Source organism: Paenibacillus phytorum (assembly GCF_013141715.1).
GTDB classification, from domain to species: Bacteria; Bacillota; Bacilli; order Paenibacillales; family NBRC-103111; genus Paenibacillus_E; species Paenibacillus_E phytorum.
Genome location: NZ_WHOA01000048.1, coordinates 1 through 57671, shown reverse-complemented (window position 1 = coordinate 57671; position 57671 = coordinate 1). Strand labels below are relative to the sequence as shown.

Annotated in this window: 36 protein-coding genes and 4 pseudogenes (1 of these 40 running past the window's edge); 2 read left to right on the top strand and 38 right to left on the bottom strand. The window is 45.2% G+C overall.

What is annotated here, in order from left to right; all coding sequences use genetic code 11:
• The 12 genes from GC098_RS41145 to GC098_RS07490 all read right to left on the bottom strand — a co-directional run.
• On the bottom strand, window positions 1–1191 hold the 5' portion of the coding sequence (locus GC098_RS41145; protein ID WP_171642467.1) for a sensor histidine kinase. The gene continues 528 nt to the left of window position 1, outside the view; only the first 1191 of its 1719 coding nucleotides appear in the window; the start codon lies at window positions 1189–1191; the stop codon falls past the left edge of the window.
• 65 nt (window positions 1192–1256) lie between these two features.
• A complete protein-coding gene (locus GC098_RS07540) occupies window positions 1257–2543 on the bottom strand; it encodes an ABC transporter substrate-binding protein (protein WP_171642465.1) in 1287 nt (428 codons plus the stop codon).
• 190 nt (window positions 2544–2733) lie between these two features.
• On the bottom strand, window positions 2734–3786 hold the full coding sequence (locus GC098_RS07535) for an aldose 1-epimerase (protein WP_171642463.1): 1053 nt from the start codon (window positions 3784–3786) through the stop codon (window positions 2734–2736).
• A gap of 159 nt (window positions 3787–3945) precedes the next feature.
• Window positions 3946–4839, bottom strand: a complete 894-nt coding sequence (locus GC098_RS07530; protein WP_171642461.1) for a sugar phosphate isomerase/epimerase family protein — start codon at window positions 4837–4839, stop codon at window positions 3946–3948.
• Window positions 4840–4861: 22 nt separating this feature from the next.
• Window positions 4862–6100, bottom strand: a complete 1239-nt coding sequence (locus GC098_RS07525) for an NAD(P)/FAD-dependent oxidoreductase (protein ID WP_171642459.1) — start codon at window positions 6098–6100, stop codon at window positions 4862–4864.
• Window positions 6101–6114: 14 nt separating this feature from the next.
• A complete protein-coding gene (locus tag GC098_RS07520) occupies window positions 6115–6438 on the bottom strand; it encodes a MocE family 2Fe-2S type ferredoxin (RefSeq protein ID WP_171642457.1) in 324 nt (107 codons plus the stop codon).
• Between the two features lie 28 nt (window positions 6439–6466).
• The gene (gene fdhA, locus GC098_RS07515; protein ID WP_171642449.1) at window positions 6467–7681 is read right to left on the bottom strand and encodes a formaldehyde dehydrogenase, glutathione-independent; all 1215 of its coding nucleotides are present in this window, start codon (window positions 7679–7681) and stop codon (window positions 6467–6469) included.
• 22 nt (window positions 7682–7703) lie between these two features.
• Entirely contained in the window at window positions 7704–8825 is a 1122-nt protein-coding gene (locus GC098_RS07510) for a fatty acid desaturase family protein (RefSeq protein WP_312880013.1), read from the bottom strand.
• A gap of 113 nt (window positions 8826–8938) precedes the next feature.
• On the bottom strand, window positions 8939–9835 hold the full coding sequence (locus GC098_RS07505) for a helix-turn-helix domain-containing protein (protein WP_171642447.1): 897 nt from the start codon (window positions 9833–9835) through the stop codon (window positions 8939–8941).
• Between the two features lie 62 nt (window positions 9836–9897).
• Window positions 9898–10689: an alpha/beta hydrolase gene (locus GC098_RS07500; RefSeq protein WP_171642446.1), complete on the bottom strand. Its 792-nt coding sequence runs from the start codon at window positions 10687–10689 to the stop codon at window positions 9898–9900.
• Window positions 10686–11423, bottom strand: a complete 738-nt coding sequence (locus GC098_RS07495; protein WP_171642444.1) for an SDR family oxidoreductase — start codon at window positions 11421–11423, stop codon at window positions 10686–10688. The genes GC098_RS07500 and GC098_RS07495 overlap by 4 nt, the downstream gene beginning before the upstream one ends.
• Complete coding sequence (locus tag GC098_RS07490) at window positions 11420–12793, bottom strand: hypothetical protein (protein ID WP_171642442.1); 1374 nt, start codon at window positions 12791–12793, stop codon at window positions 11420–11422. The genes GC098_RS07495 and GC098_RS07490 overlap by 4 nt, the downstream gene beginning before the upstream one ends.
• A 133-nt stretch (window positions 12794–12926) precedes the next feature.
• Between GC098_RS07490 and GC098_RS07485 the strand changes: the two genes are divergently transcribed.
• Window positions 12927–13817, top strand: coding sequence for a helix-turn-helix domain-containing protein (locus GC098_RS07485; RefSeq protein ID WP_246358483.1), 891 nt, complete (start codon window positions 12927–12929; stop codon window positions 13815–13817).
• Between the two features lie 101 nt (window positions 13818–13918).
• Here the strand turns inward: GC098_RS07485 and GC098_RS07480 are convergent, their stop codons facing one another.
• From GC098_RS07480 to GC098_RS07375, 21 genes and pseudogenes are all read right to left on the bottom strand, one after another.
• The gene (locus GC098_RS07480; protein WP_171642440.1) at window positions 13919–17953 is read right to left on the bottom strand and encodes a discoidin domain-containing protein; all 4035 of its coding nucleotides are present in this window, start codon (window positions 17951–17953) and stop codon (window positions 13919–13921) included.
• A 253-nt stretch (window positions 17954–18206) separates the two neighbouring features.
• Window positions 18207–20858, bottom strand: coding sequence for a glycoside hydrolase family 38 N-terminal domain-containing protein (locus GC098_RS07475; RefSeq protein ID WP_171642438.1), 2652 nt, complete (start codon window positions 20856–20858; stop codon window positions 18207–18209).
• Between the two features lie 16 nt (window positions 20859–20874).
• Window positions 20875–21705 (bottom strand): carbohydrate ABC transporter permease, encoded by an 831-nt coding sequence (locus tag GC098_RS07470; protein ID WP_171642436.1) that lies wholly within the window; start codon window positions 21703–21705, stop codon window positions 20875–20877.
• On the bottom strand, window positions 21706–22425 hold the full coding sequence (locus tag GC098_RS07465) for a carbohydrate ABC transporter permease (RefSeq protein ID WP_246358482.1): 720 nt from the start codon (window positions 22423–22425) through the stop codon (window positions 21706–21708). It lies immediately after the preceding gene.
• Window positions 22426–22662: 237 nt separating this feature from the next.
• Window positions 22663–23994, bottom strand: coding sequence for an ABC transporter substrate-binding protein (locus GC098_RS07460; RefSeq protein WP_171642434.1), 1332 nt, complete (start codon window positions 23992–23994; stop codon window positions 22663–22665).
• 182 nt (window positions 23995–24176) lie between these two features.
• Window positions 24177–25769 carry a response regulator gene (locus GC098_RS07455; RefSeq protein ID WP_171642432.1) on the bottom strand — a complete coding sequence of 531 codons (1593 nt, stop codon included), beginning with the start codon at window positions 25767–25769 and terminating at the stop codon, window positions 24177–24179.
• The gene (locus GC098_RS07450) at window positions 25766–27520 is read right to left on the bottom strand and encodes a sensor histidine kinase (RefSeq protein ID WP_171642430.1); all 1755 of its coding nucleotides are present in this window, start codon (window positions 27518–27520) and stop codon (window positions 25766–25768) included. Before GC098_RS07450 ends, GC098_RS07455 begins: the two co-directional genes overlap by 4 nt.
• A 448-nt stretch (window positions 27521–27968) precedes the next feature.
• Window positions 27969–28188: pseudogene (locus GC098_RS07445) on the bottom strand (ATP-binding cassette domain-containing protein); the annotation flags it as partial.
• A gap of 55 nt (window positions 28189–28243) precedes the next feature.
• Window positions 28244–30691, bottom strand: a complete 2448-nt coding sequence (locus GC098_RS07440; RefSeq protein WP_171642428.1) for a glycoside hydrolase family 38 N-terminal domain-containing protein — start codon at window positions 30689–30691, stop codon at window positions 28244–28246.
• Between the two features lie 74 nt (window positions 30692–30765).
• Window positions 30766–33069 (bottom strand): glycoside hydrolase family 3 N-terminal domain-containing protein, encoded by a 2304-nt coding sequence (locus GC098_RS07435; protein WP_171642426.1) that lies wholly within the window; start codon window positions 33067–33069, stop codon window positions 30766–30768.
• A 58-nt stretch (window positions 33070–33127) separates the two neighbouring features.
• Window positions 33128–35203, bottom strand: a complete 2076-nt coding sequence (locus GC098_RS07430; RefSeq protein WP_171642424.1) for a DUF5054 domain-containing protein — start codon at window positions 35201–35203, stop codon at window positions 33128–33130.
• Between the two features lie 20 nt (window positions 35204–35223).
• Window positions 35224–36108: a carbohydrate ABC transporter permease gene (locus GC098_RS07425; protein ID WP_171642422.1), complete on the bottom strand. Its 885-nt coding sequence runs from the start codon at window positions 36106–36108 to the stop codon at window positions 35224–35226.
• A gap of 14 nt (window positions 36109–36122) precedes the next feature.
• Window positions 36123–37019: an ABC transporter permease gene (locus tag GC098_RS07420; protein ID WP_171642420.1), complete on the bottom strand. Its 897-nt coding sequence runs from the start codon at window positions 37017–37019 to the stop codon at window positions 36123–36125.
• A gap of 91 nt (window positions 37020–37110) precedes the next feature.
• Complete coding sequence (locus GC098_RS07415) at window positions 37111–38790, bottom strand: extracellular solute-binding protein (protein WP_171642418.1); 1680 nt, start codon at window positions 38788–38790, stop codon at window positions 37111–37113.
• 84 nt (window positions 38791–38874) lie between these two features.
• Window positions 38875–40563, bottom strand: coding sequence for a response regulator transcription factor (locus GC098_RS07410; RefSeq protein WP_216625190.1), 1689 nt, complete (start codon window positions 40561–40563; stop codon window positions 38875–38877).
• Window positions 40553–42313 carry a sensor histidine kinase gene (locus GC098_RS07405; protein WP_171642414.1) on the bottom strand — a complete coding sequence of 587 codons (1761 nt, stop codon included), beginning with the start codon at window positions 42311–42313 and terminating at the stop codon, window positions 40553–40555. Before GC098_RS07405 ends, GC098_RS07410 begins: the two co-directional genes overlap by 11 nt.
• Window positions 42314–42542: 229 nt before the next feature.
• On the bottom strand, window positions 42543–45410 hold the full coding sequence (locus GC098_RS07400) for an endo-beta-N-acetylglucosaminidase (protein WP_171642412.1): 2868 nt from the start codon (window positions 45408–45410) through the stop codon (window positions 42543–42545).
• Window positions 45411–46278: 868 nt separating this feature from the next.
• Window positions 46279–47703, bottom strand: a complete 1425-nt coding sequence (locus GC098_RS07395; protein ID WP_171642411.1) for a PQQ-dependent sugar dehydrogenase — start codon at window positions 47701–47703, stop codon at window positions 46279–46281.
• 454 nt (window positions 47704–48157) lie between these two features.
• Window positions 48158–48600 (bottom strand): annotated as a pseudogene (locus GC098_RS07385) (sigma-70 family RNA polymerase sigma factor); the annotation flags it as partial.
• Window positions 48601–48775: 175 nt separating this feature from the next.
• Window positions 48776–49000, bottom strand: a complete 225-nt coding sequence (locus tag GC098_RS07380; protein ID WP_171642410.1) for a hypothetical protein — start codon at window positions 48998–49000, stop codon at window positions 48776–48778.
• A gap of 47 nt (window positions 49001–49047) precedes the next feature.
• Window positions 49048–49878 (bottom strand): helix-turn-helix domain-containing protein, encoded by an 831-nt coding sequence (locus tag GC098_RS07375; protein ID WP_171642409.1) that lies wholly within the window; start codon window positions 49876–49878, stop codon window positions 49048–49050.
• 559 nt (window positions 49879–50437) lie between these two features.
• On the opposite strand from GC098_RS07375, the pseudogene GC098_RS41465 reads away from it, so the two are divergent.
• Window positions 50438–50608: pseudogene (locus GC098_RS41465) on the top strand (DapH/DapD/GlmU-related protein); the annotation flags it as partial.
• 1345 nt (window positions 50609–51953) lie between these two features.
• Here the strand turns inward: GC098_RS41465 and GC098_RS07365 are convergent.
• From GC098_RS07365 to hppD, 5 genes and pseudogenes are all read right to left on the bottom strand, one after another.
• Window positions 51954–52184, bottom strand: a pseudogene (locus tag GC098_RS07365) (macrolide ABC transporter ATP-binding protein); the annotation flags it as partial.
• Window positions 52185–52357: 173 nt separating this feature from the next.
• A complete protein-coding gene (locus GC098_RS07360) occupies window positions 52358–53515 on the bottom strand; it encodes a homogentisate 1,2-dioxygenase (RefSeq protein ID WP_171642407.1) in 1158 nt (385 codons plus the stop codon).
• 68 nt (window positions 53516–53583) lie between these two features.
• A complete protein-coding gene (gene fahA, locus GC098_RS07355; protein ID WP_171642406.1) occupies window positions 53584–54855 on the bottom strand; it encodes a fumarylacetoacetase in 1272 nt (423 codons plus the stop codon).
• Between the two features lie 4 nt (window positions 54856–54859).
• Window positions 54860–55831 carry a hypothetical protein gene (locus GC098_RS07350; RefSeq protein ID WP_246358481.1) on the bottom strand — a complete coding sequence of 324 codons (972 nt, stop codon included), beginning with the start codon at window positions 55829–55831 and terminating at the stop codon, window positions 54860–54862.
• Between the two features lie 112 nt (window positions 55832–55943).
• Window positions 55944–57059, bottom strand: a complete 1116-nt coding sequence (hppD, locus tag GC098_RS07345; RefSeq protein ID WP_171642404.1) for a 4-hydroxyphenylpyruvate dioxygenase — start codon at window positions 57057–57059, stop codon at window positions 55944–55946.
• Window positions 57060–57671 lie beyond the last annotated feature (612 nt).

Genomic DNA, 57671 nt, shown 5'->3' with positions numbered 1-57671 from the left:
GAGTTGGGACGCCATACCAGAGATGTTATAGTTACCATCAATCTCCGCCTGCATCGCAATGGCACTCAATGTATTGTTTAAAAAGTGTGGGTTGATTTGCGCTTGCAACGCTAAAATTTCGGATCGCTTACGCCGCTGCTCGGTGTCCGTTATCTCGGCAATGAGCTCCTGCATGCGGCTGAGCATTTGGCGAAAACTAGATGTAATCATACCAATCTCATCCTTCCGGTTCGTTTCCGCAACCTGAATATGAAATTGCACCTTGGGCGCTGTATGCATCATCCGACTCAACTTCTTAATCGGAAGTGAAATCCGATAACTAAGCCCGGTAATGACTAACAAGGCAATTACGAAAAAGAAGACGTTGACCAGTAGAATCGTTTGTTGTATCCGGTTGATTTTGTAAAATAATTGTGACACTGGCATTGCTCCAACCAACGTCCAGCCTGTCACTTCTGATTTATAACTGCTCTTAAAATGATTGGGTCCAATACAATCAGTCAGCAACTTATTATCGCAGAACTGCCGATTATCGAACAAAACGTGTCCACTATCGTCCACGAGCAACAAAAAGCCTTCTTTTTCTATCATCTCATTACTTGATGGTTTCAGGAAATCGAGCAGGAAGTACATGCGGATCATACCGACCTCTTTAAACGTTTGGGGATTGTACAGCAATCTAGACATTGAAAACAAAGTACGCCCGTCCTTAAGTTTCGACGGAGGTGTTACAATGCTTTCCCCGTGTAACTGCTTAGTGAGCTCAACCCAATTTGTGTCACTGTCCTTGATTTTCTCTCCAATCCGAAAGCGATTTCCATTGCTATCGAACAAATCTACGGTGACTAGACTCTTGCGATCGGCTGCCCATATCATAGAAAGCATCCCGTTAATTTGCGCTGTGTCGTCAAAAGAGTAACCGAACAAGCCGTTCTTATTATTTTGGTGCGTTTCCAAAATGCCCATCAGCGTGTAGTCGTAAGCGGGATTTTTCGTAATGCCTTCCAGCAGCTTCGTATAACTATCCATCGTTTCCCCAGTGTTCACCGTCATCCTCTGAAGCCAGGATGCCGCCTCTGTTTGCATCTCCTCTTTGATGAAGGAGAAAGTCACAAAATTGATGAGTACAGTAGGTATCAGAATCGTAACAACGATAATCAGTATAAGTCGATTCGGAAACGAAACATACACGAATAACTCCCCCTTAACGAAATAACCAGGGAACCGCTTGTAACAGCAGTCCCCTGGGATAACTATTATTTATGATCAGCCCAATATTTATCGGCTTTTTTCTGAATATTATTTAGTACCGTCATATATTGGTCCGGGTTAAGCATGAATCGTATAAATTCACTAGATGCATATTCCGAAAGTTCAGACGGCGTCGCTTCCCAAAAGCGCGTAATCGTTTTATACCCTCCAGCATTGATAGACCCAACCAAATCTTTAATGATCGGATCTTTGGACTCGATATCCTTGCGGATCGGAACGCCTCCGAACAGTGAAATCACTTTCTCGTTCGCTTCTTTTTTGGTCAGGTTTACAAGCGCTTTGATGGCATTATCTTTGTTCTTTGAGTTCTGCGAAACGAGGAATGGGGTCACTTCGGAAATGACGGTATTGCCCGCCTCCGACTTGATGGCAGGGAGTACGAATGTTCCGAAGTCTTCACCCGTTTTCATTCCTGCATTTTTAAAATAGTCTGCATACCATGTACCCATCATATACATCGCGAACTGTCCTTTGGCCATTGCAGATGGAATTTCTTTATTCCAATCCATAGGCTTCGCAAAATAACCCTTGTCGTAGAGTGACTTCCATGTCTTCATCACTTCAACGACGCCCGGATCGGTATATTTCGCTTGACCGACAACCAACTTGTTGTAAAGGTCAGGATTGGAGTGGATCATCATTTCCTCAAACCAGATGAAACCGTTCCACACGTCCGTCGTCGTTGTGCCAATTGGCGTAATACCTTTCGCTTTCAACGCATCGGAAATTGCCAGAAATTCGTCCCAAGTTTTTGGCGGCTTGAGTCCATTCTCGTTAAATACTTTTTTGTTATAGTACATAACCCAATAGTGCACACCAGCTGGAATCCCGTACGTTTTACCGTCAAAGGTCAACGTATTGGCCATAGATGGATCCACGCCGTCCTTTACCATGTCTTTCCACTGCTGCGTCATGTCCGCCAGATACCCGGCATCAACGAGTTCTTTCATTTGAAAGCCGTTCCACCATTTAAACACATCTGCCCCATCGTTCGTTGTAAAACCGATTCGAACTGCCGTTTGGAAGGAAGTGGGTTCGTTGTACGGAACACCCGTTAACTCTGTTTGATCGTTTTTCAACGTAATTGGGTTAAGCTCCTTCAGGTAGTCTGTCCATGCCGCATTGTCATAAAAAAATTTTGCCTTGACAGATTCTTTTGCTTTCGACGTTTCTGTCGGTTTTGTTCCCGAAGTTGCTTTATTGCCACCTCCACAAGCAGTCAACCCCAACACCAACGAAGTTGCCAACACCAAAGATCCAATCTTTTTCATAGGAGACCTCTCCTTTCATTGTAGCGTTAAACGTGTTGATTGAAAACGTTTACCGTATATTTATTATAATTATAATGAGGTTAAGCATCCTATAGAAGATCTATGGATATCTTGTAGTATTTATAGATTCTTTATAACCGCACTTGATCAAGTTGCTTGATTATGCTGCCAAATGACGGTAGAACAAAAACTATTTCTTTAATTCTAATAAAGTTGCAGACATCGAAAATGTCCGCGTCTCTCTCCCTTGAATGTAGCCCGCAGTTCCATTTCGCAATGCCTCCGATAAACCATGAGTCGGATAGCTTGAGAAAGGCTCTAAACCGATATTATAATGCCTGCCAAACCAAGGGTATTCGGTCGAACTACCGAATTCCTGCCAGTACCACAAGTACGGCATCGTATTGGCATCCCACTCTACACGAATTGCTGCGCTAAGTCGGGTATTTTCTACTTGGTACCATCCCTCATCTTCAAATCCTTTCAAATATACGATTTCCGAGGGAGCTCCTTTAGGCGGAAGCACGGAAATATCCGACATATGGCCTGATGTCTCCTCAACCCATGGCCATTCATGAGTAATACCACGTTTTACTCGTGCGGACTGATCTTCAGGGACGTCCAACTCGTCAGCAATAACTTTAATGTTCTCTGGTAATCGGATCGAACACCCAGGTTCTAAAAAAGGCTTACCGAATGCCAAATGCTGCCCCCACATATACCTCAAAGGTACTTCACTTAAATTCTCTATTTCTTCCTTTATATCTACTTTCGCCGAGTTAGCGTGAATGGTAATGGTCTTACTCAGTATAAAAGGAACTTTCTTTGTTTTGACTGAAAATGTCATGCTAACCAATTCCGGCGTATCCATCTCGATGGTGTATGACCATGGCATATGAGCCACTTCGCCATGTTGACCAAATTGGGCACCAAGATAAGAACTGCTGACACCGCCATTCGGAAAAATCTCCTGCCATCCACCCATATAGTAGTCAATAAAAGTGGACTGAGAATCAGAGGATGTCGGCAAATATCTATTCGGGTTATCAACTCCATTTTCCGTTAGCCACATAAAATCCAGATCACGGCTTTTTAATAAGAACTCAAAGATTTCAGAACCTTTATCGACTAGGATAGAAAGTCGTATTTTCTCATTTTCCAAAACAATGGTCTTCATTCCCATATAGGTATACTGATCATGAATGCGGCAGCCATAATTTCTTTGTTTGCGGTAATAATCCATTTTTATTTTATCCTTTCAGGAAGAACGGGTACAGCGTCATACCACCGTCGACGATGAGCGTGACTCGTAAATTACTAATTGGACAAGACATAAAAAACCCGCGTTGCACGCGGATCTAAGTAGATATGTTCTTGTCTTCTTACAAGTCCAATGCTAATGTCATAACTCGGCTTGCGCTTTCTGCCACTGCTCTTCTATAATCCGCTTAAATAGTAACGCTTGCTGCCAGCGATCGGAGACTTCATGTTCATGTCCATGCTCATCTCGGCGAGTGATCCCGTAATAGTTGGGCGGACCAAGCTCTGAGCAGAATGGGAGCAAGTCCCCAGGCTGCGCTTGCTTGAGCCAATGCACCATACCTTTACGCCACCATCGCTTAAAATGCTCCATCATAGGATGATCGCCATCCACACCTACATCTACCTGGACCTGTTCTCCACTCGAGACACGGCCATGCATACCTGCTGAACGTTCTAGAATCTTATCAAAATAGGCCTCGACTTTATCACTTGTTCCTAGGATTTCACCAGCAACTACATAATGGGATAAATCGATCATCAGTCGGAGCTCTGGCAGTGACTCTACATATCCTGCGGTGCGAATCAAATCTTGCGTGACAGTTCCTCTATGTGTTTCGATAAAATGTGGAATTTTGGATTCCTCAGACACTTTTAACAAGCCATCAAGTAAATGAACTGCTTCTTTATCAATAACGAAGGAATTGGACACCTGCGAGTTGATATATTGAACTCTGCCAAATTCGTTGGCATGCTTGATGATCTCAATCATATCTTGTGGTTTAGAAGGGTAAGCAATGGCACTGAAACTCAACTTGTAGCGGTCAAGTAAACGGTGCCAGGTATCCATATTTTCAGGAGAAGGCAGCAAATAGCTAACACCTTTAAATCCCGCTTCAGCGATTTTCTCGAACTTTTGCTCCAGCGACCATTCCTTGCCGTTCTCTCCTAATCCTTCCATGCCCCATATAGCTTGTTGGACATCCAGACTAGGTGAATTTAAGGTTCCATCATTAATTCGATTCCAATGGCTCATGCTTATCTCCTTAAAATGATTATTAAGAATTCAAAAGTGCCTTTAATTTCACATCCGGATTTTCTAAGTCTTTAGGATCGAGTACCGCTTGTTTTTGAATGAGCATTTCCGCTAGACGAATATCCTTGGCAATTTTCGAGTTTGGACCTATAGCGCTTGCCGCAACCAATTGATCATCGTCCGACAGATGGAAGAAAAACTTGTCACCTTCACTCAAATTTCGAACGACTGTCTTCGCACCACAATCCGGCAATCCAGTAACTTGCAAGGTTTGATCATACTGATCCGACCAGAACCATGGGATATCCAGATAAGGTTTAGAAGCACCTAGCATGTTATGCGCTGCATGCGTTCCTTGATCTTGTGCATTACGCCAAGCTTCAAGCCGAATACGCTTGCCTCCATAGAGACCGTGCGGGAAGGAACAGCAGTCTCCTGCCGCAAAAATATCCGAGTCACTCGTTGCGAGTCTCTCATTAACCCATATTCCATTGTCGACCGTAAGCCCGCTTTGAGCAGCTAACAATGTTTCAGGAATGGCTCCGATTCCTACGATAACCGCATCGCTATGGATGACGGTTCCATCGACAAGTGTAATCGAATGTCCATTCCGCGTTTTTTCGATGCGCTCAATCCCTACCCCAAGTTTAAACTCGACACCTGCTTTGCGATGACGCGCCTCTACAATGTTCGCAATTTCCTCAGGAACACCTCGCATCAGAATCCGCGGTCCAACCTCAATAACGGTAACCGAACAACCTCTTTCCCGCGCGCTTGCCGCTACTTCAAGACCAATAAAGCCTGCCCCTATTACAGCAATGTGCTTTCCTGATTGAAATCTTGTGCGTAGTACAAGCGAGTCAGCGAATGTCCGAAGATATAATAAGTCCGTTGTATCGGAGCCTTCCTTAATCAATCGGCGGGGAGAGGCTCCTGTTGCAAGCAAGAGCCTTTCATACTTTACCTGCTGCCCATTACTAAGTTCGGTCACATGCTCTTCCCGATCAATCTTAACAATGGAGCTATCGGTTATTAATTGAATGCTATACTGAGATTGCTTAGCCTCGTCAAGAATAGTCATTGGCGTTGGCTCGTCTTCACCCACTAATGAGCTTTTGGAAAGCGGCGGCCGTTCATAAGGTGCCAGCTTTTCTTTTCCTATTAGCGTGATCGGCCCACTCCAGCCTTCCGTTCGGAGCTCCACAGCCGCTCGCGCACCGGCTTCACCTGCACCAACAATAACCATTCCTAATTCAGCCATTATCTACTCTCTCCTCAGTCTATCTTGATGAAGATCTTATCTTCTTCAATCTTTACAGGATATGTTTTGAGATCCACGCATACCGGCGTGCGCTTCGCTTCACCCGTTGTATAATCAAATCGACCATTATGCTTGGGACACTCGATGGTGTTACCCATCACTAGCCCTTCCGCCAAATGAAACTTCTCATGGGTGCAATACCCATCGGTCGCATAATACTTACTTTTAGCTGTGCGATAAATAGCAAATGTACGATCTCCATGATCGAATCGAATGACATCTTCCTCATCAATATCATCGACTTCACAAGCTTCAACCCAACCCTCTAAATGCTGCATACGTACCTCCAAGTAATTAAGTATAGGTTTATTTAACAAGACCGTGTGGATCGATAACAAATTTTCTGGAAACACCACGGTCAAAATCTTGATATGCTTGCGGAGCAGCATCTAACGAAATGAGTGTGGCATTAACAGCTTTAGCAATTTGTGCTCTACCGCTGAGAATCGCCATCATCAAGTCTCTGTTGTATTTCATGACAGGCGTTTGCCCAGTTACGAAGGTATGAGACTTAGCCCAACCAAGACCGAAACGAATCTTTAGTGTGCCAATCTTTGAATCCTCATCCACAGCACCCGGATCGCCGGTTACATAAAGCCCCGGAATCCCTAAGCTACCCCCTGCGCGCGTAACCTCCATGATCGAATTCAGCACCGTAGCTGGAGCTTCGCCATGAGCTTTACCATGACCATGAGCTTCGAAACCTACGCAGTCAATGGCAGAGTCCACTTCGGGTGAGCCCAAAATTTGATCAATTTGCCCTGCCAAATCACTATTTTCACGAAGATTGACGGTTTCGCAACCAAAGCTTTTCGCTTGGGCTAATCGTTCTGCATTTAAGTCACCAACAATAACAACAGCTGCACCAAGCAACTGTGCGGAGTGAGCTGCAGCAAGACCCACTGGGCCAGCACCCGCGACGTATACAGTTGAACCTGGACGAACGCCTGCACTAACTGCGCCATGGTAACCCGTTGGGAAAATGTCAGAGAGCATTGTTAAATCAAGAATTTTTTCCATGGCTTTCTCTTTATCTGGGAACTTCAGCAATTGGAAGTCCGCGTAAGGAACCATGACATATTCCGATTGTCCCCCGACCCATCCACCCATATCTACATAACCATAGGCGGAACCAGGACGATCCGGATTAACATTTAAACATACATTCGTATTCCGCTCTTTACAGCTGCGGCAACGGCCACAAGCAATATTGAAGGGAACGGAAACCAAATCTCCCTTTTTAATAAATTCAACATCGCGTCCTACTTCAATGACTTCACCCGTTATTTCATGTCCTAAGATGAGACCTGATGGCGCAGTTGTCCGACCTCTAACCATATGCTGATCGCTACCGCAAATGTTAGTCGTTACTACTTTCAGAATGACACCATGCTCGCATTTTCGTCCTACGTTTAATGGATTGACACCTGGACCATCTTTCAGTACCAATTCTGGAAAATCCGTATTACGCACCTCAACGCTACCGGGTTTACTGTAGACAACTGCCTTGTTTCCTGCCATGTTCTCATCTTCCTCTCATCATTTAGTTAATCATTGCTTTTGGCTCGTTACTCACTCGCGAAGGCACTGCCTTTTCAGCGTGTACACCGTAATAATAGGGATTAGCTGTACTAGGCAGGGGGCGGTCAACCACATATTGCGGATCTTTCTTCTGCTTAATGAGTGCTGAAATAACTTCTTTGAGAGCCGCCCATAGACTAGGACTTGGTGCTGGATAATCAAACATCAATTCTTTGTGAAGGGCAGGTAACGCGTGATAGGGAACCATCGGAAACATGTGATGCTCTATGTGATAATTCATGTTCCAGTAAAGGAATCTAAAGAATGGATTCAAATAAATCGTACGCGTATTTAAGCGATGATCCAGAACATCTTCATGAAGACCCAAATGCTGAACTAGACCCACTAATAAGAGGAGAATCGGACCATAGAAGGTCGGAAGACCAACAAACATTAGCGGTAAAATACTCCCAATCTGAATGGACCAGATAATGAAGCCTAGTAAGATCAGCACCCAAATACGTGAAATCCAAACCGCTTTTCTGTATTCAGACTTTGGAACGTAATCTTTTTCTGAGTCAGTCAGTTTCCCGAAGCTGTGCAAGATAATGCTTTTGAGATCTCTTGAGCCGCCATAGATATGCACGATTTCTCCAAAAATGATACGCCAAACGGGTGGTCTAGTCATAGCAATTTCCGGATCACGACCGACGATATAGGTGTCAGTATGGTGACGAGCATGACTCCAACGCCAAGGGGTTGGTGGTCTTAAGTCCATGAAAGAGGCAATTTGATATAGGGCATCATTCATCCATGCTGTCTTAAATGCTGTGCCATGACCGCATTCATGCCATCTTGAATCGGCAGTCGAAGCATAACTAATTCCATATAAGGCAAATGCCGGTATGGCCCACCATGTCCCCCACGAATAATAGGCAAGAATCCCCGTACCTATGAGCCATGCAAACATAATGATCGTATCCCGAATTGCGGGGCCATCCTTTCGTTTCATTAGCTCTTTAAGACGCTGACGCGGAATTGAGCTAGTGTACCATTCGGCCGCTACTAAGCCTTTTTCCTGTGCTCGCTTGTTTTCCGGTCCTGTAAGAGAGTAATCTCTTTTGTAGTTTTTATTATCAGACACTGTTATGCCTCCTTGTTCATCATGTGTTAGCGCTTTCTTAATGATAAACTTATAGGGACTCACTGTCTTTGAAATAACAGGACATTCATTTGCACTAAACGGACATTCCTCATTCAGCTAAAGGGTATTTCCGACAATTGGGATTTGCGAAACTTCCCAGGAGCAACGCCTATTTTATGGGTAAACACTCTTGTATAATAATGTACCGATTCAAACCCAGTCTCTTGGGCGATACGACTTATGGTCCAATCCTTCTCGAGAAGAAGCTCCATAGACTTCCGAACTCTTCTCTCTTGCACATAATGAGAAAAAGATTGTCCGACTTTCATGGCAAACAATCGTGACAAATGTCGCTCAGTCATATTCAGATAGGCTGACAACTGTGTAATACTTAAGGAAGACGATAGATTGTCTTCGATAAAAAGCTTCGCTCGCTGCAAATAATAGGTAGAAATTTGTTGATGCTCTGGCAAGTCGTCAATTTCGACAACCTTCGCAAATTCACTGCAAAAAGAAACAAGTAAAGCATTAGCAAAACTGCGAATCATTTCTTTTGTCATAGAACGATCTTGCTTACACAGCGTAAATAGCATACGCCAAGTCTGCGCCGTCACCGTTTCGTCTGCCGTAGGCACAATAATTTTATTCAGATTCATCATTTGTATATAACGGTTTAAAGTTTCTTCCGAAGACCGAGAGCTATCCGCTTCAAAGGCAACAAAATATAGCTCGATCCCTGCCTCACTTTTAATTTGATGCCATTTGCCAGGTCTTGAACAGAACAAAGTTCCTTGACGGAGCGGATATTCCTCATCTGACTCCAAATAGCTCCCTTCGCCTGCCAGAACATAACAAACCTCAAAAAAGGAATGTCGATGCAGCGGATTATCAAAGTGCTCCGGCATAGCCCCCCAATAATGCACCTTAAAACTTAAATTTTCTCCGGGCAAATCAACTGCGGTTTCATTTAAAATACGGCTCATCTTTTTGTAATCTGATTTAGCTGCCATGGAGTTCTCTCCCGATACATAAATTTTGCACTTTTCTCTATTATACGATAAATAAAGAGCCCTCAAGAAGAGGACTCCTGAAAAGCATGTGAGTGAAAAATTAGATGTCTCTTAATATGTTCGCGCCAATAATCCCAAGAATGAGCGCCTGGATGCTCAGCATAAGTATGGGGAGCTCCCATCCCCTCTAACCGTGCATGCAATTGACGATTCATATGAATATAGGAATCATCTGCTCCGCAATCAAAGTAAATCTTGGGCAAGTCGTTGGAGGTAGGGATCGCCATCGTTAAAGGCGATACCTCCACCATTCTTCTCTCGTTCGTCTGAAAAATCGCAGCATAATCCTCTGAACCAATCAGTTCTGCCAACTCCTGAACATCGAAGAATCCGCTTAAGCTGGAGACAGAGGCAAATCGTTCCGAATGAGCGAATGCCAACCGAAAGGAAGCATATCCACCCATAGATAATCCGCTAATCGCACGTGTTTCCTTCGTACCGCCTACGTTCCACTTTAGTTCAACATGTGGAATCAAGTCTTCTAGCAAATAATCCTCATATAGATGAGGCCTTCCTGTGTCCCAGTTCAAATAACCAGTGCCTATGGCGGTCAATCCATCCGAAGGCATGAGGATCGCCATCGGACCTAATTGCTTCTCTTCGAGCAAATCTTGCATCGATTGCATGACATGGCCTTGTTCCGTCCAATCAATCTCGGAACCATGTACACCATGCAGCAATATCAGTAAGGGCAGTCTACCAACTGGGCGCGGTTCCGGCAGCAAGAGGCGGTAGACTCGGCGCGCGTTTAAAGCTGCAGATTGAAAGTTTTCCGAATAAAGTTGCACCCTCATTTAGTTAATTCCTGTAAGTTAAAATTCGCATCTCTCATCGATCTCAGCACAATCTCATGTGTGACGCAGTTATCGTCCATTTCAATTACAGAAACAATGGCTTTTGCAACATCGTCTGGCGTTAAATATTTCTCTACAGGTGATTTTTGGTCGCGAGCCGTATCCCAGAAAGCTGTATTAACGCCACCTGGGAAGATGCCGGAAACACGAATATCGAATTGTGCGGCTTCCTCTTGAAGCGCTTGTGTAAATCCTCTGACTGCAAATTTAGTTCCGCAATAGACGGACTCTGTAGGCACACCCGTCAATCCAGCTGTAGAAATGATATTGATAATGTGGCCTGCCCGCTGATCTTTCATTCTTCGAAGCGCATGCTTGCAGCCTAGGACAGTTCCTTTATAATTAACGTCCATCATCCAATCGATATCATCCTCGGTATATTCTGTGATCAGCTTATGCCTTGCAACACCTGCATTATTGATCCATACTGCAATCGGTCCTAGCAGAAATTCTGTGTTCTCTGCCAAAGTTGAGATATCTGATTCCAAGCGTACATCCGTCCTCCATGCACTGACACGATCGGAAGAAAGGCTTTTCACAGCTTCTTGTAATGCCTTCTCATCGGCATCACTAAGCATGACCTTAGCGCCTGCAGCAAGTAAATGTTTCGCCAGGGAGAAACCAATCCCCCTAGCTGCTCCGGTTACCACACATACTTTATCTGTCAAATTCATGATGCCGTCACTCCTCCACGTGTTCTTTCTCTTCCTGCACGAATTTCCGCCAGAAATTCAGGCCACCATTCTTTTTGATCCGATTGTTTACTCAATCTGGCCTTTTCTTCCAGATTCCGATTCATTACGCTTTCCGCTTGCTGTTTAAGTTCTTCCATATTTTTAAACTCCGGAACTAACCATTTTCTGCCGATTTGCGCATGCAAGACCTCATCGGCCCAATCGTAATCTTGAAACGTTTTGGCAAGTTCGTTATCCGATTCTTTGGCTACGGCCCATTCAAAATGTTTCCCGGTATCTTTAGGCATTAATCCTTGCTCAATGTACCAAAGAACAAGATGCGCCTCGAGTGAAGTAGCTTTACTGTTCAATGCCATGCTTGTTAAAAATTCTACCGGATACTTGTAAAACTCAACGCCATCCTGGTACAAACCCACTTCACCCATCATCGAATGACGAGCCTCATCCCATAACTGTCTGCTCATATCTTGATAATATTCCCATGGCTTACCATTCGTTGTATAAATAATGGGTCCCATCCACTCAGGTACATCCATCTCACGCAGACGTTTATAGAGGAGCGCATAAGTTCTTTCATCCGCCGGACGATTTTCATCAAAATAGTATTGATCGAAGTTGGCGGTTGAATTATAGGTATCTGAAAATCTAGCATCACGTCGAGGCTCAACTTGAATTGCAAAAGGCTGCCCGTTTGAACGGGGCTCCGAAGGCTGCCAGTCTTCAGGCTTTGCCAAATCTCCTGAAATGCCTCCTGCGGCGAACAGAAAAGACTCCAGATGCTTTTGCCACTTAATTGCGGCATGCTGATCTTCATCCGTACGGATAAGCGCTTGTACAGCAGCCTCTCCCCATGGAATCATTTCTTCCTCTTCTACTAGTATCAATTTCAAGACACGACACGTTGGTTGGTCGACTAACGGATTTGTTTCCGATAAATGCTTTTTCATGGAACGTACTAATTCCGGTTTTGCAACTCTATAAATTCCCACAAGAAGCTCCAATGTTGTTTCTGCCCGTATCACTTCGCCAAAGAATGCCTCGATCTGAGCATCCGGCACTTTATCCAAATGCAAAGGCGGTTCCCTCATCTCCGTAACCCGTTTACGAAGTGCGGCACTATGCTCAGCATCAAGCCAAATATGCAGTCCAAAAGCACCCTTTACTTCCCATTCAGGGGTATTCGAGATATGCGCTGCGAAAATTTGGTTCAACTGCGTTTCTGAATACAAATATCTTCTTAGTAAATTCACGTTATGATCGATGTCATAGCCAACTTTGCAAGCGTCATCATAACTGCAAACACCTGCAAGCGGGATCAAGCCTAAATTGTTATTAATTACTCTTGTCATGTATAATCCTCCCTTTCCAATCTTTAAGAATTATCTTAAATATATAGTAATTATCTTAAATAAGCATTGTAAAACCCTACTATTTTCTTGTAAAATCTTATTATCTTTAAAAGTTCTAGAAGGAGCTGTCCCCTTGAAACAATCTTTTCTTGAAGCCATAAAAGAGCGCCCCATCGTCCCCTACATCCGAGAATCCGACTATGCAGTAAGACAACCAGGGTGGACCGTACCTAATCGGAAACTCTTGGATTATTTACTTATCTACATTCAGGAAGGAAATTGTCAATTAGAGCTAGACGGCAGCTTATACGAATTTCAGGAAGGCGACTTTTGCCTTATTCAACCGGGTGAACTGTGTTCTTTAAAGGGAATCACACGAACGATTACGCCATTTGCACACTTCGATCTTTTCTATAATCCGGCGCGTGTACAAAGCTTTCCAACAAAGCCGGGGCAGATCGATCTAAGTGAATATCAGCATCTTCTACAGCCTAGACTGAACGACTTCATGAACATTTCGATCCCTGTCAAATTTAAACTTACACATCGTTCCGTTTACAAAGAGTCTTTGTTAAAAATGGTTGGGCTTTGGCAAAATGGGGATGTGATCAGCCAAATGGAAGCCAATCATTTGCTCCAGGATTTGATCATTGGTTTATTGAAAGAATTTAGTGATTTGAAGCAAGAAGATAAATCGTTAAAACCTCAGTCTTTGAACTGGATCACTTCCTACTTTTTTAACCATTTGTCTGAATCGTTATCGCTTGATGATATGGCTAAGAGAGCACGACTCTCGCCTTCAAGGTTTTCTGCTCTATTCAAAGAAAAATTTGGTGTTTCACCCCATCAATATTTTTTGCATTTGCGCATTCAACATGCCCAAGAGCTACTCAAACAAGGGGACTACACCATGGAAGATATCACACAATTTTGCGGTTTTACCGACGCACCTCATTTTTCAAACACATTTAAGAAAATAACAGGGGAAACACCAGGGAATTTCAGAAAAAATATGTTTACATAATGCCTTCTTGACTTTCAACTCCAACAAGAGCAAAAAGGGCTGAATACTCAGCCCTTCATACGGATTTCCGATGTTGATCTTTCATTTACGTTTATTTTTTCTTATTGATTGTCGGATTGATCATGAGGTACTGTGACGGCCACAGATTCAACCGATTTGTTGCCCGCTTTATCGGTAGCTGTATATGTGATTGTATAGATGCGTGATTTTTCGGCCCGCAAACTAAATGAAGTGGCGGGTGTACCGAAATCGGCCTGAATGTCGCCATTACCGCTATCCAATTGATTGCTCGTGATGGACGTTAATACCACGGATTCAACGCCCGATGTAGCATCACTAGAATTCAGCGTGGCATTGATCGTCACCATTTTATGATTCGCTGGCCAAATCGAGTACTTATCCAACTGGATGGAAAGCGTCGGAGCTATCTTGTCAACTTTAAATTCGACCGTTTTGAGTTGTTCTACATTACCTGCCTGGTCCTTGCTGCGGTATCCGAGCTTATAAGTTCCGTCACCGAAAGCTGGAATGGAGCCGGTGTAAACGATCCATTCACTGTCATTCACTTGGTATTCCGTTGTTACGGAGCCTCCGTAAACACTGGCGTATACGGATAAGCTTACGGTCACATCCGTCGTGTACCAGCTGTTCTTGCCGTTAGGCGCAGCCGGACTTAACGTTGCGGTGGTCTTCGGGATCAGCTTGCGCAAAATGTATGTCTCTCCGGCGACGGTATCAAAGGTAACAGTGGCTTCGCTTTCCCAGTTGGGGGCGGTTCCGGTGGTGGTTTCAATCTCATGGCCGGATGAGTCAAAGACATCGACGCCCACAGCCCAGGGAGAGGCAACGGTAAGTGGTTTGCCCGCCTCACTCTTGATGGTCACGCTTTGTACCTCGTTTGAAGCTCCGTCGTATGCAGCGGACACAACGAAGGCTCCCGGCGCGCGCAGTCTGGCAAAAGTCGCGTTCTTTCCGCTCACCCAGTTCGGGAACACCTTCATAACGCCCCGGTCACTCATGAGCAGCATGCTGTTGATCGCCTCGGTCGCGCCGATCTTCTCTACGCCGTGCACACCATCACTGATGCGCAGATTGGGCTGAATCTGGGCTCTGATCGTGTTGGTCATTTTTCCTAAGACAACATCCGCGGGGTATCTAGAGTGAACCGCGTCGTTGAAGATTCTGGGGAAATTGTTGATCTGGCTCCACGCGCTGGTGCCGAACACATCGATTGTGTTTCTGGCGATCTGCTGCGCGCTGTCCGAGGAGTAGTAACCCAGCTGACCGCCGGGGACAACGATGTCCAGCGGTATGATGTTTCCGTCGGCCGGGACAGGATTGGCCAGATCTACCCACTGCCCATTCTTCCACTCCTTTTCCGCGAGGGCATAGACCTGCTTGCTTTTCCATACACTGGTCGGCTGCGGAGCGAGGTGATCGAAAAGATCCTGCCAGTGCGTCCTCAGATCCGCGTCTCTGTCCAGAGTGACGCTAGCGGCAATCAACTCAGACAAGACATTCTTGAGCGCCGCAAGTTCCACCGCGGGGTTTTTGGCCCACGAGCCCTCGTTGTAACCTGCGTACAATGTATACGTGTCGCCGGTCTTGTCGAGCCATGCGTCATAGAAGTTCGCGCATTTCTTAAGATAATCATAGACGTAGGTTTCCAGATACGTTTCGTCCTGCGTATAGTGGTAATATTGAATCAAAGGATAGCTGCTGAAAGCGGCGTTGAGCGCCTCGGAGAGATAATTATCGTCCGTGATGGTGCCCCACGGTCCAATACCCACCGGATACAAAACCGCGTCAGCGATTCCATTTTGCAGATCCGGACGGCTATTGACGTAGCCTGCGTTGATACGTCTGAGCTGATTCGGGTCCGCAGCGCGCCTTATGCCCTCAGGCACGAAGCTCAAAATCGCCTCTCCGGCTGGCAGCGACAGGTCGTAGCGGTTGCTGGAGTTGGCTCCGAAAAACGTGGCGATGAAGTTGTAGTTGAGATGGTAATCGGACGACCAGCTAGGGTTGTCGGTGGTGTGCCATACCCCATAAAGTCCCGGGGCAACTTTTCCGGATTTGGCGGTGCTGCCGAGGAGATACTGCGCCCCGTAATAGTATTTCTGTACGTCGGCGTAGTCCGGGATGTTGATATATGAGGCAGACCAGAAATTTTTCCACCAGCTTTGATGATCGGCCTGCAGGGACTCAACGTCCTGAGCGCCGTTGATCGACGACAGCAGAGCGCTCGCCTCGAAGACCGGATCGGTCGTGAGCAGTTTGTTCTTTGCGTCGTAGGTCTTTCCGCCGCCGCCGGTCGCTGTGACGATCTGCACCGTCTGACCGGCATCCAGCGTAAACGCCGTGGTGCCCGTGCCTTTCAAGCTGTTGACAGAGACCGTACTTTCAGCGCCCAGCACCTTGGTTGCGAGAGCCGCCTTCGATGTCCATGAGTTCGGGTTGAGCGGAGCGTTGTTGAACGTCGCCCTTGTGGCTACCGCGTATCCGTCAACTTTATTGGCAGTGGCCGGGAAGTTTCGATTATCCGCCTTGCCCCAGGTGTTCACCTCTAGATCCACCGGCTTGGACCCCAGAGACGTGAGCTCTGTAACCAACAGGTTTTTCGAGGAGGATAGCCATGTTTTCATCGACAGTATTACGCCATTGATATTCAGCTTGGTCTGGATCTGCGAGTTCAAGATATCCTGCTTCTCATACGTCGGAGTACTGCTGGTGCTGTAGAGTTCCAGCTCATGGATACGCAGCACAAACTCCTTGCCCACCTCTGTAGATGCTTTAGTGACCCACAGCCGCACATAGCGCGCCGTGACCGGAGCGGATAAATTTCTGTTTACAGTAGCGTCGTTGTTTCCTGTCACAGAGTCCATATTGACCCAACCACTCTGCGCTGTGACGTTGTCCCATGTAACGCCGTTCTCGTCAGGCAGGTATTGCAGCGCAAAATCCTTGGTGTTGCGCGTAACAGGCTCGCCCACCAAGCTTGCATTATACAATCTATAGCTGGCAATCGTCTTAGGCTCTCCCAAATCTATGATCGCCCAGTGCGGGGTCGCAAGATTTGTGGTAACCCATTTCTTATTGGTATCGTTGGATATGCCGTCAACCAAAAGCTCCGGACCGAAGCCGGACAGGAAATCGTCAACCTTCACCGGCCGATTCAGCGCAAGGTTCGGATTCCACGGAACGGGTGCTGTTTGCTGCGGACGCTTATAGAGTTCAAACTGTCCGATTCTGGCTCGTGGATTGGGATCGGTATTGCTCTGCTGCAGCGGATTGGTTATGTACAGCCGGAAATGCGCGGAGGTGACCGGTGCGGTCAGGTTCTCATCGTACACATCCATTGTGTTGTTACCGACCACGGACACGTCTGTCCACTCAGCACCCGGGCCGCCCGTTTCACTGACTTGCAGGCGGAACGCGCTCGTGTTGTTCATGCTGAAGCCGCTTCGTACAGCACCGTCGTTCTTGACTACCCAACGCTGCACAGTGATCGGTGCGACAAAATCAAGATCCAGCCAGTGGGTACTGCCGACCGCCGTCACCCAGCCGTAGCCGCTGGAGGACGGCTGCATGTTGCCGTTGACTGCGTTGACCGGATAGAAGGCGTCATGCTGGCTGCTTGCGGTGACAGCTTTATAAGTCGGGGCTAAATTCGGATTGTCTTCCTGCAAGGTTTGCTGCTGGATCGTGATACCGCCGATGGGCAGAGGTTTGGTCAGATTGTCTCCGCTGTTAAACACGCCTTGCAGATTTCCCGCCGATACGAAGTCCGATTTTGAGATGAGGAACGTCTTTTGCTCTTTCGCCCCTGCTGATGTTATACCCACATCGCCGTTACCAAGCAGCGCCGTGTTGGGCATTTTGTCGGAATAGGCGCCACTGTAACTGTCGCCGTTCCATTCTCCGTAGTTCTTGCCTACGATCTCACTGATGGTCCCCCAGTCATCTATACCCACTGTTTTTGCGAATTGCATTCCCGGGACTACATCGCCTGATTCAACCGCGTCGATGTCGTCAGCCGCCAACACGGATGGCAAACTCCAGGCCGTCGCATTTAAACAAAGACTAAGGATCAGCGCCACCGAATTAATGCGTTTCAGTGTCCTTGAAAGTTTCATAGTAATCCTCCTCTTGATCGGGTTTGTCTTCCGATTAAATCAATAGAGCGCAAAATACGTGTGCATCGATTTGTTGATTCGATCCTTCCATAATTTATTAATTTGAATCTAACTTCGAAGGTGCTTTGTCAAGTAATTATGGAGGTGTATGAATTATTCGCAAACGACTCTTCAGACAAAATCTGAACGTCAGGCTCCATCACCTCCCCCAAGTACTTCATGCTTATAGGTTTACTGTCATTAGACTATAAAGCTAACTCTTAAGTATCACTAGAAAATACTGCATTTGTTTTGCTTTCAGATTTACGGTAAAAGATCCCTTCTCAATGCCGGATATATCCGATTGAATTTCTTCCAACACATTTGTTCTGAATGCCGCTTCAATCATTCGGTTTGGAAAGCGCAGCGACGTATTGACTTCTTGATCAGAATGGTTGATAAGGCGTACTAGCATTCCCTTACCTTCCTCCACCGACTTTAAATCGAATACTTGAACGCAATCTTCGCTTACTTCAACAAATTGACCCGCACTTTCTTCTTTACAATCGACGACAGGAGATGCAAGTACGGAGGAAACAGCTCGAGTAGCCGAGATCATTGTATTCACTGGGTCGAAGGAACTGAAGGTAGATAGGATATACGTGAACGAAACAAAACCCGGTTGACGTGCTCGGAAGTTCGTATCCCAGTAATTATTCATCGGCCAAGCCAGCAGCAAAGGCTTTTCTTTCTTGTCTATCGTTTTCTGCTCTTTGCCGAAATTGAAGTCACCGACCTGAACGAGCGGTGCATCAGGACAGCTCATTGTCACGCAATGCAGCCCATCGTAAACCGATACACTTTTATCTACCGTGATATAATCCCTAGACACCCCAGGCAATTGCTGCGTATCCAATTCAACCAATTGACTAGCAGTATCATAATGGCAGCGCCACGCCTTCAAATTTAACGGTAATGTAAAATAAGTCCCTTCAGGTGTCGTGATGTCTTGTTTGAAGAAAGTGGCCTTCATTTCAATATCTGGCTTGTAGCTAAAAAAGGTGAATCTCTGCTCCAACTGCTCCACGCCTGGCGCGTCCCAACTAATAATCAATGTTGCACTATTCGAGTGTCTCTCTACACGGCAGTAATTAAATTGCGTATAAGTCAGTCTTTTAGCCTTCCAGTTATGGTTCCATTGGCTAATGCTGTTGTTGCCATCTTCAATATCTCTAGGGTGGATGGCGCTTCGGTTATTTGAATGATAGACCGTATCAACCGTTTCTTGAATGTATTGGAAAAGGGTCCACGGGCTGGATTGATCGAGCACCTCCCATTCTTGCTGTTTGTCAAATAAACTCTTAATTCGACCTGTCAAAGGATCGAAGCTGCAGGAATGGAATGGGGATTCAATTTTACCCTGCTCCACTGTAACCTCTCTAAACCACGGCCCTTCGCCATCCGTGCCAATAACACCCTTGTGAGCCAGTATCTCCTGTGACAACCCTACTTCCCGAAGCGCTTGAAACGGAATCTTACGCCAGCTAAAGGGAGGCAGCGCAATCGTGCCATAGCTTGCTCCCGCATGATTATTTTCGATATTCATCAGCACTTGTCTCATGCGGTCTGCGCTTAAATGTCTTCCTGGCGTTTTAAAACTGGAAGGAATCTGTAAGTCATGCGTTACAGCAACCGAGGATGGATTGACGAGCATGATACCTTCCGGTGTTTCCGATTGCAAAGGATTGTTCGCAAGCTTCTCCAAATGCGTATTCAACAGATAGCCTGTTAAGCTATTTGCCATATAGGAATAATGGGCTTTATGCATCCATTGGATATCAACATTGAGATGATCCGGTTCCGAAACCGAATTAAATGCCCCCCAAGTGTGCTCATCATATAAGAGGATTTGATTCCAAGCTTCCTGTTTCGTTTCGATAAAAGATTGATCGTCTACCCGCCCAAAAGCATCCAGCAGTTCAACCGCTTTCATGCCTTGCTTGGTTCTGCGATTCAGTTTGGTTTCTTTGGCGGAACTAGCTGAACCAAAATTCCAATAGTCCGTCCAATCTCCTGCGTGGACAGGCAGGTTTGCCGCATGCTCTCTAACTCTTGCATATAATTGTTCTGGCGTTACGAACGAGATCTGAATTCCTCTGTCTTCACCGTTCCAAGTTTTAAGTAATTCTGCCAAATCGCGGTCAGGCGGGTTGTTATCGTACAGCGGCAGATTCGTTGCGGTTAAATAAGCAAAATCAAATGGATATTCCGGGTTCGATTCAATTTTGCGCAAATATTTCGACAGACCCTGAGCCATGATGTCCGTATTCTTCGCATTGACGTCGCAGATTTGGCTGAAAAGCGAATAATGTTCGCCATTGAAGGTTAGCAATGTTCTGCGATCCGGTGCTTGCCAGTGAAACGCGTTCGGTCTATTGAAAGGAACCCCGCCAAAGTGGATGTTGACGCCCATAATGAAAAACTCTATGCCGGCATCGAGCAGCAGCTGGTTATAGGACCATGGCTGACCGTTAATATCATGATGAATGGCCGTTTTTATTTCGATATCGAATTGGCTTCGTAAATGACGGATAGGGTACAGCATTTTCGCAAGTTCCTCCGCAGAGCAGAGCGGGGTCGAATGCATGTAAGAGCCAGAAATACTCATTTGACCGTTATGCAAGAAGCGTTTAAAGCGATCGACTTGGGCTGGCTTCGCCTTTTCCAACCAGCGCAGAACAGGATAGCTTGACTCGCAGGTCCAACGGAATCGATTGACCTCCTCCCATTCTTCCGTTCGTTCGCACATATCTAAAGCTTGATCGATATAATGCCTTTGCATTTCCAACAAAATAGGCTGAGCATGTGTATATCCAACATCCATATGGCTGTGGTGCAGCACGAGCACTTCTTTGATCTTTGACATTTTTTATCATCCTTTCCTAACCTTTTAATGAACCTGAGGTTATTCCTTCTACGAATTGTCTCTGGAGTGCTAGGTATAACACAATAATTGGCAGCGAAGCTATGAACATCATCGAGAACATTTGCCCCCAATTCACCGAAAACTGTCCGATGACTCGATAAATGCCTGCCGTTATCGTAGTTCCCTTGATGGGTCCGATAATAATAAGCGGATTTAGAAAATCGTTCCAAACCCATAAGCTGATGAAAATGATCACGCTCGAGGTACACGGACCGAGCAAGGGAAAGATAATTGTCCAAAAGGTTCGCAGTGGACTTGATCCATCAATGGCTGCCGCTTCGTCCAACTCACGCGGTATGGTCCGAATAAATCCTGAATACATAAAAATGCCAAATGGAACATAGTACCCCATGTAAAAGAGAATGAGGCCAGTCTTCGTGCTCATTAAATGAACAGCAATCAATACTTTTACGATCGGAATAAGAATAATGGACGTTGGCACCATGAGGCCAAACAGGAAAAAGATAAGCAGTAATCTTGTCTTCTTGCTATCGTTTCTAACTAGATAATAAGCCACCATAGACGAAGAAACGATTACGACGACTATAGAAATGACTGTAATCACAACACTATTCCACATACTGGTCAATATCAGATGATCCGGCCTTAATAGAACGCCTTTTAGATTTTCCAAGGTGAAATGAGTTGGAAAACTCAAAGGATTTGCCATAACCAGCTTGTTATCTTTGAAAATATTAACAAGCACTAAGTACAAGGGCAGGAAGAATATGAATGTGATACAAATCGTAAACAAAGCATGTGCTCTTGCAAACCATCCGGATAGCATTTAGTATTCAACCTCCCGGCGTTTCAAAATGCTGACCACAAAAACAGAAATACTACCAATTAACAAAAACAAAACAACAGCCATACTTGAAGCGTAACCCATTTGATTCTCTACGAAGCCCATATTGATAATTTTTAAAGAGATCGTTTCAGTGGTCGTGCCCGGCCCGCCGTTAGTCAATACAACAACTTGGTCGAACACTTTAAAGCTGGAAATTAAAAGCATAACAGTGTTTATCGTAATGCCCGGAGCAAGCAGCGGAAACGTGATATGCTTGAACTTCTTCCAGCGATTACACCCATCTATGATAGAGGCTTCGTACAGGTCGCTCGGAATGCTTTGCAGCATAGCGAGGAAGATGACTGTACAAAAACCCATCGATTGCCAAACAATGACGGCGATAATGGAATATACAACAATGTTCGTATTTGCAAGCCAACTCGTTCCACTAAGACCAATGTAGCCCAGAAGTTTGTTCAACACGCCATCGTTGGTAAGAATAATGGACCATATAAAACCGACAATAACGGGACTCAATACTTGCGGGGTGAAAAAAACGGTTCTGGCTGTGTTATAAATCCATCCTTTAAAGTTCACTAGAAGAGCTGAGAGCAATCCCAGCACATTCGACGCCAAAGTCACAATCAAAGCGATCATGCAAGTAACGATGATGGCATGTCCGAATAAGCTATCTTTCATTAGATCCGTATAGTTAGCCATTCCCACCCATTTAAAATCTGTATACAGCGGGTTGAAATTTGTGAAACTATAATAAATACAAAGGATAATCGGGAGTATGACAAAAACTAAATAAATAATCAGTCCATGAGATACAAAGAGAAAGAAGTTGGAAATCCGATTGTTCAATGCCTCCACACCCTTCAGATTTTAAGAACAGGGAGAAGATATATGCTTCCCTTCCCCCTGTTCCAACATCTATTTATTTATTTTTATCTCTTACTTCGCGCGCGCAGCAATTTCATCCCATTTTTTATCCAGTGTCGCCAATTCTGCATCTACGGACTTGCCAAGAATAATATTTTGAGCGGCTTTGTTAATTTCATCCGTCATGCCGGCAATCATGGCTGCGTCGCCGTTTTCCCATCCGAATGCATTAACTTTCTTGCCTTGATTACTGATATCAATGACTTTTTGGAACAATGGTGAATATTTAAAATCCACTTTCTGGCCTTCCAACGGAATTAATGCGTCAGATTTAACAACTTCAGCGACAGTCACTGGATCAGTCACAAATTCTGTTGCAAACATCTGCGCCTCTGTAGGGAATTTAGTCGAAGCGCTAACACTAGCAGGACCGCCAACAGCATATGCGTTGATGATGGATCCATCTTCGGTAGGTACCGGAAATACCCCAACTTCGATATCTTTCTGCCCATCAGCAGCAGCTACGAACCAAGATCCCATCGGATACATCGCGCCTTTGCCTTTGAGGAATGCTTCTTGCAATTTAGAATAGTCGATACTTAATCCGTCTTCGTTGAAGGATTTCGAATCATACAGGCTCTTCCATTTCAGCACAGCGTTTTTAAATAACGGATCAGAGAACTTCACTTCGCCTTTTTTGCGTTTGTTGACCCAGTCAGGTACTTTGCCATAGACATCTGCACTGATAATGCCATCCAGCAGGAACGTTGTTGACCAAGCATCTTTAGCGCCACCATACAGCAAAGGCGTTACGCCGGAATTTTTAAGCTTTGCAGTGACATCCACGAATTCCGACCAAGTTTTCGGTTCAGTCGCACCTGCGGCTGCAAACATTTTTTTGTTATAGTAAATGTAAGGGATCGTTTGCGCGCCCCATGCAAGCTGATAAACCTTTCCGTCAATTGCTTGCTTCTCTGCGCCTGGCACTTTTTTAACATACTGATCCTCGAATGGCATGATCGATTTGGAGGCGAGGAAATCTTGAACGGTAACAGACATTAACACATCCGGAAACTGACCTGTCGCAAGCAATTGTTTGGCGTATTTTGTACGATCAGTATCGGGTGATACGATTTTGTTCACCTTAATGTTAGGATGTTTGTCGGTAAATCTCTTAATCGCGGCATCCCAATACTGTGCTGTCAAGTTAGGCGTCTCGAACACAAGTACACTTAGTTCAGCTGGCTTTTCTTTCGCTGCTGGCGTTTCTGCGGCTGATTTCGTAGGCGCTGCGGATGCAGTTACGGATGCATTCGACGAATTATTTGACGAAGTGGATGACCCGCATCCAGTAAGGGCAGTCGTAATGATCATCGCCAAGCTTAAGTTCAAGATTTTTTTCATTTTGTTACCCCCTTGAGTGATTTTCTTTACATTATTAATTATAAAATCATCCCTGACCTACAAAAAGTGCAGAAATTAAAGTTTGACTCTATATATTAATGCACTTTTAATTTCTGCACAGTTTTATTAAAAAAATGCCCCAGGATATGACGCTCATCCAGAAGCATTTTATCATACAGGGTTTATATTCCTTTTTTAAATTCCATGGGGGATTTGCCGGTAATTCTTTTGAACTGACTGTAAAAGTAATTCGTCTCGGTATAGCCAACTTTTTCGGCGATATCCTTGGCGTTTTCATCGGAAATCAATAAAAGATTTTTCGCCTTGTTAATTCGCACATGATGCAAATACTCGTTGAATTGCTGCCCCAATTCGATCTTCAGACGCTTTCCTAGATAAGGCGCCGAGATATGAAACTGCTGCGATAATTGCTGCAAGGTCAATCCCTCCATATAGTGAGCATCGATGAATTTAATCACTTTTTCCACGATATTTGTATTTCTGTTCATCTTAAGCTTCTGCAAAGTTTGAAGCAACGTACTGGCTATTTGCCAAAAATGCTCGTACAGCTTTTCCTTGCTGTCGGCATAGAATAGCTCATCTACGGATCTCTGAAAATCGCTTGCATGCTCAAGAATCTCAAATTCCATTTCGCGAAGTTTACTCAAACATCTTAATGCAAAGTCGATTAGAGCAGTTCGGATTATGTGAACATCCGGCACCAAGATTTCACGAAAACGCTCTCCGAAGCGTTCCAACTCGATGAGAGTTTCCTCATACGCTTGCTTTTCCAATAATTGATTCAATTGACTGATACCCAGCTCCTTGGAAAAAGCTTCTTTCTTCGTTTCACGATCCTTCTTCGTATAATCGATGATCGATGCAGTATCGACGAAATAGCGATAGTCATACAATTCCATTGCGCTTTGATAAGATAGATGAATATCTCTCCAGAAGGCGCAGGGCCTGCCGATGAACGCAACGACTTGAATTTTTAGCACATTCAGTATTAAACCCGCGATATCTTCCATTCGGTTACTTATTGCAGCTTGGCTGGATTGGTTAATTCCAGCAAATAAGAAAATCGTTTGACTACTTTGATTCCCAAAGATGTATACGATACCATTTTCCCCGATTGATTCTTGAGCCACATTACGAATAGCAAATTCGCATAGTTGCCTCTCGGCTAACAATGAAACATTCCTTTGTCTTGTGATGGTATCCATGACAACGACTTGAAACCCGCCCTCTTGAAGGTCGATGTTCAACATTTCGCACTTCTCGATGACGTCTCGTATGGAGTAGTTGTTCATCACGATCTGATTCAAAATATTATTTTTCATAAGCAGAGTTCCTTCGAACAACTCTTGGGATTTACGATACTCTATGAGAAGGGATTCTTGGATTTGCCCAAGAGAACTTATCAGCTCATCTTTATTTATAGGCTTTAGCAAATAGTTGTCTATGCCCATCGTCATCGCTTCGCGAAGATAATGGAACTCATCGTATCCGCTAATGATCAGAACTCTGGAGCGATAATCGGCCCTTCGGACCCTTCTTAGCAATTCCAATCCTGTGCAAATATCCATTTGTATATCCGTTATAACCAAGTCGATCTGCTTATGAGTTTGAAGAAATGCCCACGCATCCTCCCCATCCTCGAACAGTCCGACTACTTCAAAACCTAAGCTCTCCCAAGCGATCATGGAATTCAAACCTTCACGTATCATCGGCTCATCGTCGACAATGATTACTTTTCGCATAAATTGACTCATAGGTTCACCTCGATTTTCGGAATATAAAGTGTAATTTCGGTACCTTCGCTGATCCGACTATCGATTTCCAATCCGAATTGCTCCCCGAAGATTAATCGCAGTCTTGCATGCACATTCATGATTCCAATGGATGGCGCATCTTTCGAATCCAACATCGGCTTTTGGAGACTGGCTCTTAGTCGAACCAGTTCATCCGGCGCAATTCCTTTGCCATTATCCATGACGGTTACTTTAATCAATTCATGATCTTCTGACACCTTAATTTGAATTTCAATTTCTTTTCCTTTATTCATGGCATGCTTGAAAATATTCTCGATGATCGGTTGCACCGAAAACTTGACGATACGATGATTTTGAAGATGAGACGGGAAAACAATGCGAAATTGCAATTTAGGATAACGGAATTCTTGGAGCTTCAAGTAATATTCTACATAGTAAAGCTCCTCGTAAAGAGTCACGACCGTTTCTTTATTTCTAATATTCCATCTGAAAATTTCGCTTAACCGATAGATCGTGTCGGACAGACTTAAGTTGTTTTCTTTGATGGCCTGCATACGAACGATTTCTAACATATTGGATAAAAAGTGCGGATTGACCTGTGAGTGAAGCAACTGCAGCTCCGCCTCTTTCGACTTGATCTCGAGGACATATTCTTTTTGGATGAATTCAGTTAACTTTTGAATCAATTGGTTGTATGTATCTTCCAAAACTGTGAATTCATCGTTTTTTTGCACCTTGATTGGCTGGATGAATTCCCCGGGTTTGTATTTCCGCATATTTCGGGTTAAGGTGATGACCCGCGAAGATAAAATTCTTGAGATGTAGTATGCCACAAATATATTTAAGACAATGATGGCCCCGAGCGTAATCCATTCATTTTTCTTCATGGCATGTATGTTATCGATCAGCTTTTCTTTGGAAATCATCATAGTAAAAGTCATGTCATCAGTCAGGTTGCTGACTTGAGTAATGAAATAATTTGTCGATGCGAGTTGTTCCGTATCGATATTTTTCTGACGAGCCTCCATGGGAATCGAGTTGCCCCACATCCGAATCCTTCCGTTAGCATTCTTCAACTCGACCATGGAATCTGATCTGAGATGATTGCCCTCTTGTTGCAGAGATATGGTATTCAGACTCACAATCAGGTTACCGACTGGTTTACTACTAACAAGATCAACTGGATCGTTCACTTTTAATATAAATACTAGCGCGTTGTTACCAAGGGTTTCATTTATTCCTGCTTCGCCTACCGGATACACTCTCACGTACTCATCATCCAAAAGAGAAGTCATTGTTTTGAAATTAGGCAACCGTCTTGGATCAAAATACCTGACGAACGCGAAATTTGCCTCATCCTTATTTCTTATAAACAATATCGAATGTATATTCATATCTGCATAAGCCATTGACTGCAACATTTGTTCAATTTCCGCTTTCAGCTTTAAATCATTAACTTGCGTGGTTCCATTATATCTTTTGATTTTCTCCAAAACAGATTCGCTTTGATTGGTTTCAAAAAACAAGGAGAATACGTTTGAGCGTATTTGCTGTAATTTATGATTATAAGCATCCTGGATATTACGTATATCTGTGCGAGCATACTCATACTCCCGTTCTTGGATAAATTGATCTACACGGATAATGTTCATTTGACCACCTAACAATATAATGATCGTTTGAATGAAAATAACGGCAATAAAAACCTTTGCGAACAATGAGGAGTTCATCTTTTTCATGAAATTTTTCAAGAGTTCCTATCTCCTTGGTGAATGATCGTGCATCATTAGATTTAATAAATTCTTCTAAAACATTTACTGCAGTATCACGAAAAACCGGAACAATATAGCTTGGAAAATCTATAACCTCTCTCTGAATTTTGCTCTCAATCCTAATTGGGTTCCAGTTTGAAAGAATGTGTTTTCCGTTACAGACATAACCAACCCCATAGTACTTCAAATAAATTCTAGTATTGAACTATATTATCCTGCCCGTTCGTTGAATGCCGTACCATTTTCATTCAAAATCAAACAATTTATTAAAAACAAACCGGAACCCCTTATTTCCAAGGAGTCCCGGTCTTATAATTCACCAATTAAACATCTTTATATAACCGTATCCCGAATCCGCACAATCCGCTTCGCCTGCTGCGCAATCAATAAATCATGCGTAATCAAAATAATTGTCCGATCTTGTTTGTCCCCGATAGATCAATGGCAACTCTACGTTCACATAAGCACTTAACCTCGGCAGCAATAAAACTCTGAAAAACAAAGCCAATCTTCTGATTACGAATCTCAGCAAGCCCAGAATCCTTAAGTACATTTATTGCTTGACCATCCAGATCATAGATACCTTTATCTACAACATCCAAACACCCGATAATGTTCATCAGCGTTGATTTGCCGGAACCTGACGGCCACAACATTCATCGTCATTCACTCCTACATCTACCTACTAAGTTGATCGTCAAATTATTTAATTCGCCACGTCGTAAAGCCGGAGCTCATTGCTTGGCAGCGACCGATCGCTTGATCCGCTGTACCGATACCTTTGCTCCATCCTAAGTAATAACGGAATTCGTAGAATCCGCCGAGTGTTGCTTTAAAATTCGTTTCCCAGTAATTGGTCATCGCCCAAGCGTACAGCTGTCGCTCGGTATCTTCCCGCTGCTGCGTATGCAGCAGTCTTTTGCCATGCTCCAAAGATCCTAACTGGATGAGCGGCGTATCCGGGGTAGCGATCATCAGCGAACGGTCGTCGCTTACAAACGCTAGCCCCTCTTGAACACAAGAATAATCGAGCAGGGTTCCTGGCAGCTGGTCGGTCCATGGACGCACGAGCGCTCCGGACTTATCTAGCCACAACGTTTCATTGTCTAAGCTTCCGTTCGTGAACGGGAGTGAAATATAGACGTTTTCCGGCTCCCACACGCTGTCTTTATGAAAGCGAACGGCGACATCGACCCGGTTGATCGTCGCATAAAGCTTTAAGAACAGCGAATAATAGCTCATCCCCGGCGTTTGAAACTGGAGCTCGACGACGCCGTACAACGGACCGCTCCCAACCGCTTTTGCCTTCAACAAACGTCCGGCCGAGCGCTTCACATTCAGCCCTTTCCGGTTGCGGCCCATCGAAGAACGGGCGGTGTAAATGCTGCTCGGGTTGATCGGATCAACCGCCGGCGTCACCTCGTACACGGGAGTGAACGCTCCATGCTTCCGGTCCTCACGGATCATCTCTTCGCCGGTTTCCTTGTTCACCCACGAGACGATCCCTTCGTCTTCGCTCCAACGGATGACCGCAAACGGTGATTCGATGGCATACTGCGAAATGACGAACATTTCAGGCTCTCCGCCGTGCGGGTGCATATCCTCGATGTCATTAACCGAGTCAACACCGACCAGCTTGAAGTTGCTCGTCGTTTTCGCTTTTGAAACTTTCGCCGGCCGGATGAAAAATTGTTTCTGCTCGCCCGGCTTTAAGTCCGCTTCGACCGTAACCGTCTGATAGCCTCGTTGAGAAGGGACGACATGCCCGCTGCTTTCTTCAACGACTTCCAGTCCGTCTTTGAACCGTTCGTTCTCAAAGCCGTCCCACTCCAAATCGACAAGCTGCTTGGAAGGATGCAGTTCCGTGTTGACGACACGATAACGGAACGGGCGTCCCGGGTGCAGCAGAGAGCCGTCCAAGGCGTTGCGCACTTTATCCAAAGCGCTGTGAGCCAGCCGGCTCGCGTTCGCTGCATAAGCCAGCTTGCGAACCTCAAGCATCTGGACGTTCCAATGCCAAGGCGAATGAACCGACGCATGGAATCCCCACGTATGCTCGGCATACATGATAAGCTGCTGCTCGATTTCGGACAGTTCCGCCGAGTCAACGATTTGCTTTTGCGGATCAAGCCGTTTGACTTTGCGCAGCGTGCGCTGTGCATCCTTGTATATTTGCGTCTGCATCGGTGTGGACCCTATCCCGTCCGACCACCAATCCGGCCAATCTCCCCGATATACCGGAATGTCGGCTTCTTGCTCTTTCAGATGCCGGAAAAATTCGCTTAACGTTGACAGCTCGATACGAACCTCGTCCCCGTTATCCGCATTCCATTTCCGAATCACTTCCGCAATCTCCCCGTTAGGCGAACCATTATCTGTAGCCAGCCCTTGTACCATGACAGGGACAAAATCATATGGATATTGCTCCTCCTCCAACTTGTTTAAATAACGTTCGATTCGAGTGGTCATGATTTCGAAGCGGTTGTCTACAATCCCCGGCGTATGAAACTCATCACGGATCAAGTAACTGTTGACCGCATCCGGGCACAACCCTAATTCGTTGCCAAACATGTAGTGATCTCCGTTCCAAACGAGCAGCTTGTCGCCGCTTGGCGTCTCCCACCAGAACGGAATTTGCTTGCGGCCAAGCGCAAACATCCCGTGATGCGTATGAATACACGAAAACAGGTGCTGGATGCCCGCTTCCGCCAAGCTTTGTGCATATCCCCAGCTATAGCCGTTAATATCGGCCGTCATTGCCGAATCAACCTGGCAACCGATCGAACGCCCGTATTCGGCCGCTTTCGAGTGAATGGATCGCAGAAGGTCGTAATCGGGCAGCTCGGTCATGTTGAGATACGTTCCCGATAGTTCAATATCGCCTCGCCGCACGGCTTCAGCAAAATCGTTTTTCTCTTCCGCGCTTGCTTCCTTCAAAAACTGCTCGACTGCCCAAAACGTCTCGCAAGTCCATTTGAAGCCGCTCCACTCGCTGCGCGTCCCTGATCGGGCATCCTTCGAAATTTGCAGCGCTTGTCGTATAAAGTCTACGTGATACTGCTCGATCCGTTCTTGTCTTTCCGTATAGCCGATGTCCGTATGGGAATGGTGAATGACGAAAATGCGCCATTTCCGGTTTGTTTTGATCATATTGTGCAGCTCTCCCTTACCTATGAATGATATGAAATCCCGTTTACCTCAATGAGCAAAAGAACAGGTTCGATTCAATTGTTTTTCATCGAACGCTCGACAATCAGTTCCGCAGTCAGCAGCGCCGTCGGATCGCCGCCAACATAGATCATGAACCGTCCCGGCTCAACAATCCGCCCAAGCGACTGGTCGACGAATTGAAGCTGATCTCTGCCAAGCGTAAAAGTGACCGTTTTCTCTTCGCCTGGGGCAAGCGCTATTTTCGCAAACCGTTTCAGTTCCATCACAGGTCTCGTTACCGAACAGATTTCATCGCGAATGTAAAGCTGCACCACTTCTTGTCCGGCAACCGAACCCGTATTCGTCACTCGCACGGTCACGGACGCCTCATCCTCTGCGGTAATCCGCTCGGGGGCGACTGTCAGGCCGGAGTACGCGAACGTCGTGTAGCTTAACCCATGACCGAAACGGTACAGCGGCTCCGTATCCGTTTCCAGGTAACGCTTGCCATTCGTTTTTTTAACGTTGTAGTAGACGGGTAACTGTCCGACGTTCTTCGGAATGGAAACCGGGAGCTTGCCGGAAGGATTGCAGTCGCCGAACAAAATATCCGCGACCGCGTGCCCTCCTTCCTGGCCGGGATACCACGCTTCCAATACAGCGTCGATGTGCTCGGCGATCCACGGCTCGCTTACCGGCCGCCCGTTCACGAATACCACGACGACCGGGACACCCGTATCAAATACAGCTTGAACGAGCTCAAGCTGTACGCCGGACAACGCCAGATCGCTGCGGTCCACACCTTCTCCTGTATCCATATCGACCGACGTGTCCTGCACGAGATTCGCACCAGTCGTCTGGTCGATCATATTGTCGCCGAACTGCCGGGCGCTTGAACCGCCAACAACGACAACGGCCGCATCCGCCCAACGGGCAAGCGCTGCCGCTTCGCCAATTTGCGAACGGTCCACGCTGCAAACCCGGCAGCCTTCGGCGTAGCGCACCTCGGCATCCGGCCCAAGCTTGCTGCGAATGCCGCCAAGCACGGTAACAATCGCGTCCGCCGGCTGCGGCGACGTGTAATCGCCGAGCTGGTTGTAGCGGTTGGCCGCGTTCGGACCGATCACCGCGATACGGCGAATAGCTTTGGAGAGTGGCAGCCGGCCGTTTCGGTTCTGCAGCAGAACGATTCCTTCCTGCGCCATCTTACGCGCTAAATAGCGATGCTCTCCGCGTTCGGAGACTGACTCCGCTCGTTTGGGATCAACATATGGATTCTCAAACAAGCCGAGTCTGAACTTGACGGACAACACGCGAGCTGCTGCCTGGTCTAAGGTTCCCATCGGCACGATCCCGTTATCGACCGCTTCGCGCAAATGCGCTTCGAACACCTCGCCGGACATCTCCATATCGACACCCGCCTGTAGAGCGAGCGCCGCTGCATTCTGTCCGTCCTCTGCAACTCGGTGGCCTCCCGCCAGCATGCCGAGCGCTCCGCAATCGGTAATGACAAAACCGTCGAAGCCCCACGTATCTCGAAGTATATCTGTTAACAGCTCCCGGTTCGAAGTACACGGAACGCCGTCAATTTCATTGTAAGCCGTCATGACAGACAAGGCCCCGGCTTCGATAGCTTTCTCGAACGGGTATAAGTCTTTTTCCCGCAGCTCGATCGGGCCGATATTCGCCGGAGCGCCGTTGCGCCCGCCCATAGAGGCGCCATATGCGGCGAAATGTTTAACTGTCGCCGCAATTCCTCTATCCGGCAGCCCGGACTGCAACCCACGGACGGCCGCCGTCCCCATCTCAGCGCATAAGACGGGATCTTCCCCAAACGTTTCCTCCGTCCGACCCCAGCGCGGATCGCGAACGATATCGAGTATCGGCGAATAAGTTGCAGCGCCTCCCCGGGAACGCGTTTCTTCAGCTACCGCCGAACACGCCTGCTCGAAGAGCTCCGGATTCCATGTGCTGGCAGCAGCGATTGGCACAGGAAAAACAGTTGCGCCGATCGACATGTGCCCATGGGCGCATTCTTCTCCGAACAAAACCGGAATGCCGAGGCGTGAATTCTCAATGGCATAGCGCTGCACCAGATTGACTGCTTCCGCGCTTTCCTTCGGCGCAAGACCAGATTCCAGTGTCACGCCAGTCCAGGGATCGGCGCGCAAAAAACCGTAAAACGAGCCAATACCGCCACGAGCCAGCTTTTCTTTATAATCATCGGCTATGGTTATCGCTCCATCCTTGTGGACATAAGCTTTCCAACCGAAAAGCTGGATCAACTGCCCGATTTTCTCATCGGTCGTCATTCGTCCAAGCAGATCGGCGACCCTCTTCCCCACCGGCAGCGCCGCATCACTATACGGATATTTCATTCCATCCCATCCTCTTTGCATGAATTCTGGTCGAGAACCGGACCTGGGTCCGAACTCCTTATATTCGATTCGACTGCAGCATGAGTCTGAAACGGAATTTCATGTCGTCTTCGAACCACATCATGAAATTGGTTCCCCAAACGTTATTGTGCAGATTGAAATGAAATCCGCCATCCAGCGGTGCATACGTATTGTCGAATTGCAGCAGACGGGGCTCTCCCGGACAGACGAGAGGGGCGTCCAACGTTTCGATAACCGCCTTGCCGTCCGCGCCTTCGTAGTAAAGTCCGGTGTTCACGCCATGCATATTTCGGTTGCCGTCTTTCACGACGAATAACGGGGAAATCCGCTCGCCCAGCTTATCCATGAGCCATAGATTCGGGTTATTGACAAGCGGTGCGAGGGAATACCAACTCGCTTCGGGAAGTCTGCACGCCCTTTTATTTTCCCACTGCAGCTCAATGTCGATGATTGGCTCTTTACGATGAAAGGAGTAAATGACAGACAGCTTTCCGGGCGCTCCATAATGCTCTTGCGCATCGGACGGCACATGCAGTTCTGCACGGACAACGTCGAAATCCGTCTGCTGTTCCAGCCGAAGCGCCCTTGCTGTCGCTTTGTACCTTCTATGCTCCGGCTTTGGCTCGGCATACTCGATGCCAGGTTTGCCAAGATCGTTATCCGCCCAACTGTGATGAATGTCCAGGTTAGTCACATATTCGTTGAAGAAGCGGTCATAGCTTTCCTTGCTGAACGTCTCGTATTGATACGTCCCTAAGCGGTGTTCTTCGTCCGCCCATCGTTTACCTGACCAATCCGTCAGCTTATTGATCGATCCGTCAGGAGCAAAGCTGACTTGAAACTGACCCAAATCGTAACACTCGTTTAACTCTATGGCAGACGCGCAACTTTCCACATCGACATCATGCTTGGGGCTCATCCGTTCAAGCACTTGCCACGCCTCGTTCGCCAACCGTTCGGGTAGTAGGGAAAGCGCCGCTTCGATATAATCGCGCTGCTCCTGCCACGAACTTTCGTAATAGCTGAAGGATCTGTTGTCACTCGCGAGCTGGCGAAGGTAATCGTATTTCTTCATTTTCGTATCGTTCACTGTATCGCGGGCTCTAGCTGCGGCAAAATCGGCGGCGGAATAATGGGCGAAATCAACGAGATACACCGAATTATTCAATCCCCACGTATGTTCCGGAATAAGCATTAACCGATTGCAAAAGTTAGCGTATTGCGGGCTTTGCGAGTCCAATTCGCCGCTTGCCAGCCACCTGTCGCGCAAACGAAGAAGTTCACGATACCTCGCCACTTTCCAAGGATCGGAAGCGACCCCGTGAATCCAAGAGTCCCCGATTTCCTCGCGTATGACTGGCAACCGATGTTTATGAGCGAGCAATTTTTCGGCAAACGCGTCAAGCGTCGAGGCCATAATATCCGCTCCTGGGTAATCGAGCTGCAATTGAGCGAACAATGCGCGAATTTCTTCTATGCTGGAAGGACCATGATTATCCCCTGTATGGGCAAAATATAAGACGTCCTCAAGCCCATCCATTTGAAAAGGTTTTCCGTAACTGTCGGCGTAATTGACGATGACCTCTGAACCGTCGGCTGCGCGCCAAACGAATACTTTGGGCACATCCGGATTTTTGGACACCATATTGACGCCCAGATGCAAATATTGAATACCGTTTTTTGCGAGCATCGGCACCATAGCGATCGTATGTCCCGGAACGTCTGTCATTTTGGCGGCGATCGTCGTTTTGCCAAACTGGCGATCCAGGTTCTTGGAAAGCGAAATGCCGAATTCAAACAATGTTGCATCCATAATTTCCGTATGCGTAGTAAACGGCAGTCCGTGCCAAACAATGCGGCCTTCCCTTATTGCTTCCTCCATACGCACGCGCATTTCCGGCGAAGCCGTATTTAAAAATTCGTGGATCAACCACGAACCGGTCGTCCAAATGAATTTCACGTTTCCCTCTTCCCGCGCTAGCAGCTCGGACAGCTCCAATGCTTGAGGAATAAACCGGTTCATGTAACGGTCGACGACATGTTTCCCGATATCGGTAAAACCGATGTCCAGATGCGTTTTAAAAACGACATGGACTCTTTTCACTTTTGTCATGATGCCACTCCTTCTATCCGTTATTCTTTTACGCTGCCAACTACAATGCCGGTTACGAAATATTTTTGCAAAAAAGGATAGACGATCAGAATCGGTAAAGATCCAAGGATGATTTGGGCTGCTTTGGTCGTACGATCCGATATTTCAGACATATGTTTGGCTTGTATCATGCTGATTTTGGCAAAATCGGGTTTAATGATAATCGATTGCAAATAGGTGGAAAGCGGATATTTTTCAGGTGTACTCATGATCATCAATCCATCGAACCAGGAATTCCATTGGCCTACAAACGTAAAAAGGATGATTGTTGCAAGTGCAGGCATCGAAATCGGTACATAGATGCGCCAAAGCGTCGTCCAGTGGGATGCGCCGTCGATGAAAGAAGATTCTTCCAGCTCTTTCGGCAAGCCGCGAAAAAAATTAAGCAACAGGATCGCGTTAAACACCTGAACTGCGCCCGGCAGCACAAGTCCCCAGATCGAGTCGATTAACCCGGTCATTTTGATTGTCATATACCACGGGATCAGCCCGCCGCTAAACAATATCGTAAATACAAAAATCCAGGCATAAACCGTTCTAAAGCGGAAATCCTTCACTTCCTTGGACAGTGGATAGGCGAGCAGCACCGACAGAAGCATGCTGACCGAGACGCCCAGAACAACTCGCTTGATGGAAATGCCAAACGATGTAATGAACTGGGATTTTTCCAAAATAAACGAATACGAGGCGAGCGTAAATTGGGCTGGCCAAAGCTTAACTAGACCGGCCGAAGCCGCGCTGCTCGTACTGAACGATATCGCTAGCACATGTACCATTGGGGCAAGGCAGAGCAAGGCGATCAGAATGAGAAACAGATAGTTGCAAATATTAAACAGTCGGTATCCAAAAGACGGACGATGAAACATGCTTGGGTGCCCCCTTAGAAAATGCGGTAGTTGGAAAAGCGGTATGCCAGCCAGTACGAGACGCTAATAAACGCCAAAGATACAACGGATTTAAACAAACCGATGGCCGTGGACACACTGTACTGCGCATCGACAACGCCGGTGCGGTAAACGAGCGTATCCAATATATCTCCCGTATCGTATACAGTTGCATTATATAGCGTAAATACTTGATCGAAGCCGGCGTTGAGCACATTCCCCAAACTCAAAGTCGTCACCAACAGGATGATGGGCAAAATACCGGGCAACGTGATGTGCCACGTTTGCTGCCGCCGGGACGCGCCGTCGATGACGGCTGCTTCATACAAACTTGGGTTCACGCTGGTAATCGCCGCCAAATAAACAATCGTGCTGAATCCAAATTCCTTCCAAATATCGGAAATAACTAATACATAACGGAACCACCGGTTATCCCCCAGAAAGAACACTGGTTCGATTCCGAAATATCCGAGCAGTTGATTCACAATCCCCGAAGTCGGGGACAAAATATCGATGAGAATGCCCCCAAGAATGATCCAGGACAAAAAATGCGGTAAATATATCAGCGTTTGAATCCCTCGCTTGACAAAGGAAATGCGGATTTCGTTAAGCAGAAGAGCGATCACGATCGGAACAACAAGTCCCGCTACAATTTTCATGCCGGCGATGATCACCGTATTCCAAATGACCTGCATCGTATCCGGCAGTTCAAAAATGTATCGGAAGTTATCGAAACCAACCCACGGGGACCCGAAAAAACCCTTCACGGGGGAAAATTTGTTAAATGCAATCACGATGCCAACCATCGGAATATAGCTGAAAATAATGACAAGAATAAGACTTGGCAATATCATGGCATGCAGCGGAAGTTCCCGGAGCCACTTTTTGTGCATATCGACACCCTCCTTCCTTAGGCGGTCTCTTATTTAAAAATAGGAGAAAGGATCGGGATCCTCTCTCCTTTCCTTGCATCAGGTCCAATGTTTATTTTTGTGCTGCATACCAGTCGTTTACTTCTTTCGTTATTTGATCTCCGCCCAGTTTCTTCCACTGTCCCACGAATTTATCGAACTCTTCAATTGGTGCGGCACCCATAATAATCTTCGTGAACGATTCATTTTGAAGCTTATCCAGCACGCTCTTCTTTTCCACCATCGTCGGTGTATTGGCTCCCAAATACTCGGTTGTCAGGAGCTTGTCTTTATATCCGGCAAGCACCTCGAACGAGGATTCTGTCGGTCCGGCTTGACGATAAGTAGCCCACTGCGAGTCATCGCCTTTTTTGAACGCTACAATTTTCTCATAAAGCGCTTTTTGTTCCGGATTCAGCTTGGCTGTATCGTTTGATGCAACCGCAGCTTTAACCGCTTCATAATTGTCCGGTACGTCCTTATTCGGTGCGAATACCTGAAACAGCGGGTATTGGAAAATTTCCGTACCGTCCTTCGCAACCGCAAACTTCTCCCAGTCCGCAGTTTTGCCATAGGCGCGTTCTAGCCAAAGGTTGAGCATTTTGACAATGACTTCAGGATGCTTGTAGCCTTTTTTCGCAACTTCATATTCGTTAACTGGGAATCCGACCCCGGGTTTTGCAGCGTTGCTGTCGATCGATGTGATTGGGAAAGGCTTCCATTCCATGCCTGGATTTTGTTTTCTTGCATCATTAAACGGCCAATAAGAGTACCAGTTCTGTCCATAATAAATGCCTACTTTGTTTTGCGAAACGGACTCGATGACTTTCGATCCGTCTTTTACCGCGAACTCGCGATCCAGAAGTCCCGCTTTGTACATCTCCTGCAACTTGGCCAAAGCCGGTTTCATTTCAGGCTGAACATCTCCGTAGACGAGCTTCCCGGATGCATCCTTCACCCAAAGGCCCGGATATACGTGATATCCGTTGAAGTACCCGGTTAATCCAGTCAGCTCCTTGTTGATCGCAAAACCAAACGTATCTTTTTTATTGTTGCCGTCAGGGTCCGATTTCACAAACGCATCGGCAATTTTCATCACATCGTCCATCGTTTTAGGCGCCTGCAAGTTCAGCTTTTGCAGCCAGTCGGTCCGGATCCATAGGATGTCAGCACTTGTAATGTTGCCGCCGAACTTTGGAATCGCCATCAATTTACCTTTAAATGTAGCCGCTTTCAAAGCAAGACCGCCGTCTTGGTTCGCCACTTCTTTTAGTAGCGGAGAGGCGTATTTGTTCCATACTTCCGTTAGGTCCTGCACTTGATCTGCATTGATCAGCTGATTCAGTTGCTTGGCATTTACGCCAAACACATCGGGGATTTCATTAGATGCAATCGTAACGTCCAATTTGGTGTTATTGTTCGGATCGGTGCTCGGATCGCCGATCCAATCGTAAACCAGCTTGATGCCAAGAGCGCTTTCGTATTCTTTCGTCCATGCATTGTTCTTCATCGTGTCGCCATTTTTGAAGCGGTCATCCGGCATGCCGATACGCACCGAATGAACTTCGATTGGCGGGTCGTATTTGCCTAACGGACCGTCTTCGACCACTTTCTTCGGCGCGTCCGTTTGCTTTGTTTCCTCTTTCTTTTGCGGTTCTTCCGCCTTCTTGTCCCCTTCCGAACAAGCTGTTGTTAGCATCGTCAATCCAACGGCACATACCGCCACCACAGTCAATTTTTTACTCATTGCCATTCTGAAACCCCCTAGCGATTAGTAAAATATTCCTTGCAATTCAATTATAGTCTTACGAGACATACATTATCTATTCGCCTATTTTTACTTTTCAGTCGCATCTGTTGACATGATGGCGCGCTCCCGATACTCTTGAGGCGTCAGCTCTACAGCTTTGCGGAAAAAACGGTAAAAGGATTGCTCCGATAAAAAGCCTACAGCCTTGGAAATTTCGTGGATTTTCAATTTGTTCTCCCGTAGAAGCTCTTTCGCTTTGCTCAAACGCGCAGCCATAATGTAGTCGGACAAGCCTTCGCTTGCAATTTGCTTATACAACCGCGACAAATAGGACGGATTATGGCCAACGACATCGCCAATCCGATTCAGGGAAAGATCTCCAGCGAGGTTCTGCTTCACATATTGTTGGACTTGGCGAATCACATCGTTCTGCTGAAAACCTTGGACTGACATTTTTTGATCGAACAAGCGGTTCGCGAGTGCATAGAAATAATCGACGACTTCCTCCCAGGAGGCTTGGCAGTCCAGCATCGTCATTTTGCCAAGATTTGTCTGCTTGCCGATTTCCTCCTGCACGCCCCAACGGTTCATATAAGATAAAAAAATCGAGATGAGCGTAAAATAAACTTCCATTTTAACCGGATTCGACTGTGGTGCGGTCATCGCGACGGCTTTCATGATGCTGCCGTATTCGTAGAAAAACTGCTCCTTCTGGCCATTGTCGAGAAGTGATTGCAGTAAATTCAGCTTATTCATTTGCTTTCGGAGCTCGCGGTCAATGGCGTGCGGATCCATATCCGCAGCTTGCTGCTCGAGCAGCAGCAGCTCGTGTCCAAGCCCGAGGCCACGGCTCATCAGCAGCTGCAAATGTTCAAATTGTTCGGATACGTGATTCCAGTCCCGATATGTCGTTCCGACCGCAAAGGAAACGTTCAGCTTTATTAACTGCTTGCACGTATGCTGAATCATTTCCACCGCTCCTTTGACAAAAGCGACCATACGCCCGCGAATTTCGGTCGAAGAGGAATCGATGGCGCTGTCAGACGCTTCTTTCGTCTGGATCAGCCACACCAGTTTCGTCTTTTGCGCGAAATCGAAAGAAACAAGATTTGTTGATTGAGAGAAGTATTCTTCGGCTATGTTTTGCACAGCAAACAACAGCAATGATTTGTCGACAGAACTGGCGGTTTCGCTCCATTGGTCGATTCTTCCGATGACGACAATCGTCGGTTTCGCAGAACTTAACGGGATGTTCATTTCGCGGAACTGATCGTGCATCGTTTGCAGCGCGTGAGGCTCTCCCTGCACAAGTCCCCACAGCAATTCTTTTTGCAAGTACGGCTGAATCATTTGCATCTGCTTCTTCGACTTATGAATGAGATTTTCCACCTCAATCGCATCGGATAAAGCTTGAACTGCCTTTTGCACGGCCCGGATAATGGCTTGGTTGCCCTCCGTTTTCAGCAAATAATCGACGCCGCCGTTGCGCATCACTTCCTGAATGAAATCGAAATCGTTATATCCCGATAAGAAAATGACTTTGCACCACGGCCAATGCTTGATAATTTCGCGGTGCAGCTCGATTCCGCTCATTCCCGGCATCCGAATATCCGTCAGAACGACGTCAATTTTGGTCGTTGTGAGCAGTTTCAGCGCTTCGGTAGACGAATAAGCTCCATACACTTCCAAATCGAGCGCATCCGTTCGCGCAAACATATCGAGGATGCTTTCCACAATAATTGGTTCGTTATCTACGACAAGCAAGCTATACATCATGATCCTCCTTCGGGTAAGCGAGCTTCAACTCAATCCGCATGCCCCCCAAAATTCCTCTTGAGACCGATAGACCGTACTTCTCGCCATATTTTAATTGAAGGCGGCGATGAACATTGAATATAGCGGTTGATTCCTTCACTGGTTGCTTGGAACGAAGCTGATTATGTAAACTCGCTAATGTATCGTCGTGCAGATTGTCGCCATTATCCTCCACGACGATCAGCAGATAATCGTTATTTTGGGCAAACTGAACAATCAACCTTCCGCCTTCGGCTTTGTCTTCCAATCCGTGAACATAAGCGTTTTCTATAATCGGCTGCAAAAAAAGACGGGGAACTTGCATCGTTTTGTATAATTCCGGCACCGATCCCCAATCCACTTCGATTTGCCTGAAAAAACGCATTGATTGAATTTCCATGTACGACTGCGCATGGCTGACTTCCTGCTCCAACGTAACCATCTCAGTTCCTGTTCTCGTAATAAATTGGAAGTAGTCCCCAAGGTGCTGCATCATTTTCTCTGCTGACAGATTGTCGTTCATTCGGACCAGTCCCTGCAGAATGAAAAAGCTGTTGTATAGAAAGTGCGGATTGATCTGCGATTGCAGCTGCTTCAGCTCCGATTGCTGGGAGCGGATTCGTTCCTCGTAAACTTCCTGGATCAACAGGTTCAACTGCCGAACCATAGCATTGAACTGCTCGTACAAGTAATAAAACTCATCTTGGTGATGATGGTGAATCTCGACTTGCAGATCGCCCTTCTCCACCTTGCGAAAAGATGTGATGAGCCGTTTCAGTGGCTGATGGATGAGGCGGAATATCCAATAAGAAAACGCAATGATGACAACGGTCGACATGAGCGAGAGCAACCAAAATAACGTCCGGTATTTGCCGAGCGGTCCGAGCACCTGATCTTCCGGCACATTAACCGTCAAATAAGTATCCAGCAATTTTGAATATTCAAACGTGAACAAATATTTTACCCCTCGAACCGTCACGCTTTCTTGTCCGCTTGCCTTGTCTTTGAACCGGGGCTCGGAGACGAACTCCTTCAATGCCGATAATATCGGTTCGTTGCTTTTCCCGTCGGTAACAATCCAATTCTGCTTCAGATTAATGAATGAAGCGCCGGAATCTTTCACTTGGCTGATCTGAGCGAGCGAATGCTGAATCTGCTCCTTCGATAATACGACGCCAAGCGCAATCGACGTTTCCAAATGATAAATCGGCAACGGATACACTTCGCTTAGCAGCAGGCGATTGTTCCAAAATGTAAACGGAGTACCGTATTGGCTCAACGACTTTTGCAGCACACCCAGCTCATCATCAGGGATATGATTGTCGAAGCTGTTGGCGAAAATGCCTCTGTCCAGCGCAGGGATATACACTTTGACATCATCCACAAAAGAACTGGAAGTCTTTAAAAGGTGCAATTTATTTTTCACGCTTAAAATTGTTTGAGAACGGGTGTAATCGTCCATCGCATCGGAAATCGTCCGTATTTTCTGAAATTCGTCGTCAAAAATCAACTCTTTATTTAACCTCATGAGCCGCTGCATTTCTGCTTCGAAAGAGCTGAGGTAAAAGTGGACGCTGGAAACAACCGACTGCGACAGCTCGTTATGAACGTTCTCCTCTGCGGTTTGATTCATATACAGACTAATGCCGTAAATCGGAATCATCACTAGCAAGAGCGCGATAACGAGCTTGGAGAAGATGTTGAATGGACGAACCGCGTTTAATTTAAGCAAGTTAGCATCACACCTTTTGTTAAATTTTCCTTATTTAGTAGTTGTCTCTACATTTATAGCATGTTCCATTTAACAACGGAACTTATTTTTCAGATCAGCAGTTAAAAAAAGCGAGTTCTCTTTGCAATTGAGAACACGCTTGAACATGGTGTCGGCCTTTCCTCTTCAAAAAAAGAAGAAGCGCTTGGGACATTTGGCCTCAAGCGCTTTTTCAACCGAACTTAAAAACTTATTCGCCCAAACTTCCAAATGGAACTTGTACAGGCTTAGACTTATTGCCATTAAAATCTTCCAAAACAACCTCAATAACGCCAGAGCTTCCTAGAACGCTGAGTGATCTTAGATCGTCAACACCTCTAATAGCATATGCTTTTCCATTGAATGTGATCGGTTTACCGTTCTGCCATGCATATAAATGCCACCAGTCATTGGATGTTGGCCCTGATAGTTTAACTTTTTGAACTCCAAAAAATGTTGCTGTTCCCTCATACACGTCGGAATGATCATCTTTAAATACGCCTGTATCATCTGCATAAGTAACTACCTTACCCTTGTCGTCTAGCAATGAAATTCTAACTGTATATGTACTTCCGTCTGCAATTGGAACTTCAACTTTCACTGCATTGGTTCCTTTTGCCACAGTCGTTGAATATACATTTTGTGTTACGGAGTAGTTCAATGTTACGTCTACTTTTGCTTGTTCGTATTTAACCGCCGGAGTTTCCCAAGTTACATCAACAGAACCGACATTTTCCACTGTCTGGATATTTTTTACAGTATTCGAGAAATCTTTTTCTACTACTGCTGCATTGCCTTCTCTTCCATCAGCCCCAACAGCTTTAACTTTGATTTTCACAGTACCTTTCGGATCATATAAAGACTTAATATAAAATCTGTCATCATAGGTTCCGCCTAAGAATATTTCTTTGCCATGCTCATATTCCGCATACACATTGTATTGTTGTACTTTGTTGTAATCTTCCAAATTCCAGGAAATATACATTTCGGAAGAATCAAAAGATTTATCGATTTTTAATCCGGTTGGAGCAGCAGGCTTAACTACTGTACCATCGGTAATGTTAATTTCACCAACGTTAAATTGATAATCCTCAATCGTTCCTTGTTCTGGGGTGAAAGACAGTCCGAAGGCTGCCAATGTTTTACCCGCAAATTGGGACAAGTCCAGATTTTTTTGAACCCATCCTTGTGTAGTTTTATTTGCTCCGCTTGGAATTTCAATGTACTCGACTTTTGCTGGATCATCTTCAAAAATCAATCCGACTTTAACGCTGCTTGCATCGGTAACGGATGGTTTGTTGAATGTAATGTTTAATTTTGATTCCGCTTTAATGTCTAATTTTGTTTTGTACAAAGAAATAAAGTTAGTTGCATCCAAATCCCCAAAGATTGCCAGAGAGCTGCCGCCATCATATCCGCCAAGCTGAGTATAATCATATCCCGCACTATATTTCTTGCCATAGTCGAAATCGACTTTTAAACGGGTACCGTCCGTGTCGATCCGCCATTGCCATGTTGGGAGAATATCCTGGATATTGATGTTAGCCCATTGGTTATCATTCGAAACTTCACCGTCTACAAAATATTGCATGCCATGTCCGGTATTAAAGTTCGTATAGAAATTTGAACCATCAATGACGGATCTTTCAGAAATGTATGCTGCCAGACCCGGCCATGTCTTATAGTTTTTACCTACGTTTGGTTTTCCGCGATTAGGATCATTGGCTGTTTTGACAGGGTCTGGAGTAGCATTTAGAACAGCATCCAACAATTGATCCTGTGTCATGCCAGCTGAAGCAAGCGTCCCTTTTCCCGCGTCATATGTAGGAGCATCTGCAGCACCTGACCACCATGTTCTTTCTCTTGCGGCAACATATTTGTAATAATCAGGGTTTGCGCGTCTATTTTCAGTGTACCTATTGGGACCTGAATGACCAAAGAGTTGTTCATCCAGATGCTCAAAAACCGTTGAACTGCCCAGAGAAGCTATGCCTGTTCTTGGTACTAAATTTTCATCATAAGTGTTGTATAATGCCCCGCGTGTTCCGCTGAATCCTGTTTGACCTGCTTCAAGTGTATTAAATACAGTATTTCTTGGGTCTAAACCTAATGCCTTCATGGTTGCAATCGAACCGTCTACCATTGCTTTACTCGGGTCCGGATTCATATACAAGGAATTGGCGGCAATAGTCGTATCTGAAGGATTTTTAACCCAGTTGCTAAACTGTTTTGCATCTTTATTAGAGTAGTTAATTCGCCCCCACATGCTTTGATTGGTTTGACCATACAGATTGGAAGCGTAAACATTAACATATAGACCTTGAGATGTCATTGCACGAATGAACTCTTGATAAACGGGCATAAAGCTGCCAGCCAGTGCTTCTTCGGCATTCACAAAGTACCCGTCAAAGCCGTAATATTTAGCCATTTCAACTAATTTATCAGCCATAGGGAATCTTCCATTACTATCTTTATAAACATAATCTTCCGTATGCTCCGATCTCGGGAAGAAAATACAACTTATAGATTTAACGCCGTTCTTGTGAGCGGCATTTGTGTATGCCGGGTTTGGAATATTTAACACGCCAAACTCATATTCACGCTGCCACCAATCTGCCTCGGGATTGTACAACGAATCCGGCGTCGGATTTGTAACTACACCATGCCAAGATGCTGTATAATCCACATACTGCCAAAAGTTGAATAGATTTTGTGCAAATTGATCATTATACACTGTCGGATTGAAAAACTCATCACCATAGTCGCTTGTCAAGTTTAGGTATTGAACTTCTTGATCCAATTTGGGGTTTGCCTGCGTTGGCTTAAAAGCTTCATTACGATTCTGAAGCGGTACTTTTGCTCTCATAAATTCATAAAATTCGTCTGTTTCAGGAGTCCAATTCAAGATATTTTGTTTTCGGTATCCATGATAAACCGGCTGGTTTTTACCCTTGTAGCCCTGTTCACCAGCACGAGGGGGTAGAGCATCGCCACCGGCATTTACGATACCTGGTATCGCACCCATGGCTAGTAATGATGCCAAAATGACAGCTAGATGTTTTTTTTGTTTTGCTTTCATAATCACACTCTCCTCTTCAATTTTAATATTTATAAAAACGATAAACGTTTTTATCGAGGATAAAATGATTCCGCAGAAGGCCTTCAAGGGTTTCAACGAATTTATAGAATTAATCTAAGATTCTGAAAATTAAGGTCATGGATCCCCTTCACGATCCAATCATATTTCCAGTTGATCCCTAATTTCCAGTTGATCCCTATCTCCTTGTATAGGGATTCCCAAGTATTGTTCTTTTCCGATTGGCCATCCGCGTAGACCACTTCTTGCGTAATAAATCTCGCTGCCGTCACATCAATCAGCGGTCATAAGAGAGATAAATTATAGACTAACGAGCAAGAAACTAATGGAGTTTACTCCGCCCATATCTTGCCCCCTCCACTTTATTATAAAATCTGTACGATTGGTCAAACCACTCTCCGTTCATGACATTTGTATATCTATTATTTACTTTGCTTTCTTTTGACTCTTCTATTTTTTATTCGAAATAGAAACGATTGCGATCTCATTTTTGTTACAAGCATTGTATCGATGGATAAAAATAGCAACAACCTCCGTAATGCTGGAGGTTGTTGGCTAAAAATGGGTTACTCAAGCTGCAGCCTAGCATCATCCCTAGACCCAATCGTATTTTCTCATTATAGGAATGCTGCCCGTTGAGCAATGTCGCTGCCGAATTGTCGTTTTTGAACACTTCTTCTTTGTCGTTTATTTGCAGGAAAGCATATATGTTCTTGTCCAAAAACGGCCATGGATATATGTTCTTGTCCACCGACAAAGATCGAGAGTTCCAAGGAGAAACAGATGATGCGTATGGAGAGTTATGGCATGTGCCGAATGCGATTATTAAGTCGAATTTTATAGTTATGAATTATGGAACAATTTCAAAAATAGTACCTTGGTTAAAATCAGTCACTTTCATAGAGCCATAAACCCCTAAATATAGTCTGGTTTGATCCAGATTCGTTCCCAAACTAACATAGTAAGCTGATTGAGATCCAAAATTGTAATCGGTTTCAATAACACTAAAATCATTTAGTTTACAATCTGTTCCTACCCTGGTATAAGCTAAAACACCTCTAACCGGAGATTGAGATTCTTCATTCCGGGCAAGATCGGCAAACACAACGCTTCCCGTTAAATCGGGGATTCCATTCCCCATATATGTCTGAACGCCCGTAAGTGCAGTTCCTCCAAACTTATCGGGTCGGGGATCTTTATGAAAATAACTAGTTAAAGGCTGAAGACGCCCTACTAAAGTTTTTATTGCTTCATCGTAATAAGCAGTTGTTTTCTCATCCAAAGCCGGATTTGCAGAGCAGCCCCTTATAATCGAAGTAGGAAAAGCACCTTCCCACCCTCGCCAGCCAAAGTTAATAAATCCTTCTTGGTCAGGTTCAGAATTCATTAAAAAAGCTTGAATAAGCTGAGTAACCGGTATTGGTTTATAATGAACGAATGAAAAAATCGACTCTACGAGATCCTGTCCAACATTTCCCACATATTTGATATACTGATTATAAAACTTTTGAAAAGAAATTCCTGGTATATTGCGAACCCCTTTGGCAATTACCGTAAGCGTTTCCTGAATAGGTACGGGAAGTTCATTAAACCGTGTGACTACGGGTGGATTATCGATAGATGTATTCTTAACTACATCAATTTCAATTATTTTACCGGCTATTTCCATATCATCTTGGCTTAAATTAAATGGATCATAGCCTGATCCGCCGTCTCCGGTTGTTAAAACAAGTTTTCCAGTTTCAGGTGAAAAGTTTAAGCTATTGACACCATTATGATTTAAAAATGGTCTTCTTATATTAAGTAATGTCCGCCGTTTTTGAGGTTGACCATTCGATTGCAAAATCCATTCTTCAACAGTATCAATATGATCATAGTGAGTTTCTCTATTTATCCACCTTAGGTTTAAGGTTCTGGGATCACACGGGTTAGGCTTAAAAGATTCAAAAGCACCTGGAAGAGCACCTGGACCTTGGGTTCCAGCTACTGAATAATGGAGATAAAACAGACCGTTATAATAAAATTCGGGATGAAATGCTAGCCCTAGTAATCCCCGTTCATCATATCCACCACTAGAGACACCTAGTTTTATGATTCGTTGGCGAATATCTAAAAAAGTCCTTATAACTCCGTTTCCTATGTAAAAGATCTCTCCTACCTGGGTTGCAATAAATAATCTTTCAATTGAGTCACCTGGAAGTATAGTTGTTTTCAAAACAGTGGGCAGATTTATCTTACTTACAATGGGCCGTAAACTAACCTTAACTTTCATCAACTAACTTTACACCCCTTCTTATTGTTTTCATTTATTATTTATTAGAATATGGTTAGAACTGTTCTATTAGTACCAAATTAGGTTTGGGCTGGTTGGGGACAATGATCTCGTATAACAAGCGAAGCTTTCTTGATATTGCCAATTGACCCGCGGCTGAGGCATATTCGGAGTTGCAGTTGTTGGCATTTCCGAATAACTCTTTTGACACATCATATTTGAGATGCGAGTTAGCTTCCTCTAGAATGGTATGCAGAATGTTATATTTGTGTCCTATTGAAGCTAACGTGTCCCCAGATTGGACTTGGTGCTGCCCGAAATAACATATCATCCGATTCTCCGTCTCTAAAGAAGAGAAAGAAAAATGGGGTAAAGAAGAAGAACGGGAACAAGAAACGGCTAGGAAAAAAGGGATGGGGAAATGGACGAAAGAAGGGTCGGCCAAAACCTCAGCCTTGATGCCGAGCTCCTTCGCAATTTCCCTTTGCGTCCGCTCTTCCCCGCCAAGTTCCAGACCAAACCGGCCAACGACGACTTCCTTCTCGCGATCGTCCAAGATTTCCAGATTACGATATATTTTGCTCTTCTCTATCTTGAGCTGCACCTTATCCACTACGTCATCAGCTTCCGTACCGAGAATGTCGATGAGCGTAATTTCATTCCCCTCTTGTCCGTTCCGATGGGATCATGCAGGGAAACATCTTTACGCGTTTTCTTCAATGAACGCAGATGCATCAAGATCTCGTTCTCGATACAACGAGCCGCAAACGTCGCCAGCTTGGTTCCTTTGTTCGGCGAGAACGACTCGATCGCTTTAATCAATCCAATCGTCCCAATCGAGATCAAATCCTCGAGATCTTCCCCTGTGTTGTCGAATTTTTTGAGGTTGTGAACACGAAGCAACGTAAATTCACTTCACAACTGTCTGGTAGCATAAACAAAGAGCTACCTCTCGGCAGCTCCATCCTCGGCTGTAAAGTTAAGATTACTCATTGTAGTCTCCTGCTTTTCACGCTGTTAGGCGCTTGTAGCAGAACTTCTCATACTTCCTCGTTAGTTGATGTCCAAACTGAGTTTATGCACCGAAAGCGATGCAGTAACCATTATTATCACGGATGCTCATTTCACTCCAACCTTCGGACCAATGAGGCCCATTGAGTATTTCTACACCTTTGGATTGGAATTCCTTATATAAATGTTTCAATGCCTCTGGGTTCGTAAAACAAAGCGATATCACCGGAACCATAATACCATATTCAGGAAATCCTATCTGTTGAAAAGTTTTACATACTGCTTCCATTTAAATAAAGCTATTTCCCTTTCCAACGATTGCTCCATCCCATGAATTCAATCCAATCCTCTTTTATTTCTAAATTGCTTGGGTGGCATGCCATTAGATTGCTTAAAGCTTTTGCTAAAATGAAACTCATCCGCATATCCGCAGTTTTCTGCAATCTCTTTCACCGTCAACTCTGTATATAGTAATTGCTTCTTGGCATGTTCATTGCGTACATCTTTCAAATAGCTTTTGGGACTCTTTCCTGTATGCTTTTGGAAAAGACTGCGAAGATATGAAATTGAAATTTGATATCGATCAGCTAGTTCATGTAATCGAATATCCTCTCTATAATTCCGATCCAACTCATCCTTCACTTTGATATACATACTTAAGGCCGAAGTTGTACGTATATGTTCGGGGCTATTTTGCTTATGCAATTCATACAAAAGATTATATAACATTGATTTGGTCAAAAACTCACTCTCAAGCTGCCCAGGAACCCATCCCTCCGATAGCTCTTTGAATAGGTTGTCATATTTTTTAGCCATACTGTCCTCACACTTCAACATGAATGGCAGTTCTAATTCTGGAAGATCAGTTACCTCATACGCTCCTTGAGAAATCATCGTAACGGATATAAGTGACAGCAGTACCATTGTAATTCGCAGCGGATTGTCTCGATCACCTTCCATGGTCATCTCTAAACCTGGTTTTAAATATAACAGCATGCCGGATTCAATCGAAATTTTCTCTTCTGTTCGGAATGTCCCTTTTCCTTCACGAATCCAATAAAAGCTATGAACTCCAACGTTTTTCCGAATATCTCTCCATTCAGGAGGAGTCTGCTTATCGTTGATCCAATGAATACGGATTGCCATATTATTTAATTTTTCTTCCATGTAGGCTCCTTATTGTCTATCAAATTAATGATAGATTGAGCTTAGGCTATAAAGGCGTTTTTGACAAGTTTTATATACTTAATTCCATGTCTATGGTTCTGATTAGGTGGTAAGCTAAAGGTGAGTTTGACAATGAAAGCAAGGATAGGAGTGGACTTACATGGATCGGAATCAAGCTAAATATCGTGAGATAGATTATATGCCTTGGATAACAAAAACCGAAATAGAAAGTCATGAACAAGAACAAATACAGCAACGTTTAGCAGAGACTTACTCCTGCAGCTTCGGTAAAAATTGCTTCGTTTCTCCACAGGCTATCTTTTTTCCGGATGAATTCCAAATGGGAGACCGTAGTTACATAGCTGGAGGAGCCATAGTTCGTAATACTTCACTTATTATGGGAGCAGATTGTAGCATTAATTCTTATGCGGTTGTAACAGGAAAAGTCTCAATGGGTGACGGTGTAAGAATTGCATCGCATGCAAGCATTTATGGATTTAATCATGGTTACGAAACCACTCATCAACCTATTTTCAAGCAACCTTGTACTTCGAAAGGTATTCATATTGGTGATGATGTTTGGATAGGAGCTAATGTGGTCATTCTCGACGGGGTACGAATTGGATCACATTCAATCATTGCCGCCGGTGCTATCGTAACAAAAGATGTTCCCGATTATAGTATCGTCGGGGGAAATCCAGCTAAGGTCATTCGCAGCAGGCTTAACAACGAAGCACCATTGAATTCGGACAAACAGCCGATAGAGAATAAATTGCAGAACTTCGGCAACAAAGTGAAAAAACAACTTGATCCCTTACTTCGCCATTACTTAGTTTCTACACCCAATGAAACTTTTTTTCAGGACCGTCCAGGATTTAAAAGAACTGCAAGAGCCTATTGTGATGCCGTTGAAATCGCAGCTTTGTTTAATATATTACCACCCGGTTGGACGAAAGAGGAACTGATCGTAAAATTGCAAAGTTTTCAGGATTCAAGTACTGGACTACTACCTGACCCTTGGTCACCCCCAGATGCTACTCTGTACGAACCGCATTTACTCTCTGACCACCTCTCTCGCTATCATTTGCTAGCTGTGGGATATGCGTTAGAGGTCCTTGGTGCAAGCCTACTTCATCCCATTCATGTCGTTGAAAACATGACTACGGAGCAATTATATAAAAAGCTTGAATCTCTAGAATGGGACAAAGAGGCATGGAGTTGCGGTGATTGGATCGATTCTTATGCAACTGGTTTGTACCTTAATCTCAAACATTTTGAATCAAAAAAACGGCCTGATGATCTGTTCGGATGGCTACAAACGCATGTTAGTCGAACTTCCGGTTTATGGGGATTACCGACAGATGCAGAGACCTGGCTTCAACCCGTTAATGGCTTCTATCGTTTAACTCGTGCCACCTACGCCCAGTTCGATATCCCATTGCCCTACCCGGATAAGACCATAGACACCGTTCTAGCACATAGTAGAAATCAACAGTTTTTCCGTTTTGACCATCTGAACGCTTGTAATGTACTCGATGTTGTTCACCCACTATGGCTATGCCTCAAACAAACCGATTATCGCAAAGAGGAAATTAAAGAATGGGCAATGCGTCATCTGGAGAAGGTACTGGATTTCTGGGTTGACGAGCGTGGTTTTAGCTTTCAGCTGGTTCAACAAGAATCAACAGGACTTCAAGGAACAGAAATGTGGCTTAGCATCATCTTTTTACTAGCAGATGTTTGTGGCATCAGCCAACATGTAGGATATCGCCCTAAGGGCGTACACCGGATAGAAGCGCCAATATCGCTATCTTCCATCCAAAGCTAGGGTCAAATGACCTTATCAAATCATCAATGTTCCACACATTCCACCAATTAGTTTCCATTTTTTCTCCACACTCTACTGCCTGTTTGCTAGTAAAGGGCTACCAACGCGGCAGCCCTTTTGTTAGTTAACTATCGGTAACAATAGATAAGCCAACGCATTCATCCCCTATATAAGAACATTTGTTTGCGTTATTATATATCAGCGATGTATTGGTTATGCAAGCTGAGGAGTTCCGGTCTTATAAACACTAAACAACTTCATTCAACCGCCCATCCCGAAACCGCACAATCCGCTTCGCCTGCTGGGCAATCAATAAGTCATGCGTAATCAAAATAATCGTCCGACCTTGTGCATTTAAGCTCTTTAAAATGTTTAAAATCTCCACACCTGTCTTCGAGTCTAACGCTCCCGTAGGCTCATCCACCAAAATGATGGCTGGATCTCCCGCCAACATTCTCGCAATAGCAAAACGCTGCTGATCAATCCGATCGTCCCAATCGAGATTAAATCCTCGAGATCTTCTCCTGTATTGTCGAATTTTTTGACAATATGAACACAAAGCAACGTAGTAGGCGGGACACCGCCAGTGTCCCTTTTTCCGGATTATGTTCAATTATCCTTTTAGGAGAACCCTTTCCTAGGGCTTCCTAGCTATTTTTGAACCCAGCTGTATGGATAATTTTGATCCTCTAGCTGTGCAGCTCCTTTCACCACACGTAATGGACGGAAGGTATCAATCATAACCGCTAACTCTGAAGTCTCTTTTTTACCGATGCTCGCTTCAATTTTACCTGGATGCGGTCCATGAGGAATCCCTGACGGATGCAAGGTAATGGAGCCTTGCTTAACACCTTTGCGGCTCATAAAATTGCCTTCGACGTAGTAGAGCACTTCATCACTGTCCACATTGTTATGATAATACGGAGACGGAATGGAGTCCGGATGGTAATCAAACAATCTCGGAACAAACGAGCAAACGACAAAGTTATTCCCTGCGAAAGTTTCGTGAATGGGTGGCGGCATATGAATTCTACCTGTAATCGGTTCAAAATCTCCAATGTTGAAAATATAAGGGTACAAATAGCCGTCCCAACCAACGACGTTCAATGGATGATAGTTGTAGATATGGGAGTGCAAATACCCTCTGGTTTTGGTTCTAACCTCATATTCGCCGAAATCCGTATGGCATTCCAATGTTTCAGGCAGCCGAATATCTCTCTCACAGAAAGGGCTATGCTCCAGGAGCTGTCCATGCTCGTTCCGGTAGCGCTTCGGTGTGCTTATCCAACTATTCGTTTCTACGTTTAAAAATTTAGATTCACCTGGCTCCGGAACGATCCGATAAATCGTGCCCACCGGAATCACGATGTAATCCCCTGGACGGTAGCTGAGTGTGCCAAATATAGACTCAACTTTTCCCGTCCCTCGATGAACAAACAACAATTCATCCCCGTCCCCGTTGCGATAATAATAATCCATGGTTTGCGTAGGATTGGAAACGGAAATTAATATATCTTCATTCCCAAGCATGTAGTGCCTGCCGTTTACCGCATCTCCCGTATCTACGTACTGTCCAGCCAGGAAGTGCCTGTATGTCAAAGCTCCTTGTTCTTCAAACTCTATTTTAAAGGGTGCATAGATATCGGCCTTAACGATGTCCGTCGGAGCGGAATGATGATAAAGAATAGACTGTATGCCCGAAAAACCCTTTGTCCCCATGACCTGTTCCCGGTACAAAGAACCGTCTTGTTTCCTGAACTGCGTATGTCTTTTCTTGGGAATCTCGCCCATATGGTGATAAAAAGGCATATTATCATCCTCCTTAGGTTCACTTGGGGCCCCCGCAAAGTAATCGGAATATGCTCCAGAGCTTGTCGTCACTTTGTGGGGTAATTTGCCGGCAGCACACGACCGGTTACCTCCCCGAAACCGACTCTGTAGCCGTCTCCCTGACACCAGCCGGTGATCGTTAAACAGTCGCCATCCTCCAGCCAAACACGTTCATCGCCATTGTCCAATTCTAGCGGATCACTCCCACGCCAAGTCAATTCCAACATACTGCCTCTTGATCCCTTCTCAGGGCCGCTAATCGTTCCGGAAGCCAACAAATCCCCTGGACGTAAATTACAGCCGCCTATCGTATGATGAGCGATCTGCTGTGCCATCGTCCAATACAAATTGCGGAAGTTACTAGCCGAGATACGGTCCGGTCGCTTCATGGATTCACTCTGCAAATAAACCTCTAATTGGATATTAAAAGAACCCGGACTGTTCTGTAGCAAATATGGAAGTGGTTCCGGATCCTGCTTCGGAGCAGGAACGCGGAATGGCTCCAATGCTTCAAGAGGCACGACCCATGACGATATGGAGGTAGCGAAATTTTTAGCCAGGAAAGGTCCTAACGGCTGGTATTCCCATGATTGGATATCCCGCGCGCTCCAATCGTTTACGAGTACAAGTCCAAATATATAATCTTCGGCTTCTTCAACAGAGACCGGCACACCTTGTTTATTCCCTGTTCCTATCAGACAGCCCATTTCCAGTTCGAAGTCCAGCTGACGGCTTGAGCCGAAGATAGGCGCAGCCGAGTCTGGCGGCCTCATCTGTCCTTGAGGACGGCGAACATCCGATCCGCTGATAACTACAGAGCTGGCTCTCCCGTGATAACCCACAGGCAGATGCAGCCAATTCGGCATAAGCGCATTTTCCTTACCGCGGAACATAATGCCAACATTAGTTGCATGGTCTTTTGAAGCATAGAAGTCCGTATAATCGCCAATCTCTGCAGGCAGCAGCATCTCTACCTCGTTTTGAAAATATATGGCGGTGGATCGCAGTTCTTCATTATCCCGTAAAGTCGGTTCTTCCGCATCCAACAGCCGCCTAATGGCCCACCGAAGCTCCTTCCAAACTGGACGGCTAAAGGACATTAGCGCATTCAACGACGGTTGACTAAAAATGTTTTTACCGGACACAGCTATCTGGTCAAAACAGCCGGCAGTGTCTAGTACGGACAGATCCAGCACATACTTTCCGATCGCAACGCCGATTCGCGGTAGTCCGCCTTTTAGAGGGCGAAATACACCATATGGCAGGTTTTGTATAGGAAAATGCGAATCCGGCTCCACTTGAATAAAAGAACTGACCATGCGTTTAACTCCTCTGCTCCAGTAATTGAAATTCTCGCATCTCGTTACGCGGTTCGTCGAAGCTGCAGCTCCCATAAGAGCTTAATCCCTCATTGCGATAGGCCTGGATTTCAGAAAAAGTCATAGAGAGATGCCTCCAATGCAAGCCGTCACTTGAAAATTTGAAGCTTTCCGGAAGCTCGTCTTCAAGGATTTCCGCAATATTTTGAATCTCCAACTTGTACGAGTAAGCCAGTAATCCCGCAAAAAACACATTAAGGAATCCATGCATCTTCGTCTTAACTTCATTACGGTACATGCGAAAAGGATGATGCAGCCCTGCTGTAAATTTCAATGAAAGATCTCTGTCCCTGCACCCTGCCAGTACAAGAGCAACCTGATTGGCTGCAGGGAATGCTTCGGCTGTAATGCCTCCGGTTCTTAGTTTAATACCAAAATTCAACCCACTTGTTTCATTATATGCAGCAATTTCATCCAAAGCAGCGATCATTCTTGATTCCCATTCCTCATTTAACACATATGTCAATTCGCAGAATGTCTGCAACCCGAGCTTAGAAGTCCCTCTTCCGATCGCCTCCAGAAGATGAGCTTGTAACGGAATCGGCGGCAGCGGTAAATCGAGCACACTAATCTGGGCTACTGCTTGAAATTGATCTCCGAACGATTGAATCTTCTCGAGGCTCTCCGCCAACAGTTCCTTACATTCATCAGCATCGCCGCTTCGATCTCCAATGACCGACAGCATGAGTGGATGATCTTGCGAAAACAATGGCGTATAAGGGACTAGTTCTTGCAACCGTGAGACAGGAATAATAAATTTGCCTATCATCCAGCTATCTTGATCGAGACTATATGCTTGGTAATTCCGGATTGCTGCTTCAATCGGCAGCCCTGCCGGAGGAAAAAGCCCCGCATAATCAATTAGCTTCTCCATGAAAAGCCGAACGCTCTGGTACATCGCCGCGCCTCCTTTCATCCGCAACCAAGGATAAACGGCTCCGCCGTCCTACTGGGACGAGCGCGTTTGTCAGGGTAGATGCGAAGCAAAAGTATAAAACTCATACTTTCTTATCTACTAAAAATCAAGCTTATAGATTCCCACGGCGGGCCTGTTCTCTTTCAATCGATTCAAACAATGCTTTGAAATTGCCTTCTCCGAAACCTCTCGATCCTTTGCGCTGGATAATCTCAAAGAATAAAGTAGGACGGTCTACGACAGGCTTTGTAAAAATTTGCAATAAATATCCTTCATCATCACGATCAACCAGAATCTTATTTTCTTGAAGCTTTTGAATGTCTTCATCGATCGTACCTACCCGAGCGGAAAGCATTTCATAGTAGGCATCCGGAGTGTCAAGAAATTCTACGCCATTAGCGCGAAGCTTATGCACGGTATGCACGATATCGTTTGTCAGGATCGCTACATGCTGAACGCCCGCGCCATTATAAAATTCAAGAAACTCTTCAATCTGCGATTTGCGCTTTCCGGTTGCCGGTTCGTTCAGAGGGAATTTAATGCGTCCTCCGTTATGCATGACTTTCGACATGAGCGCCGAGTACTCCGTACTGATATCCTTATCATCAAAGTGAATCATTTGTGTAAATCCCATAACGTTTTCGTAATAGGAAACCCACTCTTCCATCTGTTCCACATTTCCAACAACATGATCGACGCCAATCAGGCCCGCTTCCTCATAAGGAATCATGTGATCAACCTGATGATAACCAGGCATAAAAATCCCCTTGTAATTCTTTCTGTCAACAAGCGTATGCACCGTATCGCCGTAAGTTCCTATAATTGCTTTTATGACTGTTCCGTTTTCATCCGTAAAAACTTGCGGCTCCTGAATTGGGATAGCCCCTCTGGAGATAGCCTCCATGTAGGCCTTTTCAACGTCTTCTACACGAAGTGCAATGTCTTTTACTCCTTCGCCATGCTTTTTCACAAAATCGCTGATCGGATGAACATCTTTCAACGAACCGGACACGATAAACCGAGTTTTCTTCTGTTCCAACACATAAGAAACTCTATCTCGCTGTCCTGTTTCCAACCCGGCATAAGCAACAGTCTTAAATCCGAAAGCTTTGCTCAAAAAGTAGCTTGTTTGCTTGGCATTCCCGACATAATATTCGATATAATCAAAGTCATGAATCGGGAAGAAGTCCTGCTGCTTTTCGTTATTGCTCAAAACTTCCTTTTTCATAATTTTCACAGCCTCCTTGGGAATAATATCCTTTTTCTTAATTTTGAGTATAGTGCGATTCAAGAAATCCTGCAAAAACGTACGACAGAGTAAACACGTGTCGACGCACATCCGCTTTAACCTGTTAAAATGCTTGTAGAGTGCATCAAAATTCACACTTTAATTTCTCCATCATTTTTTCGTTCTCCTAAAGCATATGATTTTGCCGTTCAAGATGACAAACTTCTATGTTATTGGATCTTTAACAAAAAAGAAAAGCTGCCCCGAAAATGAGCAATCTCACTTATAAGTCAGCCTATTTTTTCATGCTCTCTAGTCCCATAACGTGAAATCCAATTAAGCATCGTTTTCATCTTCAATAATTTTTATGGCTGATTATTTATTCAAAATACCATAAGCGACGGTGCGTCCGAACGTTCATTTTCTAAAGTCAGCTCATTTTTTGAAATTTCACATTGAATAACTGAAAGAAAATAAACAAACCGGACCCCCTTATTTGGAGTTCCGGTCTTTTAAACACTAAACAACTTCATTCAACCGCCCATCCCGAAACCGCACAATCCGCTTCGCCTGCTGCGCAATCAATGAGTCATGCGTAATCAAAATAATCGT

What these genes read in the sequence shown, in the direction of transcription:
- GC098_RS07505 (WP_171642447.1), bottom strand. Translation starts at nt 9,835, where the DNA reads ATGGCAGCTAAATCAGATTACAAAAAGATGAGCCGTATTTTAAATGAA.
- GC098_RS07490 (WP_171642442.1), bottom strand. Translation starts at nt 12,793, where the DNA reads ATGACAAGAGTAATTAATAACAATTTAGGCTTGATCCCGCTTGCAGGT.
- GC098_RS07430 (WP_171642424.1), bottom strand. Translation starts at nt 35,203, where the DNA reads ATGACAAAAGTGAAAAGAGTCCATGTCGTTTTTAAAACGCATCTGGAC.
- GC098_RS07400 (WP_171642412.1), bottom strand. Translation starts at nt 45,410, where the DNA reads ATGAAAGCAAAACAAAAAAAACATCTAGCTGTCATTTTGGCATCATTA.
- GC098_RS07480 (WP_171642440.1), bottom strand. Translation starts at nt 17,953, where the DNA reads ATGAAACTTTCAAGGACACTGAAACGCATTAATTCGGTGGCGCTGATC.
- GC098_RS07530 (WP_171642461.1), bottom strand. Translation starts at nt 4,839, where the DNA reads ATGAGCCATTGGAATCGAATTAATGATGGAACCTTAAATTCACCTAGT.
- GC098_RS07520 (WP_171642457.1), bottom strand. Translation starts at nt 6,438, where the DNA reads ATGCAGCATTTAGAGGGTTGGGTTGAAGCTTGTGAAGTCGATGATATT.
- GC098_RS07415 (WP_171642418.1), bottom strand. Translation starts at nt 38,790, where the DNA reads ATGGCAATGAGTAAAAAATTGACTGTGGTGGCGGTATGTGCCGTTGGA.
- hppD (WP_171642404.1), bottom strand. Translation starts at nt 57,059, where the DNA reads ATGAAAAAGGAAGTTTTGAGCAATAACGAAAAGCAGCAGGACTTCTTC.
- GC098_RS07420 (WP_171642420.1), bottom strand. Translation starts at nt 37,019, where the DNA reads ATGCACAAAAAGTGGCTCCGGGAACTTCCGCTGCATGCCATGATATTG.
- GC098_RS07495 (WP_171642444.1), bottom strand. Translation starts at nt 11,423, where the DNA reads ATGAATTTGACAGATAAAGTATGTGTGGTAACCGGAGCAGCTAGGGGG.
- fahA (WP_171642406.1), bottom strand. Translation starts at nt 54,855, where the DNA reads ATGGTCAGTTCTTTTATTCAAGTGGAGCCGGATTCGCATTTTCCTATA.
- GC098_RS07465 (WP_246358482.1), bottom strand. Translation starts at nt 22,425, where the DNA reads ATGGCTAACTATACGGATCTAATGAAAGATAGCTTATTCGGACATGCC.
- GC098_RS07500 (WP_171642446.1), bottom strand. Translation starts at nt 10,689, where the DNA reads ATGAGGGTGCAACTTTATTCGGAAAACTTTCAATCTGCAGCTTTAAAC.
- GC098_RS07375 (WP_171642409.1), bottom strand. Translation starts at nt 49,878, where the DNA reads ATGGAAGAAAAATTAAATAATATGGCAATCCGTATTCATTGGATCAAC.
- GC098_RS07380 (WP_171642410.1), bottom strand. Translation starts at nt 49,000, where the DNA reads ATGGAAGCAGTATGTAAAACTTTTCAACAGATAGGATTTCCTGAATAT.
- GC098_RS07540 (WP_171642465.1), bottom strand. Translation starts at nt 2,543, where the DNA reads ATGAAAAAGATTGGATCTTTGGTGTTGGCAACTTCGTTGGTGTTGGGG.
- GC098_RS07455 (WP_171642432.1), bottom strand. Translation starts at nt 25,769, where the DNA reads ATGAGTCAATTTATGCGAAAAGTAATCATTGTCGACGATGAGCCGATG.
- GC098_RS07525 (WP_171642459.1), bottom strand. Translation starts at nt 6,100, where the DNA reads ATGGCTGAATTAGGAATGGTTATTGTTGGTGCAGGTGAAGCCGGTGCG.
- GC098_RS07360 (WP_171642407.1), bottom strand. Translation starts at nt 53,515, where the DNA reads ATGCCTTTTTATCACCATATGGGCGAGATTCCCAAGAAAAGACATACG.
- GC098_RS07425 (WP_171642422.1), bottom strand. Translation starts at nt 36,108, where the DNA reads ATGTTTCATCGTCCGTCTTTTGGATACCGACTGTTTAATATTTGCAAC.
- GC098_RS07435 (WP_171642426.1), bottom strand. Translation starts at nt 33,069, where the DNA reads ATGAAATATCCGTATAGTGATGCGGCGCTGCCGGTGGGGAAGAGGGTC.
- GC098_RS07470 (WP_171642436.1), bottom strand. Translation starts at nt 21,705, where the DNA reads ATGCTATCCGGATGGTTTGCAAGAGCACATGCTTTGTTTACGATTTGT.
- GC098_RS07410 (WP_216625190.1), bottom strand. Translation starts at nt 40,563, where the DNA reads ATGATGTATAGCTTGCTTGTCGTAGATAACGAACCAATTATTGTGGAA.
- fdhA (WP_171642449.1), bottom strand. Translation starts at nt 7,681, where the DNA reads ATGGCAGGAAACAAGGCAGTTGTCTACAGTAAACCCGGTAGCGTTGAG.
- GC098_RS07535 (WP_171642463.1), bottom strand. Translation starts at nt 3,786, where the DNA reads ATGGATTATTACCGCAAACAAAGAAATTATGGCTGCCGCATTCATGAT.
- GC098_RS07475 (WP_171642438.1), bottom strand. Translation starts at nt 20,858, where the DNA reads ATGTCAAAGATCAAAGAAGTGCTCGTGCTGCACCACAGCCATATGGAT.
- GC098_RS07350 (WP_246358481.1), bottom strand. Translation starts at nt 55,831, where the DNA reads ATGAAAGGAGGCGCGGCGATGTACCAGAGCGTTCGGCTTTTCATGGAG.
- GC098_RS07440 (WP_171642428.1), bottom strand. Translation starts at nt 30,691, where the DNA reads ATGATCAAAACAAACCGGAAATGGCGCATTTTCGTCATTCACCATTCC.
- GC098_RS07460 (WP_171642434.1), bottom strand. Translation starts at nt 23,994, where the DNA reads ATGAAAAAAATCTTGAACTTAAGCTTGGCGATGATCATTACGACTGCC.